The following is a 57671-nucleotide window of genomic DNA, read 5'->3' on the forward strand; positions in this document are numbered from 1 at the left end:
GAGTCAGGAATTGGCGGATGATTTAGCTAAAACGGATATCACCTTTATCACGAAAAAGCGCCGCAACATGAAAGCGCTTGCACTGGCTGAGTGGGATAATATTATGCTTAAAAAGCGTTTTATCATTGAAACGATTAATGGACAATTAAAAAACGACTCTCAATTAGAACATTCTCGTCACCGAAGTATAACCGGTTTTTTGTTAACGATTTTAACGGGATTGGTTGCTTACTGCCTTAAAGAGAAAAAGCCATCACTGAAAATTTTCTACTCAGAAGAAGATATTTCAGCAATAGCTTAAGCGGAATTGGGGTTATCAATATATTGCGTTTGTTTAAAAAATATTTAGTAAATAAATAGCAATAAATACTAGTCTTACTTTTATTATCTTATTATTAGGAGAAGAACGATGGCTCGCGGTAGTCCAGAATTAATAACTCTTTTTAATTTGCTAATAGAAGATGAATACATAAATGAATACACCGCATCTTTTGGTGGAAGGAGTGTTGAATCCTTAGAAGTTGACTTTAGCAAAAAATCAAGCGTAAGAACTACAATTTGCAGAGATACAATCTCTAATAGGACTCAATCAATTAAACCTGTGATGGCTAAAAACCCGCGCTCTTTGAGAGGAAAGCTTTTTAGAATGGGGTTTGTTCCTTATCCCAAAATACCTACTACCACTAAGCCTGCATATCTAAAATTTCATTTATCTTCTCATAAAAGAAATATATCAATAGAAACATATAGAGAGGTAATCCTACCTAACATCCCACCCATTAATCTAATATATAAGAACCTTTTTGCAATAATGGTAGATAGCCCTGTAGTTGAAGATTATTTAGACATCAGAGGCCTTTAATTCTTTAAAAAATCAAGATAATAACCAAGGTAATAATTGCATTAAATAACCATTCGTATAATGGGTTATCATAACCTCACCCACACTGCTCCCTAACATACTCCTGCAACCCCAGAATCATTTGTTCTGAGGTTGCAATGCGTTCTCTGAGTAACCAATAATTTCGGACAGCGGAGTCTGTAGGTCTGGCGGTGGCTGCATCATCCATGCCGGAGGTGGGAGTGGCTTTAGGCACTGGACAGGTGGCTTTGATGTACACCCGCTCAGGATGAGCAAGAGAAGCAGTGTGCAGCCTGTCAATTTCAGTCTTAGCATTGGCGAGTTCCTGAGTGTGAATCTTGTCCAGCTCTGCAAGATGTTCAATGCGTTCTTGCTGCTGATTTATCGCGATGACCTGTATGTCATACTGTCGCTTTAACCTACGGTATTCTTCCGCCTTGTCCTGATACTCGCTGTAGTAGAACCAGAACAAGCCAGAGACAATCACCAGAGCAATTAGGGTGAAGTACTGGCTGCCAATCTTCATGACTGCCTTCCGACAAATTGGTCATACTTTTCTTTTAAAAACAATAATCCAAAAACAATTGGTGCCAAAACAACCAATACTGGCCACAAAAATGACATCAACAAAATGAAAGAAATGACTCTGGATTGCTTTCTCGTCTTTCTATCAATGTAGAAATAATGAACGCCGCAATAAAACCGATAACATAAATCATTGGGCCCAGAATGATAATCATCGCTCAGCACCTCAAATGCCTGTGTGAATACGCCGTAAGTGAGAGTGAATCTCATGATAAAAACATCTGTTGCTCAGATGCCCTACGCTTAGTCAGACCGTTCATCACTTTACCCGCTGCCTTATTCCATCTCTGAAATTCATCAGCTGCTCCTTGGTAGTCACCCGCATTGAGCTTCTTCAGTAAGGTAGAACGAGCAAAGTTACCTGCACCACAATTGAAGATGAACGAGCACAGGGCATCAAACTGTTCCTGAGTCAGTGATACCTTCACGGCGGATTCAAGAGTGAGGTAAATAGGCTGAAGGTCATCATGCAGGAATGCTTCGGCCTGCTGCTCTGTTATCACTTGCCCCGGCTTGACGTCTTTTGTGTGACCGTAGCCTATCGTCCACGGAGTACCACCCGTCGCCGGATCGGGATAGGCTTTCAGTTTCAGGCCTTCATACTGTTTGATGAAGCTCAACCCGTTCTCGCTGATGTTCATCAGATATTCCCTCGCTGTTGTTCGTCTTCTGCCAGTAGCCTGATAAGCCGATAACGTTTGTAGAAATTAAGGTGATCACAAATCCTTTTATACTTACGCAGAACTTTCAGAAAACGCATATCAGCTCGCCACCAGTTCCGCAATTTACGCAGCACCCACCAACGGCGAACCTGATAAAACATTACAACCAGTGGAAATATCTTCACACCGTATATTTCCTTAATCATCTGTGAGCACCTGTCAGTCGGTTCCAGAAATACGTGAGGGCAATACTGCCCATTGCCCCACACATGCCTGCACTGGCAAACGTCATGTATAAGCTCAGTCCTGCCTCTAAACTGATAAAGCCGCCTATCAGTCCGGTAAATCTTGAAACAATGACCTGAGCAAATGCCCCAAGCCAACTCCAGCGGGCGTTGCTGGTTTTTATATCAATGATATAGCGGACTATTCCGCCCCATGCAGAAAGCAACAAAAGTATCAGCCATTGATGTAACTCAAAGCTGCTTGGGTCTTTATTTGGCATACGCATATTTCCACCCCATCAGAACAATGGGCGTCCGTGGGGTGAGTCTGTGGTCGCCCCTGTGAGTTATTGTGAATAGGTTGCCCTAAGAATTTAGGGCATAGATACGCAATGTGCGTAGCTTGTAGCAGGTCTAGCCTGCCTGTTTTCAGATATTAAATTGTGGTCCTGCCAATATGAGCGTTTGCGGTCGGCTGGAACATGTAAATCCGCAACGCACCCAACACTTTCTCGGTAGTTGGCGACCAAAACAAAAGGCCGCATTAAGCAGCCTTGAATTCAGTACGTGGATTTATTTCCAGCGGAAGCAGAATGACAGTGTGTTACCTACGTTCTTTTTCAGTAGGTCGCCTAGTTGTTTTGCGCCGTCAGAGGTATAGTAGAGATCAGTTGTAGAATTTGAGCCTGGACTAAGATTATAAGTTGAACCATTCGCCGTTACTTCAAGGGCTTTACTCCCTAAGTCAGGTTGATTTTGGGTGTCAACTTGCAATGCTATAGCAACAAAAGTACCAATAGGGTCTTCTTCATAATAAAATGTCAAAATGCTTCCAATACCTAGAGTATTTTGAAGATTAGTCAGAGTACCAAAAGTAGATTCATCTGAAGCTAAATGTCCACCCTTGGTCAAATATCCCCAATCTTGACTTTTCCTGTTATCATATTTACTGGTCCCTATTTCAAGATCAAAAGATAGCATGCAAACAGAATTTAATTTTAATCCCCAATCACAAGCCAGCATGTCTTGTTGCTCAGGATTCCAAGCGAAAACCCCCTCTTTATTTGCCTGATTAATAGCCTGATCACTCGTTCCAATTTTATTACCATAAATGTAGGTATTGGTATCCCAGACATTACGACGCACATTGCTCCCTAAATATACTTGAATCATTGCCCAAGGAAAGGAGCCAACAGGTGCTACGTTATCAACCTTAGTGTTAAATTGATCGGGGGTGAATGAACATTTATTAGAATCATCCAGCCTATTAACATCAGACATAAACACCTCACTTTATTATTTGTTAAAGGTCATTTCATCCTACTGCTAACTAGCCAGATAATATTACTGAGGTCAGGTTCTTATCTCAATTGAATAGCCTGTAACAGAATCAATACGCCTTAAAATAGGGTGGCGCATTATAAAGTTTATCTGTTAGTCGAGTGCGTGATTCAGTGAGGTGTATATTTGAAGTTTGGTGCTGCTATGACTTAATTTGTAGGGTTCGAAGTGCTGCTCACATCAACCAAAATAACATCTAACACATTGATTTAATATGGTATATGGTGCTGCTCGACCCCAATCACTTTGAGTCGAGCACTGATAACTTATTTCCCGCTTGGCTTTGCTCTTCCAGTCCAATAGCGCTCACGCTCTTCTGGCGTAGCGCCTTGCCCCTCAAAAGCATCACTAACTTTCAAGCCATCGGGTAAAAGTGCCCAAGCAACGTAAAAATATCGGGGTTCAAACTCTTCGCCTATCCATCGATAGATGCCATTGTATTCTTTTTCATTCCAAAAACGAATATAACCGATATGCCAGCCATCACAGGGATTTAAAACCAGTACCTCTTTGCCATCCATATCAAATGTAGGCTGCTCAGAGGCAGGACGAATAATTAAGGATTCTGTGACTGATGTAGACATTCGTTTCCCCAATAAACAAAAAACCCCGCACTGAGCGAGGTCTGAAATTAATAAGCTGTGTGGCATTGCTATCACTCTTATCACAATAGCAGCATTTTTACGATCGTAAAGCTATTTTTAAAAGTTACTGCATAATTGATGAGTATTAACATTCTGCGGCGCTAAAAGCCAGTCAATGACTGATAAATACCATGATGATAGAGGTAAAGATTGGATTATTTTGGCAGTGAAATGGCGGTCAATTTATAACCAGTTTTGCAGAAGAGTTTTGCAGGAGTTTTGCAGAAGAATTTCCATACCGTTAAAAACAACGGGAACCATTAAGCCCCCGTTATCTATTTTAATCAGTGATTATTACATATGAGAAATAATGGCATCACCAAATTCGCTGCATTTCAGCAGCTTAGCGTCTTCCATCAGGCGCTCAAAATCGTATGTGACAGTCTTGGCAGCAATCGAACCTTCCATACCTTTAACGATTAGATCAGCAGCTTCGAACCATCCCATGTGGCGCAGCATCATTTCAGCGGATAGGATGACTGAACCTGGGTTTACCTTATCCTGACCGGCATACTTAGGTGCTGTACCGTGTGTTGCTTCAAACAGGGCACACTCATCACCAATGTTCGCACCCGGGGCAATACCAATACCACCAACTTGTGCTGCCAGCGCATCAGAAATGTAATCACCATTCAGGTTCATACAGGCGATAACATCATATTCAGCCGGACGCAGCAGAATTTGTTGCAGGAATGCATCGGCAATTACATCTTTGATGATGATATCTTTGCCGGTTTTAGGGTTCTTAATCTTCACCCATGGACCACCATCCAACAGTTCACCGCCAAATTCTGTACGCGCTAATTCATAACCCCAGTCTTTAAAGGCACCTTCAGTAAACTTCATGATGTTGCCTTTATGAACCAGAGTCACTGATTCACGGTCGTTATCAATTGCATATTCAATCGCAGAACGTACCAGACGCTTAGTGCCTTCTTCCGAGCATGGTTTCACACCGATACCACACTGTTGAGGGAAACGGATTTTAGAAACGCCCATTTCATCCTGCAGGAATTTAATCACTTTATCTGCTTCCGCAGACCCGGCTTTCCACTCAATACCCGCATAAATGTCTTCCGCATTTTCACGGAAAATCACCATATCAGTTAATTCAGGGTGTTTTACAGGGCTTGGAGTTCCTTGATAATAGCGAACCGGACGCAGGCAGACATATAAATCCAGCTGTTGACGAAGTGCCACATTCAGAGAACGGATGCCGCCGCCAACAGGCGTTGTCAGAGGGCCTTTAATAGCAACCCGATATTCACGGATCAAATCAAGTGTTTCTTCCGGCAGCCAGACATCTTTACCATAAACCTGTGTAGATTTTTCACCCGTATAAATCTCCATCCAGGAAATTTTGCGCTCACCGCTATATGCTTTCTGAACCGCAGCATCAACAACTTTCAGCATGACCGGCGTTACATCCACACCAATGCCATCCCCTTCGATATAAGGGATTACCGGGTTATTCGGAACATTTAATTTACCTTTGGTATCAATAGTAATTTTTTTACCTTCCGCCGGAACAACTACTTTGCTTTCCATTAACCTCTCCTTTCAAGTAAGCGCAATGCCTTGTTAATTTTTTGTAAGGGACGTGTCAATATTACTTGAATATTCTGCAAACGCCAATGGCGCAGATTTCAGGTATAATATTGCCCTTCACTTTGTGCAATAACTTATCATGACAAATTTCCCTTTTAAAAAACGTAAACTTAATCGATTCAGTCAAAGAAAAAATGATAACACCACAAAAAGAATAGCGGGCCCACGTCGGGTGCTGATATTTAATAAGCCTTATGATGTTCTGCCCCAGTTCACTGACGAAATGGGAAGAACAACCTTAAAGAATTTTATTCCTTTCAGTGATGTTTATGCCGCAGGACGGCTGGATAGAGATAGTGAAGGGGTACTGGTTCTGACTAATGATGGAAAGTTGCAAGCCAAATTAACGCAGCCCAACAAAAAAACGGCCAAAATTTATTATGTTCAGGTAGAAGGAATACCGGATGAAGTTGCACTGAGTAAACTCCGCAACGGTATTACCCTGAAAGACGGCCCTACACTTCCCGCCGGAGCAGAATTAGTCGAAGAACCTGTATGGCTTTGGGAGCGAACTCCGCCAATTAGGGAACGAAAAAATATCCCTGTCAGCTGGCTGAAAATCACGCTTTTTGAAGGCCGTAACCGTCAGGTACGCAGAATGACAGCCCATGTTGGTTTTCCAACATTACGCCTTATCCGGTTTAGTATGGGTTCATTACAACTAGGGGATTTGTCCCCCGGAGAATGGAGAGAAATAGATTTTGTTTAGTCCACATATCACCGTTGCTTGCATAGTACATGCCAAAAATCAATTTTTGGTTGTTGAAGAACTTATTGATGGCAAGCCTCGCTGGAACCAGCCTGCAGGTCATCTTGAAGCTGATGAAACATTACTGGAAGCGGCTGAACGCGAATTATGGGAAGAGACAGGAATTCGAGCTAAGCCACAGGCATTATTGAAATTACATCAGTGGGTCGCCCCGGATGGAACTCCCTTCATCCGTTTTTTGTTTCTGGTTGAACTAGAGAAAACGGTGGATACCGATCCTCAGGATAGTGATATCCACTGCTGTCACTGGCTGAGCGCAGAAGAAATTATTAACAGCCCACAACTGCGTTCCCCATTAGTTGCTGAAAGTATCCGTAATTATTTGGAAAATCAGGCTCACCCCTTATCAATACTGGATAGCTATGGTTCTCCTTTCACAAAATAATTTCCCATTAAATGAAACGCAAATCACAAGAGCACGAAGACGTTTGATGCACCTTGCCTGTCAACATGCTAAAGTACCGCGTTTATTTTTTTCCGCAGTGAGATATGCCCATGTCAGATAACAGCCAGAAAAAAGTCATCGTCGGAATGTCCGGTGGTGTTGATTCATCCGTCTCCGCTTACCTGCTACAACAACAGGGCTATCAGGTAGCTGGCCTGTTTATGAAAAACTGGGAAGAAGATGACGATGAAGAATACTGCTCTGCCGCCGATGATCTTAAGGATGCTCAGGCGGTGTGTGACAAGCTGGGTATTGAACTGTATACCATCAATTTCGCAGCTGAATATTGGGATAATGTATTTGAACTCTTCCTTGCTGAATATAAAGCAGGCCGTACACCGAATCCGGATATTCTCTGTAACAAAGAAATTAAATTCAAAGCATTTTTAGAATTTGCTGCCGAAGACTTAGGTGCTGATTACATTGCAACCGGCCATTATGTCCGCCGTCGGGATGTGGATGGCGTTAGTCAGTTACTTCGGGGCCTTGATGGTAATAAAGATCAAAGCTACTTTTTATATACCCTGAGTCATGAGCAGGTTGCCAAAAGTTTATTCCCGGTCGGGGAGCTTGAAAAACCTGAAGTTCGCCGCATTGCCGAAGAAATTGGGTTAGTTACGGCGAAGAAAAAAGATTCTACAGGTATCTGCTTTATTGGTGAACGTAAGTTCCGCGATTTTCTGGGCCGCTATCTGCCAGCTCAGCCGGGCCCAATTGTTACCGTTGACGGGCAGACTATCGGGCAACATACCGGCCTGATGTACCACACACTTGGTCAGCGAAAAGGGTTAGGTATCGGAGGAACTAAATCCGGTAATGAAGAACCCTGGTATGTTGTTGATAAAGATGTTGCAAATAACATACTGGTTGTTGCACAAGGCCATGAACATCCCCGCCTGATGTCTGTCGGTTTAATTGCACAACAACTGCATTGGGTTGATCGCCAGTCACTGGAAACAGAAATCCGTTGCGTGGTAAAAACGCGCTACCGTCAGCAGGATATTCCCTGCACAGTCATTCCTTTGAGTGAAGATAAAATTGAGGTTCGTTTTGACAGCCCCGTTGCCGCTGTCACTCCCGGTCAATCAGCTGTGTTTTATCAGGGCGAAATTTGTCTCGGCGGTGGTGTGATCGAACAACGTATACAGGAGTAATCGTGGCTAAAAATTATTACGACATTACATTGGCGCTGGCAGGTATCTGCCAGTCAGCTCGTCTGGTACAGCAACTGGCCCATGAAGGGCAATGTGATGCCGGTGCTTTTGAAGTAACTCTTAACAGTGTTCTGAATATGAATCCGACATCTACTCTTGATGTCTTTGGCAATGAAGCGGGTAACCTGCGTACCGGCCTTGATGCTGTGATGGGAATGCTGAATGGTACAAATAGCGGGCTCTCAGCAGAGCTGACCCGCTATACTTTAAGTCTGATGGCACTGGAGCGACGTCTCAGTAAAAATCCATCAGCAGCAGATGAATTAGCTAAACGCATAAGCCAGCTGGAACGTCAGCAGGCTTATTTTGAACCTATGTCTGAGGGAATGCTCAATTCTCTTGCTGGTATTTATGTCGATGTAATTAGCCCATTGGGGCCTCGCATCCAAGTCACAGGCTCGCCGGATATTTTGCGCAACACATTGGTGCAGGCAAAAGTCCGGGCAGCATTACTGGCAGGTATTCGCAGCACCGTATTATGGCAGCAGGTTGGCGGTAGCCGTCTGCAATTTATGTTTTCCAGACAACGACTAGTCCGACAGGCAAAAGACATTCTTGCGCGTTATTAATTGAATTAATTGTTAAATAAATCGTTAAATAAAATCCGGGAGTTTCTACCAATGGAATTATCCTCACTGACCGCTGTTTCTCCGATTGATGGCCGTTACGGCGATAAAGTTAGCGCACTGCGCGCTATTTTTAGTGAGTTCGGCTTACTGAAATTCCGCGTGCAGGTTGAAGTACGTTGGCTACAAAAACTGGCCGCCACAGCAGAAATCACAGAAGTTCCTGCTTTTGATGAAAAGGCAAACGCTTACCTGGATGAAATTATTACAAATTTCAACGAACAGGATGCATTACGCATTAAAGAAATTGAGCGTACAACTAACCATGACGTTAAAGCCGTTGAGTACTTTCTGAAAGAAAAAGTCGCTCATATTCCTGCTTTACATCAGGTTGCTGAGTTTATACATTTTGCCTGCACCTCCGAAGACATCAATAACCTGTCACATGCATTGATGCTTAAAACTGCCCGTGAGGAAGTGCTGCAACCACAATGGCGTCAGGTAATCGACACCATTAAGCGTATGGCTCATGAATACCGTGATCTGCCTTTGCTGTCACGTACCCACGGGCAACCAGCAACGCCTTCAACTGTAGGTAAAGAGTTCGCAAATGTTGCCTACCGCATGGAGCGCCAGTTCCGCCAACTTGGTCAAATTGAAATTTTGGGCAAGATCAATGGTGCAGTTGGTAACTATAATGCCCATTTGTCAGCCTATCCTCATATTAACTGGCATCAGTTCAGCGAATCATTTGTTACTTCTCTGGGTGTTCAATGGAACCCATATACTACTCAGATTGAACCTCATGATTACATTGCAGAACTGTTTGATTGTATTGCACGTTTCAATACTATCCTGATTGATTTTGACCGTGATATCTGGGGTTATATCGCTCTTAATCATTTCAAACAGAAAACTGTTGCCGGTGAGATTGGCTCATCAACCATGCCACATAAAGTTAACCCGATTGATTTTGAAAATTCAGAGGGTAATCTGGGTCTGGCAAACGCAGTGTTTGGTCATCTTGCCAGTAAATTGCCTGTTTCCCGCTGGCAGCGTGACCTGACTGACTCAACAGTATTACGTAATCTGGGTGTTGGTCTGGGATATGCGTTAATTGCATATCAATCCACAATGAAAGGCCTGAATAAACTGGAAGTCAACGAGAAACATTTATTAGGCGAGTTGGATCAGAACTGGGAAGTATTGGCTGAGCCGATTCAGACGGTTATGCGCCGTTATGGTATTGAGAAGCCATATGAAAAATTAAAAGAGCTTACACGTGGTAAACGTGTTGATGCAGAAGGAATGAAAAACTTCATTGATGGTCTCGAACTACCGGAAGAAGAAAAAACTCGTCTTAAGTCGATGACTCCTGCCAATTATATCGGCTATGCTGAATTACTGGTTGATGAATTAAAATAAAACGATTTTATTTATAAAATGTGGATAGGAATTCCCGTCCACATTTTAAAAAAATGCGTAACCTTATATGAAGTATAAATAAGTCGCAAAGTTATATACTATTTTCGATTTACCTTATTGTTTTTAGCAATCCATTCATTAACATACCAACAATAGACTAAATAGTTACTATACTTGGTTTAATCATAACAACATATCTATAATTTATTTCAATCCATCCATATAGTTGACTATCTAGCTATTTAAGATTTATTTGATAAATTTTACTGGTTAGCATAAGGAACCATTATGCGAATATTAATAGTTGAAGATAATGCGTTGCTTCGTCATCATTTAAAAGTACAGCTTCGGGATATTGGTCATCAGGTTGATGCTGCTGAAGACTCAAAAGAGGCTGATTATTACCTGAAAGAAAATCATCCTGATGTTGCCATCATTGATTTGGGGTTACCGGGGGAAGATGGTTTAAGCTTAATAAAACGCTGGCGCAGCGATCATATTAATATACCCATTCTCATTCTCACTGCCCGTGAAAGCTGGCAGGAAAAAGTTACCGTATTAAATGCCGGTGCAGATGACTACGTGACTAAGCCTTTCCAATTGGAAGAAATTAATGCACGTATACAGGCATTAATGCGTCGTAATAGTGGGCTGGCATCGCAAGTTGCGGAATTACCACCTTTTCTGATTGATCTTTCACGTAAGGAATTTTCTGTTAATGGTAAGAAGATAAAATTAACTGCCTTCGAATATACGATTATTGAAACTTTGATGCGTAATAACGGTAAAGTTGTCAGTAAGGAATTATTAATGAGGCAGTTATACCCTGATGCTGAATTACGTGAAAGTCATACAATTGATGTGCTAATGGGACGTTTGAGAAAAAAGATATTGAATGAATGGCCTGACGAAGTGATTGTTACAGTCCGTGGTCAGGGTTATCGCTTTGATGTGAAATAATATCATGTTTAACTTCCTGAGAACTCATCTCTTCTCCCTGAGAGCACGATTTCTCATGGCGGCGACTGTCATTATTCTTGCTTTGACTCTACCCTATGGCGTAGTCGCAATTGTTGGCTATTTGATGCGCCTTGATAATGATACTTATGCAATACTTAGTACTCAGAGTAATTTATTTTACTCACTTGCTAGTTGGAAAGAAAATAAATTATCAGTTCATCTTCCCGATAATTTCCACATGGGAAATCGCTCATTAACTCTGATTTATAACGATAAAAACGATATCCTCTGGCGTCAGAATAATGTACCAGAACTTGAAGAAAAAATTCATCCTAATTGGCTGAAAAAAAACGGCTTATATGAATTAGAAACTTATTATCCCCATATACATTCTCAGCTATATTCTGAGTCACAGGGGCAATATCCGGCTAATAATAAAACTGACACTAATCTCAATGCTGATAAAGTACTACTGATTTACTCTGTAGCCGTCAAGATTTATCCGGCAAAGGATAAACTTCCTGCATTAACCATTGTAGTTATCAATACCATACCTCAAAATATTCAACCGTCAGAAAAAATTTGGGAATGGTTCGGGTATGTATTAATAGCCAATCTGATTTTAATTATTCCATTAATCTGGCTTGCTGCGGACTGGAGTTTGCGCCCGATTAAATCACTCATCACTCAGATACGCTCCCTGGAAAAAGGTGAACGGCAAGAATTAGATGAAAATCCACCAGCTGAATTAAAAGGCCTGATTAAGAACCTGAATGCCTTACTGGATAATGAGCGCCAACGCTATAAAAAATATCGAACAACATTATCAGACCTGACACATAGCCTGAAAACTCCTCTGGCCGTGCTTCAATCTACGCTGCGCTCTCTACGCTCAAATAAGCAAATGACCATTAAGCAGGCTGAACCCGTCATGCTTGAACAAATTGACAGAATTTCTCAACAAATCGGTTATTATTTACATCGGGCCAATATATACAACGATCATAACCTCATTCTGAAAAAAATATTTTCCGTCCCAATTCTGCTTGATAGCCTGACCAATGCACTGATAAAAGTTTATCAACACAAGGGGATCAATGTTACCTTAGATATTTCGCCTGAATTAACCTGGCTGGGTGAAAAGAATGATTTTCTGGAAGTAATGGGGAATATTCTGGAGAATGCCTGTAAATACTGTCTGGAGTTTGTTCATGTTACTGCCATGATGGGCGAGAATTTCCTCACCATCATTGTTGATGATGACGGCCCCGGTGTTCCCCCCAATAAACGCCATATCGTTTTCGAACGCGGGTTGAGGGCCGATACACTGCGTCCGGGGCAAGGATTGGGGTTGTCTATCGCCTCTGAAATTGTAGAACAATATGACGGTAATATCAGCATCGATAATAGCCATCTGGGAGGCGCAAAAGTCAGTGTGACTTTCCGCAACCAACAAATCACCTAAAATCTGTATCAACAGCTTACCCTCTCTTCTGAATACAAAATAGCTATCACTTAATCGGCAACAGGAATACTCGCAATAAATACAGAATGCGAGCAGCCTCGAAATATTTCACCCGAATCTGATAACTCTATTGACTATCCGTTATAATGACCTGAAATTTTCTTGTCACTCAGGATATCACCATGAATTATCAGCTGAATCTGGATTGGCAGGCGTTCTTGCAGAATCACTGGCAAAAACGTCCATTGCTAATCAAACAGGGTTTCCAGCAATTTACCGACCCACTTTCTCCCGATGAGCTGGCGGGACTGGCAATGGAAAATGAAATTGACAGTCGTTTAGTCAGCCATAAAAAAGAACGCTGGGAAGTTTCTCATGGGCCATTTGAAAGTTACGATCATTTAGGCGACCAAAACTGGTCATTACTCGTACAAGCTGTTAACCACTGGCATCACCCCTCTTCTGCCCTTATGAAGCCATTCCGTGTGCTTTCAGACTGGAGAATGGATGATTTGATGGTTTCTTTCTCCGTTCCGGGGGGGGGGGTCGGTCCGCATCTTGATCAATATGATGTCTTTATTATTCAAGGAGAAGGACGCAGACGCTGGCGTGTAGGGGACAAGATCCCAATGAAACAGCATTGTCCTCATCCTGACTTATTACAGGTTGAGCCTTTCGAAGCCATTATTGATGAAGAGATGCTACCCGGAGACATTCTCTATATTCCACCCGGTTTTCCACATGAAGGATATGCCATTGAACCATCACTGAATTATTCAGTCGGTTTCCGTGCGCCGAATGCCCGTGAGCTGTTCAGTGGTTTTGCCGATTATGTTCTGGCAAATGAATTGGGTAGCCATCGTTACAGTGATCCTGATTTGGCATTCCGTGATAATCCTGCACTGATCCAGACAAACGAGCTGGCGACTCTGCGTACCATGATGCAGGATTTACTGGAACAACCGGAAACGTTCCAAAGCTGGTTTGGGGAGTTTATCTCTCAGTCACGTCATGAGCTGGATATCGCGCCACCAGAACCGCCATATGAAAGTGATGAGATTTATGATCTGCTCAAACAGGGTGAAAGCCTGAATCGTTTGAATGGACTACGTGTATTGCGTGTGGGGGATAATTGCTTCGTCAATGGCGAATTAATGGATACATCTCATTTGCAGGCAGCTGATGCACTTTGCCAGTATGATACTGTCAATGCTGATATTTTGGGTGATGCTCTTGATGATGTGCGGTTTATCAGTCTGCTTACTGCTCTGGTGAACAGTGGTTATTGGTATTTTAATGATTAACCACCGCACAGCTGAATACGACAGGTTTTAAACCCTATTCCGGAAAACCTGAATGTTTGCCCCAGTTATATAACTGACAACGTAGCTGGGGCAAATCTCTCATTCAGACATCTGATGAAGCAGTGACTGAACATATTGATTAACTATTTGGCTAGCGTTGCCATAATGCTTTTCATCAAACATGCTCTCAACCTGGCTGGGTTCCAGATTAAGCTCAACAGTATGAGCACCCGATAATTTCGCTTCATGTACAAACCCCGCAGCAGGATACACATGACCGGAAGTGCCAATGGCAATAAAAATATCCGCCTCAGATAAAGCAGAATAAATTTGTTCCATCCCCAAAGGCATTTCGCCAAACCACACAACGTGAGGGCGCAGTAACGAAGGAAACTGACAACAGTGACAGCGATCATCTATTGTCAGGTGAGATGTCCATTCAATAACCTGACCGGACTGGCAGCAGCGCACCTTCAGTAGTTCGCCATGCATATGGAGAACACGCTTGCTCCCCGCACGCTCATGCAGATTATCAATATTCTGTGTGACCAGCAGAAAATTATCGCCAATTTGTTGTTCAAGTTCGGCTAAAGCATAGTGTGCGGCGTTGGGCTTTATTTCCGCCTGCTGTAGATGCTCTCTTCGCGCATTATAGAATGCCTGAACTAATTCAGGGTCACGTTTGAATCCTTCCGGTGTCGCAATATCTTCAACACGATGTTCTTCCCATAGCCCATCAGAAGAACGAAACGTTCTAATTCCCGATTCAGCGGAAATACCCGCTCCGGTCAGTACTACCACATGGGGTTTCTTTATTTTATTTGCCACACGGATATCCCTGTAAAAAATTTGCTGATGAAACCTCTGATTTCGTAGTCGCCTACTCTTACGGAATTTACTGAGCCGATGAATAACACGCATTTATACGTCTCCGCAAAATAATCCTTTCATACACTTCGTCTTTCAAGTTGCCTCTTTGTTGGCTGCGTTCTTTCCCCCGGCCACACTGTTGTCTATGTTCTCGGGGGATTACTCACTCGTCACCACGAGGTAACTTGAAATTCATAGGGTATAGAACTATTTCCTCAGTTTCTGTTCAATTACCACGACTTTATTCATGGTGTGTTCAGCTCATCGCTTCTGCTCAGTTCACTCCGTAAGATAGCGCGCTTAAGTGATATAGTGAATACTCTGGAATATCATTGACCACTCAAAATCCGCGCTGGATCAAGTTTACTGGCCCGACGAGCCGGATACCAACTGGCTAATAAGCTCAGGATCAGTGCCGTTAACAAAACATAGAAAATATCCATGGTATGTAATTCTGACGGCAGAAAATCAATGAAATAGATATCACCGGAAAGAAATTGATGCCCGGACAGCTTCTCTATCCATTTAATAATAGCTGTCAAATTAAGCGCCATGAAAATTCCGACAATAGCGCCAATAATACTGCCAACCATTCCGGTCAATAATCCATACCACAAGAAAATTGACCTGATATGACCATCTTTAGCCCCCAGTGTACGCAAAATAGCAATATCACTGCTCTTATCTTTGACCGCCATAATCAGTGTTGAAACGATATTAAAACAGGCAACCCCAATGACTAAAATCATGGCTAAGTACATGATACCCCGTATCATCTGGATATCATTGTACATATAACCGTAGTCTTTCAGCCATGTACTGATATAGACATACCTGCCTGTTGCATTACCGGCGGCTATAACCCGCTTCTCTGCTGCAAAAACATCGTCTGCTTTAATAGCAACGCCGGTAATAGCATCGCCATAATCCAGATACTGTTGTGCATCAGATAACGGAACCAAAGCCAGACGATGATCCAACATGCCACTTAACTGAAAAATACCGGTAACTTGTAAACGTATTCGTTTAGGCTGTAATAATTTCAGGCTTGGATCGCTGTTTGGGATCATCACTGTCAGCCAATCACCCTGTTTCACATTCAGTGAATTTGCAACTCCCTGCCCCAGAATGACCTGATTTTTGCCTGCCTGAAATGTCTGCCATGCACCGTCACGGACAAACTTATACAAGGTGCTAACTTCGGCTTCAGTCTCAGGATCAACACCACGAACCTGAACAGCATGAAGTTTATCTCCTCGCTCCATCAGACCTGTAAATTCAATATAAGGAGAAGCTCCTGCAATGCCCGGAGTTTGTCTGATTTGTTTAAGCGCTGATTTCCAATGCTGGAAAGGCTGTTCTACCGTATAAATCTGACCATGAGGAACAACAGAAAGTATCCGGTTTTTAAGTTCGCGCTCAAAGCCATTCATTGCACTCAAGCCGATGATCAGTACAGCAACACCCAGCATGATCCCCAGTGTTGAAATGACTGAAACTAAAGAAACCATTCCCGCGCGGCGGCGCCCTTGGCTGAAGCGTATTGCAGTGAGTAATGCAAGAGGCAGATTTGCCATTACACTCCCCCCGTCAGGGTTAATTCATCCTGTAAATACCCATCACGCATTTCCACCTGACGCGCCAGCCTGTCAGCCAGTTTAAGATCATGAGTCACAACCAAAAATGCCGTGCCTTGCTGTTGATTCAGGTTCTTCAACAGCTCAAAAATGCTGTCAGCGTTACGTTGGTCAAGATTACCTGTCGGCTCATCTGCCAATACCAGTGAAGGTTCGTTCACCAGTGCACGAGCAATAGCAACCCGTTGGCGTTCACCTCCTGATAATTCAGAAGGCCGATGGTGTGCCCGCTTTTCCAACCCGACTGCCGCCAACATATCCCGTGCTTTTTGTTCAGCCTGCTTCTTCCCCCCAAGCAACCTTTTACTGCCGATCAATAGTGGCATAGCAACATTTTCTAATGCATTAAAATCAGGCAGCAGATGGTGAAACTGGTAAATAAAACCAATTTCTCTGTTTCGTAATTCTGCCCGCCCGGAAGCAGACATATTATTAAGTGATTCCCCCTTGAAAATCACTTCACCGGAGGTCGGTGAATCCAACCCTCCTAATAAGTGCAACAGAGTACTTTTACCTGAACCGGAACTACCGACAATTGCCATCATTTCTCCTTGCTGCATGGAAAATGTGACATTTTTTAATACCTCAGTGGAAACCTGCCCTTCCTGATATTTTTTATACAAATGATGGCATAGCAATAAAGGTTGATTACTCATAACGTAAAGCCTCAGCAGGTTGAGTGGCAGCAGCGCGCCAGGAAGGATACAAAGTGGATAATAGAGAGATTAACATGGCACTGACGGCAATAATCGCCACCTGAGCAGGTTCAATGGCAACAGGTAATTGAATACCTTCTGTCAGCAGGCCGATAACAGGCATTAATTTATTCAGTTGACTAGAAAGCAGTATTCCTAACCCCGTTCCCAATAAAGCACCAATGATGCCTGCTCCGGCTCCCTGAATCATGAAAATGGTCATCACTTGCCGACGGGTTAACCCTTGTGTCTGCAAAATAGCAATCTCACCCTGTTTTTCCATCACTAATAAAGAAAGAGAAGTGATAATATTGAAAGCAGCAACTGCGATGATTAGGCTAAGCAATAACCCCATCATATTTTTTTCCATACGTACTGCCTGAAAAAACTCCCCCTTACGTTCACGCCAGTCTTTCCAGACCAAACCTTTTGGCAGCGGCTGCTGACTTAATTCATCTACTTTTAATGGTTCAGTGAGAAATAAACGCCAGCCAGTAATATTGTTAATGGGATAGCGTAGAAGTCGGGCAGCATCTTGCTGATTAACCAGCATTTCAGTGTCATCAACTTCACTGTTGGCAAAAAATGTCCCGGCTACTGTAAATAAACGCTGGCTGGGTATCCTGCCCATTGGGGTAAGCTGGCTGGCACTCGGAACGATAATGCGGATCTGATCGCCTCGCCTGACACCCAGTCTTGCTGCCAGTTTTTCACCTAAAATCACAAAATAGCGACCGGGCTGCAATTGGCTCTGATCAACATTGACGGTATATTCCGCCAACGGTGTATATTCATCCGGCTTAATACCCAACATAACTCCGACTCCCACATTATGGGCACTTTGCAGTACAACATCTCCCTGAACAGCCGGCTCAATACGGGTGACATCTTTTAAACCAGAAAGCTGACTTTTCGGATGCTCGGCAGGATTAATTGACCCCTTTTCTGAAGTAATAATGACATGAGGCATAAAGCCCAGAATACTGGCCTCCAGTGAACGTTCAAAACCGTTCATGACTGATAACACAGTAATTAATGCAGCCACCCCTAATATAATACCAATGGCTGAAAGCCAGGAAACAAAGCGGCCAAATTTATCAACCGCCCGCCCGCGCATATAGCGCAATCCGATAAATAATGAAACAGACTGAAACATAGAATCCGCCGTATCAAAGGGGGTTATTTGAATGCATTAAATTAATGAAAAAGATCATATTTTATCTCTGTTTTTGCATATGTATTTTATAAAAAATTCAATCTATATCGTTCACTTATTACATATTATCACTGTTTAATTAAGTTTTGATTAGCACCTTCGAAATTGAAGATAAAAAAGCCCTGTTGTTAACACGAGCTAATATACCACCTCAGGCCAGACAGCAAATCTGTTACTCAGCTGTTGCCAAAGCAATGTGTTCAGGGATAATAAAGAGCAGCTGTACTATATGATGGAGCCATTCACATTCCGGTTCTGTTTTTACTTCTCTCAACCTGCCAGCGTATTTATTGTAAAGGCTACTGGGTTAAATATGTGTTGGGAATGGACTGAATCTTAGAGAACACATCAAACGCTTATGTCCGCAAAATATCGTTATCAACTTCCTGAACGTCGCGGTGATATCCGCCAGTTAGGCCATCTGATCGGTGCTGCTTGTGCCATTGAATGTGCTGAAATCATTGAACGTCACTCCGGCCCTGTACTATTAGTCACAAAAGATATGCAGAACACCTTACGGCTGCGTGATGAAATTCCACAATTTACCCGTACTTCAATAAACATGTTGTCAGATTGGGAAACTCTACCTTACGATAGTTTTTCCCCTCATCAGGAAATCATTTCAAATCGTTTATCTACCCTGTATCAGCTACCTTTTATGACAGAAGGGGCACTTATTCTGCCTGTTAATACATTGATGCAGCGTGTTTGCCCTCACGAGTACCTTCAGGGGCATGCTCTAATCATGCATAAAGGGCAACGTATTTCGCGTGATAAATTACGGGCAAATCTGGAACAGGCCGGTTATCGTAGTGTTGAGCAAGTGCTTGAACATGGTGAATTTGCCACACGTGGTGCCTTATTCGATCTATTTCCTATGGGAAGCGAACACCCTTACCGCATCGATTTTTTTGATGATGAAATCGACAGCCTGCGTACTTTTGATGTGGATAGCCAACGAACGCTGGAGGAAGTGGAGAAAATCAGTTTACTGCCGGCCCATGAGTTCCCGACAGATAAAGAAGCCATTGAATTATTCCGCAGCCAATGGCGTGAAAAGTTTGATGTCCGGCGGGATGCTGAACACATTTATCAGCAGGTCAGTAAAAAAATGTTACCCGCAGGCATTGAGTACTGGCAGCCATTATTCTTTGAACAGCCTTTATCTACACTATTTGATTATTTGCCTGAAAATACGCTGATTATCGTACAAGATTTGATGAACACGGCAGAACGTTTCTGGCAAGATACCGAGCAGCGTTTTGAGAGCCGTAAAGTTGACCCGATGCGGCCATTACTTCCTCCCGACCAAATTTGGCTTCCCGTCGACAGTCTTTTCGCTGAGCTGAAAAAATGGCCCCGCGTCCAAATCAAAAATGAAGAGTTACCCAAGAAAGCCGGAAATATCAATCTTGCTTATCAGCCTTTACCGGATATCTCCGTTGCCGCCCATCATAAAGCGCCTTTAGATAAAGTACGCCGCTTTATCGAGCAGTTCAGAGGCAAGATCATTTTTTCAGTGGAAAGTGAAGGACGTCGGGAATCAGTCAATGAGTTATTGTCTCGGATAAAAATTCATCCGGTCACAATACATCAGCTGGAAGATGCTAAAGAGGCAGGATGCTTTTTAATGGTGGGCAGCGCAGAACAGGGTTTTATAGATGAAGAGAAAAAACTCGCCTTCATTTGTGAAAGTGACATGCTTGGTGAACGTGTCAGCCGCCGCCGTCAGGATAACCGACGCACAATTAATACCGATACCCTGATCCGTAACCTCGCAGAACTCCGCCCCGGTCAGCCCGTCGTACATCTTGAACATGGTGTTGGACGCTATCAGGGGCTAACAACACTGGAGGCAGGAGGCATTAAGGCTGAATATCTCATTCTGACTTATGCCGGAGAAGACAAGCTGTATGTACCGGTTTCATCTCTGCATTTAATCAGCCGCTACGCCGGAGGAGCAGAGGAAAGCGCACCACTGCACAAACTGGGTGGTGAAGCATGGAATAAAGCTCGTCAGAAAGCGGCAGAAAAAGTCCGTGATGTTGCCGCTGAATTACTGGATATCTATGCCCAGCGAGCCATTAAACCGGGTTTTGCGTTTAAGCACGATCGGGAACAATATCAATTGTTCTGCCAAAATTTCCCATTCGATACAACACCCGATCAGGAACAGGCCATTAATGCGGTACTGAGCGATATGTGCCAGCCAATTGCGATGGACAGACTGGTATGTGGTGATGTCGGCTTCGGTAAGACGGAAGTCGCAATGCGAGCTGCTTTTACTGCTATCAACAATAATAAGCAAGTCGCTGTTTTAGTCCCAACGACTCTGTTAGCCCAACAACACTATGATAATTTCCGCGATCGTTTTGCTAACTGGCCTGTACACATTGAGGTGATGTCACGGTTCCGCAGTGCCAAAGAGCAACAGCAAGTTATAGATATGGCAGCAGAAGGGAAAGTCGATATCATCATCGGTACGCATAAGCTGTTGCAAAGTGATCTGCGCTGGAAGGATTTGGGTTTATTAGTTGTGGATGAAGAACACCGTTTCGGTGTCCGCCATAAAGAGCGAATCAAAGCTATCCGTGCCGATGTTGATGTCCTGACCATGACAGCAACTCCTATTCCCAGAACGCTTAATATGGCAATGAGCGGAATGCGCGATCTGTCGATTATTGCGACTCCCCCTGCTCGTCGGCTGGCAGTAAAAACCTTTGTACGTGAATATGACAGCTTAGTCGTTCGTGAATCTATTCTGCGTGAAATCTTACGTGGTGGTCAGGTTTATTATCTCTATAACGATGTCGAAAATATTGAAAAAGCAAAAAGCCGGCTGGAAGAATTAGTGCCTGAAGCCAGAATGGTTATCGGTCACGGGCAAATGCGTGAACGTGACTTGGAGCGTGTCATGACGGATTTCCATCATCAGCGCTTTAATGTATTGATATGCACTACAATTATTGAAACCGGGATCGATATTCCGACAGCGAATACCATTATTATTGAACGGGCTGATCACTTCGGTCTGGCTCAGTTACATCAATTACGCGGGCGTGTCGGTCGATCTCATCATCAGGCATATGCGTATTTGTTAACTCCGCACCCGAAAGCTATGACCACGGATGCACAAAAGCGGCTGGAAGCGATTGCTTCACTTGAAGACCTGGGAGCAGGGTTTGCTCTGGCAACTCATGATTTGGAAATCCGAGGAGCTGGTGAACTTCTGGGTGAAGATCAAAGTGGTCAAATGGCCAGTATCGGTTTCACACTCTATATGGAGCTGCTGGAAAGTGCCGTTGATGCACTCAAAAACGGACGGGAACCCTCACTTGAGGATTTAACTAACAATCAAACCGAGATAGAACTGCGCATTCCAGTGCTTTTACCCGATGATTATATCCCGGATGTAAATACGCGTCTGTCTTTCTACAAACGTATTGCCAGCGCTCAGAATGACAATGAACTGACAGAATTAAAAGTTGAGCTCATTGACAGGTTCGGTATGTTACCCGATCCGGGCAGGCATTTACTACAATCAGCCTCTATCCGCCTTACGGCTCAGAATCTAGGGATAAAACGTATTGAAGCCCATGAAAAAGGCGGCTTTATTGAATTTAGTCAAAATAATAAAGTAGATCCCCACTATCTGATCAACTTATTGCAGACTCAGCCTAATATCTATCGGCTGGATGGACCTTCTAAACTGAAATTTATTAACGAGTTAACTGAAAGAACCGAACGCTTATCGTTTATTCAGTCATTATTGGAAGCATTTGAGCAACATCAGGTATAGCATCAATACTGTTGCTTTTAAATATCGTTAAAATATCAACAAATTTCATCTTATATACTTATCTCCGGGAATATAATAACTATGTGACCGGAGATATTTCATTTCTGGAGCACTTCTACAAATACGGTGCAAGGATCAGCTTCCCTTTTTCATTCAACGGGATCGATTGATCTGGTTTATGTATCACTCTTACCTTTCCCGGCTTATTATCAATAGCATAAATGACATCATACCCAATAATACGCGGCTCCCGGATTTTAAATGCAATGCAATGTTTTAACTCATAATAACTCAGCGCATAAGATTCTCTTGTTATATTTAATCTTTCTATGAAAGAAAATAGACTATTTTTACATGTAGATAAGCGGTTGCTTTCAGTATTGCCAAATATTTTAATAAATGGCACCAATGCCCCATTACAATAATATTTTTGTGCATAACCTATTGTTATGATAGGTTCTGAAGAAAGTACCTGAGCATATTTAGGCTGTGGTTTTTTAGAGAAAAATATTATAGCGATACCAACAGTAATAATAACAATCAGAGAGTAGAATCTGTACTGCCTTGCCTTTAGCTTACTTGCATAACACGTTATTATATTTATAATTTGCCATACTCCTTACTTAAACATATCCCTTAGTTATTTTCGGGAAATAAAAACGCACTCAACTCGTGATTAAAAAAATCTTAATTCACTGTATTTATGGAAATTTAAAATTAAGCAAATTTAGATCTTAAATTAATTTCACGCTTTCATTACATTAAATATCTTTATCATTACTAAACTAAATTTTCCCAATCCTAACAGATAAACATACATTTTTATGTCATGGTTACCTAGCTAAAATGAGTTTTATTACAACGATTAACCTGATTAAAAGATGGGAAGAAAACGAGTTATGATAAATAGAATGAAAAAATAGCGTAGTATTGAATAAAAATAATGAAAATTTAGCGGTTCATCTGAAATTTATTGAATATATCAATAATCAAATTCAGATGAACCACTCTGGTTGAATTAGTGCAATTTCAATCGTGGACGGATCACACGATTTATTCCACCAACCAACATCATTAGGCCTGTTTTAATATACCCATGCAATGCTACCTGATGCATACGGTATAAAGAGATATAAACGATACGGGCAATACGGCCTTCTACCATCATTGAGCCACGCATCAGGTTACCCATCAGGCTACCAACGGTGCTGAATTTAGATAAAGAAACCAAAGAACCATGATCTTTATATTCATAATCTTTCAGCGGTTTTTCATTCAGTAAAGCCAGAATGTTGTCATAGCAACGGCTCGCCATTTGGTGAGCAGACTGAGCACGTGGAGGAACAAAACCGCCCTCTTTTTTCGGACAGGATGCACAGTCACCGATAGCAAAAATAGTCTCATCCAGTGTTGTCTGCAAAGTAGGCTTCACCACCAGCTGATTGATACGGTTTGTTTCCAGACCACCAATCTCTTTCATAAAATCTGGCGCTTTAATTCCGGCAGCCCAGACCATCAAAGAAGCTTTGATCTGCTCGCCATCTTTGGTATTCAGGCCATTTTCATCTGCACTGGTTACCATTGTCTTAGTTAAGACTTTAACACCCAGTTTAGTCAGCTCTTGGTGTGCAGCACCAGAAATACGTGGTGGCAAAGCTGGCAAAATACGTTCGCCAGCCTCGACCAAAGTCACATTCAGGGCATCTGTATTCAGGCTTTCAAAACCGTAACTGTTTAGCTGTTTAACTGCATTGTATAGCTCAGCGGAAAGCTCAACACCTGTTGCACCACCACCAACAATCGCTATATTAACTTTCTCTTCCGGGCATTGATTCGCAGAATATTTCAGGAACAGGTTCAGCATTTCATTATGGAAACGATGTGCCTGCTGCGGATTATCAAGGAAAATGCAGTTTTCTCTTACACCAACTGTACCAAAATCATTCGATTGGCTGCCTAATGCCATAACAAGAATGTCGTAAGTCAACTCACGCTCTGGTACTAACAAATCACTACTTTCATCACGAATTGCTGCCAGTGTGATTTTCTTTTCTTCACGATTGATATTTGTGAGTGTACCTAATTGGAAGTTGAAGTAATGGTTACTTGCATGAGCAAGATAACTCAGTGCATCAACACCATCATCAAGAGAACCTGTTGCTACTTCATGTAATAACGGTTTCCATAAATGGCTGTTGTTGCGATCCACCAAAGTTATTTCGGCTTTTTGCTTACGCCCTAATTTATGTCCCAAACGTGTTGCCAGTTCTAAACCGCCAGCACCCCCACCAATGATGACAATTCTTGTCTTTGGCGTTGTCATGACTACCCCACTGAAAATACAACTAATGTTATGTAAAGCGCTAAACGATCTTTTGAATAACGTTCTTAAATGACATCACTAATGATAAATTTCATACTGAAAATATTGCCAGAATATCACGGCTGGTCAGTCGGTCATACCAAAAATGGCCCCTGCTAAATTCTTTTGATTAATTAGACACCAATCACAAAATTTACGTACTCAACTCTAATTAATCAGACTTAAATCTAGTTTATTAATACTTATAATTTACAATGTTAACATTATGTGATTAGCAGTATTATTTAATGAAATACATGAAGAATATTGTTCTGAAATGGACAGCAAAAAGTAATAAATAAAAAGGGAATACAAAAAGACAGGATCATAATGTAACAATCCTGCCTTTCGTTTGACGCGATAAATCAGAAGTGATTAGCCACAACTTAACCAGTGTTCACATAAATTATTTAATTGCAAATTCGCCCGCTGCCAGCGCTCTGATTTTTTCAGTTCTTCCAGACTAAACGACCTTCCCTGGTGATATAACCGTGCCACCTTATCTGAGTTAACTATCGGTAAATTATCTAATACGTTAGTCGCACCCTGACGGTTATTACACACCAGAATCATATCGCAGCCCGCATCCAGTGAGGCTTTTGCCCGGTCAGCATAGCCACCCATAACAGCAGCCCCTTCCATAGATAAGTCATCTGAAAAAATAACACCATTAAATCCCAACTGCTGGCGTAAGACGTTTTTCAGCCAGTAAGGGGAAGCGCTTGCAGGACGATCATCAATCTGAGGATAGATAACATGTGCAGGCATAATTGCATCAAGTAAGTTACGCTGGATAAAATCGCGGAAAATCAGCATATCGTGACAGCTAATTGCATCCATTGAGCGATTATCTATTGGCGTTTCTTTGTGGGAATCCGCTATGACTGCACCATGGCCGGGAAAATGTTTACCCGTCGATTTCATGCCAGCCGAATGCATTCCCCTGATAAATCGCTCTGCCATCACCATCGCAGGTTCAGGCTCTTCATGAAATGAGCGTTCACCAATCGCGGTACATTTATGGCCTAAATCCAGTACAGGAGCAAAACTGATATCAATGTCCATTGAAATCATCTCTGATGCCATCAGCCAACCCGATTCTTCGGCCAAATGCCCACCCATCAGTTCGTCATGCAAACAGGCAAAAGACTGAGCCGCTGGTAATCGTGTAAATCCTTCATGAAAACGCTGTACCCGACCTCCTTCCTGATCAACTGCAATGACTAAACGATGACGGGAAGCTTCGCGGATTTGGCGCACCAAATCACGCAACTGCTGAGTATCATGGAAATTGCGGGTGAACAGGATCAAACCGCCCACTAATGGATGTTGCAGAATTTCACGCTCTTCACTATCCAGCTCATGACCAACAACATCTAACATTACCGGCCCCATAATATTCCTCACTTCTTATTAGTTATCTATTTATTGGTTACCATCTTATCAATTGCCGACCTTCGTGTTAAAACGTCAGCTTAAAATCCAGACGCAAAGGATAAGCCAGAGCTAAAAATTGCGGATCTTTTGTCTGCTGCCAGCGAACTTCATACCACATCAGCATCATGTATCTGACCCATGGTTTCCATTGCCTAATTTTTTGCTGTAATAAGACGATATCACTATATCCTGATGCGTCAGTACAATAATAATTCAAAAAAAATTTCTGCTGCATCTCATTCCATTGATTCCCTTCAAACAACCCCGCTAATGAAAAACCAATATCAACATCCGCCGCATATTCCCAGTCAATCAGTTTCAAACCTTCCGATGTCACAATCAGATTATCAGGGTGAATATCCATATGAGCAGGTGCTATTTTCAAAGGCGCAGGCATTTTCGCTGATATAAAGAATTTATGCAGCCGCAACCATCTGGAAGAAAGCCGCGAATTATCAATATATTGCCATTGGGAAGCTAATTGTTCTTTGAGTTGGAAGGCATACCCCAATGGCGTTTGGTTATGGAGAATGGCGATGGTATTCGCCAATGACTGTTGAAATATGGGTAAACCGAATTCTTCTGCTGTGATCTTTGTGCCTTTCAGCCACTCCAGTAACAGCCAATCATCGTGCATTGCGATTACATCAGGCGCGATGCCGGCCAAAGATAATTTACGTAATATCCGCTGTTCCCGTTGGCGATTAACACCCAAAACACCACTGTGCCATGTGTGTTTACGCCCTACCATCTGGCGTACACCATCCGTGATATAGTGGCTTCCCTGAGTCAGCCCTGTTAATGGCCTGATCTCCCAGTTTTCTGCTGGAATGTCAGGCCACTTCTGACGCAACATTCCAGATAGAACTTCACTATTAGTTGATATCACTGCTACCAGACCAGAGTATTTCACCCGTTTTGACCAGCATAAGCTGCATGTTTATCTTACGCTGTTGGGTATCACCAGAAGCCACGGAATAGATGACATAATCGGCATTCAAATAACGAGCCAAACCGATAGATTTGCTGCGTGATGCCAGACTATCTTCTGATGACAGCCCCAGAGCCTGTCGGGCGTAATAAACCTGATTTTTCGGCACAACCTGAAAAACATGCTTCTTGCTGACCACATCAGTAATTGCGTCAGTTGCCTTAAGTGTTCTCAGTGAACCACTCGTATTATTTTTGACATTATCAACGAGCAGTATTTTTCCCGCTTCTACACCATGTGCTTTAGCCATCTGGTCAACTAATGGCTGAACAATATTATTCCAGTTAATTGACTGGATCTTAGGCGGCTGAGGTACTTTCTGTAACGGCGGCTCAGTGGGTTCCGTTTTTTGCTCTGGTTCAGCAGGTGTAACAGGAGCAGGCGGTTGTGTGGATGTTAATGTACAACTCGCCAGCAACAGTGCTGATAATACAACCAAGAAAATTCTTTTCATTAATCTACTCCGGTTACAGCTGTCAGGATATCTTTCGTCTTACAAGTGACCGCATTAAAAACGGCAGTGAGTAATCTTATTCTGCCAGTAACGGGCCTAGTGGATGCCCACCAACCAGATGCATATGGATATGAAAAACAACCTGCCCTGAATGACGGTTACAGTTCATGATGAGGCGATAGCCGTCTTCAGCAATCCCTTCCTGTTTTGCGATTTTTGCAGCAACCGTGAATAAGCGACCTAATGCAGCCTCATGCTCCGGCATAACATCATTAACCGTTGGGATCAGCACATTAGGAATAATCAGAATGTGAGTTGGTGCCTGAGGTGTAATATCTCTGAATGCGGTGACTAACTCATCTTGATATACGATATCAGATGGGATTTCACGACGGATGATTTTGCTAAAAATAGTTTCTTCTGCCATCTCATTTCTCCTTTATTATCATTTAATGTTCTTAAATGTCGATATGAAACAAATTACAAAAGTTCCTTGTTGTCACTTCGGCTAATTCTTCAAGACTGACGCCTTTCAATACTGCCATATACTCAGCAACATCACGTACATAAGCAGGCTGATTTTGCTTACCGCGATGAGGAACCGGCGCCAGATAAGGTGAATCAGTCTCTACAAGAATACGATCAAGGGGAACAAACCTCGCTGCCTCACGAATTTGTTCGGCATTGCGGAATGTCACAATACCCGAAAACGAAATATAAAAGCCAAGATCCAGTAAATCCCTGGCTGTCTCTTTATCTTCAGTAAAACAATGCAAAACTCCGCCACAATCCTGCACTTTCTCTTCCCGCAGTACCATCAGGGTGTCATCTTTTGCATCACGGGTATGAACAATCACCGGCTTATTTAATTCGCGACCAATGCGGATATGCTGGCGAAATGAAGTTCTCTGTAATTCTGCGTTATCTTTCTGATAATAATAATCCAGCCCTGTTTCACCCATTGCGATAACATCATTATCTGCGGCTAAACGGGCAAGCTCATCAAAATCATATCCTTCATCCAGATTTAACGGATGAATACCGCAGGAATACGCAACGTTGTCACGTTTACCAATCAGGTTTTTCATATGCAGGAAGCCGGGTAATGTGGTCGCAACTGCCAGCATATACTTCACATCCCTTTCTGCGGCTTTCGCCACTACATCATCTACACTTTTATGCAGTGTTTCATAATCTAAACAATCGAGATGACAATGTGAATCAACTAAAAACATAATATGCCCATATTTAAATGTATTACCGAGTGGAGCAAAGCTGCCCTTCCCAATTGAGTAATTGTTCAGTTAATAACAATTCCCGATTGATGCCCGCTACGGATATTAATTGATGACGGCAGCGTATCCAATCATCAACTGTATTTAACAATTTTTCCACACTTTGGCTGGAGGCCAGATGGTGAATCAACATCTGCTGATCCTGATTGATACAGTAATTTTGCGCCTTCTGACGCCATTTTACCGCATCAGACAACAGGCTGATTAGCCAGTACAAAGACTGTTGTACATCATCACGATTCAACAATGGCAAAAGTGACAAGGTATCATATTTATGTAGTGCCTGCGTGATAGCCTGACAAAATACATTTCTCTGTTGCCATTTTTCAGTCTGGAGTAACTGTTTTGCCGCCAAAGGTGCTCCCTGAGACAGTTTCAGTGCTGTCTGAATATCCTGTGATGGTATCGTCGGGAGCTTTTTTTGCAGCCAATGCAAACCGGCCTTAGTTTCAGGAACCGGAAGATGATAGTAAAAACAACGGCTTCGCAGTGTTGCCAGTAAACTGGCAGGACGCTGACATCTCAATAGAAAATAGGTATTACCGGGCGGCTCTTCCAGAGTTTTTAACAACGCATTTGAGGCTGCATCAGTCAGTGATTCTGTTGAAGGTACCCACGCAATCTTGGCACCCCCCTGTTGAGAATACTCATAAAGCTTTTCGCTGAGCTGACGGACTGCATCTACACCAATTGTGCTTTTCCCTTTTTCCGGGGCGAGTACATGCCAATCAGAATGTGTTTCTGCCAACATCAAATGACAGCCGTGGCATTTACCGCAACTTTTTATTCCCTGTTTATTCTGACACATTAGCCAACGGCTTAATCCATAAAGCAGTGCATCTGCACCCATTCCTTCATGAGCATGGAGCAAAAGAGCGTGGTGACCACGCCCCTGTTGGTGGGATTCAATCAGCTGACGATATGCATGGTTAAGCCACGGATACCAATTCATGCATGTATTTCCTGTTTTTCCAGCCAATATTGCAGAGCCTGACGAATGTCATCCTGTACTTTTTCCAATGGCTGCGTTGCATCTATTTTTATGATGGATTTATCCTGTGCGACCAATTCAAGGTATCTTTTGCGGGTACGATGGAAAAAATCTAATGATTCTTTTTCAATACGATCCAGTTCACCGCGTTCGCGGGCACGCTGTAAGCCAACCTCTGGCGGTAAATCAAGATAAATAGTCAGATCAGGTGAAAAATCACCGAGCGCTGCTTCACGTAGTGAAGCCAATAAATGTTGGTCAATGTTACGTCCGCCTCCCTGATATGCCTGAGATGACATATCATGGCGATCCCCAACAACCCAGCAACCTTTTGCCAGTGCAGGCTTGATGACATTCTCCACCAACTGAACCCGGGCAGCATAAAGCATCAGAACTTCTGCTTTATCCGTTAATATTTCACCTTCGATCCCTTGCTTGATCATCTGGCGTAATTTTTCCGCTAATGGTGTTCCACCCGGCTCACGGGTAAAAACAAGATCAGAAATCCCGGATTGTTTCAGTGTATCAGACACTGTCTGGATAGCCGTGGTTTTTCCTGCTCCTTCAAGCCCTTCAATAACAATAAATTTGCTGTTCATTTATCCTGCTTCAATCTCTGGCGATAAAGGCTTACCGCTCTATTATGCTCTATTAAATTTGTGGTAAAAGTATGGCCGCCATTACCATCTGCGACAAAATATAAATAGTTTGTTACCGCCGGATGAGCCGCTGCTTTAATTGATGCAAGACCCGGCATAGCAATCGGCGTCGGTGGTAGCCCTTCAATCATATAAGTGTTGTATGGCGTAAAGGTGCTCAGGCTGCTACGGAAAATAGTTCCGGTGTATTTATCCCCTAGCCCGTATATCACTGTCGGATCGGTCTGCAACCGCATCTTTAAACGCAGTCGATTGATAAATACAGAAGCCACTTTAGCGCGTTCAGCATCTACAGCAGTTTCCTTTTCGATGATGGAGGCCATAATTAGCATCTCATAAGAACTCTTATACGGTAGATTTTCAGCCCGGTTTTTCCATTCCTGATCGACAGCCATAACCATTTTTTGGTGGGCCCGCTTGAGTAAGTCTATATCGCTTGTACCTGCGGTATAGAGGTAAGTATCAGGATAGAACCATCCTTCCAATGGACTCTCTATTTTCATACCCAGCGATTCTGCCAGTTCTTGTGGCGTCTTATTTTCAGCCACATGTTTTAAGTATGGCGCATTCTGTAATATTTTTGACCAATCAGAAAGACGGCTGCCTTCAACAAAACGAATAGTAAACTGGACCTCTTTACCACTGGCAAACAATTGCAGAATTTCTCTTACTGACATATTTTTCTGTAATCGGTAAGTTCCTGCCTTAAATTTGATCAGCTCCGGTTCTAACCGGAAAAGCCACGGTAATAACCCGTTATCTTTGATTAAATTATGCTGAATCAACAACGTTTCTAAGCCGATACGCCCCGTCCCAGCCGGTAAGGTAAATATCAGATCCTGAGCCAGATTCACCTTCTGAGCAGAAAAGTTTTCTACTTTTTTGATAAAAAAGAAAAATGCTATTGCTGCAACAAAAATAATTAATCCAGGTAGAATAAGAATGCGCTTTTTAAGTTTCATTCGGTTACCACTTTTATCTGCCTTTCAAGGGCTGGCTGAATCACTACCGTTTAATAATCCGCAGAATTACAGGCTTAAACATTCAGGTAATAAATACTCATATAACTCTCTGGATTGGTATTTCCATGCAGGCTGATTTTTATGTGCCTGAATCTGATTAACCGCCATAACAGGCATCAGTGAATTACAAATAATTACCTCATCAGCATGCGCTAATGCTTCAGGATAACGCATGACACACGACAAATGGTAATCGCTACCTTCCAATAGCTGGATAATTTTCTGTCGCATAACCCCTTCCACACCACACTGGCTCAAATCCGGCGTATAGATATTTTTACCTCTCCGCCAGAATATGTTAGCGCTACAACATTCAACTAATAAACCATCACTATCAAGCACCAGAGCTTCATCAATCTTTTCCTGATCAATAAACCGCTTTATCAGAACTTGTTCCAAACGGTTCAGATGCTTAATTCCCGCCAAATGAGGGTTAATCCCCATAGCAACAGGACTAAGCCCCAATACAACACCTGTTTTCCGTTGCCTGTAATATTGCTCTGGATAGGGGCTTAGTAAAAGGATCTGGTTTGGCCCATTAATACCATCACTGCTGTAACCGCGCCCGCCCGAACCTCTGGATAAGAGTACTTTCAAAACACCAGACTCACATCCTGTGACAACTTGTTTAATGTGGTTTTCCAGTTTTGCCCAATCCGGTAATGGCATAAACAGCCTTTCAACGCCTTTTTGTAATCGTTTCACATGAAAAGGCAAAAAAGCTGCCTGACCCTGCTCTACTCTGATTGTGGTAAAGCAGCCATCACCATATTGTACCGAGCGATCATTAACCGAAATTTGATCTTGCGGTTTGCCGTTAATCCAATACTTCATCTTACTTTCTGATTCTTAAATAAAAAGGCGTGAAAACCTCAGGTTATAAGGGGCGCTATCATAGTATATGAGCGGTAGCAGTGCAAAAATGTACATTCGTAGTATAAAAAAAGCCCCAACGTAAGTTGAGGCTTTTTATAGAAATAGGGTGTTTTAGATCTTACGGAAAATCAGTGAACCGTTAGTTCCACCGAAGCCGAAAGAGTTACACAACGCATATTCCATTCCCTCAACTTTACGTGCTTCGCCAGGCACAAAATCCAGGCGGCAATTTTCGTCCTGATTAACCAGGTTAATAGTTGGAGGAACAATCTGATCCTGCAAAGAAAGAACTGTGAAAATGGATTCCACAGCACCAGCTGCACCCAGCAGGTGGCCTGTCATTGACTTGGTTGAACTCACTAATACTTTAGTGTCTTTACCAAAGACAGATTCCACAGCCAGAGCCTCAGCAAGATCTCCCGCCTGTGTTGAAGTCCCATGAGCATTAATGTAGCCCACTTGTTCTGAAGAAATGCCTGCATCTTTCAGAGCATTTTCCATAGCAAGTGCAGCCCCTGCTCCATCTTCAGGCGGAGATGTCATGTGATACGCATCACTACTCATACCAAAGCCAACGACTTCAGCATAAATTTTTGCGCCGCGTTTTTTGGCATGTTCATATTCTTCAAGAACAACAACACCAGCACCATCCCCCAGAACAAATCCATCACGATCTTTGTCCCAAGGACGGCTCGCGGTTTTAGGATCATCATTACGGGTCGACAGTGCACGGGCAGCACCAAACCCGGCAACACCAAATTCTGTACTGGCTTTTTCAGCACCACCTGCCAACATGATATCAGCATCATTATAAGCAATTATACGCGCTGCATGACCAATGTTGTGCACACCAGAAGTACAGGCTGTTGCAATAGAGATACTAGGACCACGAAGGCCGTATAGTATGCTCAGATGGCCAGCCACCATATTAATAATGGTTGAAGGTACAAAGAACGGACTGACTTTACGAGGACCAGCAGAAAGCAATGTTCTGTGATTCTCTTCAATCAGGCCCAAACCACCAATACCAGAACCAATAGCAGCACCAAAGCGGCCAGCATTGGCTTCTGTTACTTCGATTCCTGCATCTTCAAAAGCTTGAACACCTGCAGCAATACCATACTGAATGAACAAATCCATTTTTCGTGCATCTTTGCGCGAAATATTGAAATCTTCATGATTAAAATTCTTCACCAAACCAGCAAACTTAGTTGCATGGTTAGCGGTGTCGAAATGTTCGATAAGGCCGATACCACTCTGTCCGGTACAAACAGCGTTCCAAGAAGACTCTACTGTATTGCCGACAGGAGATACCATGCCTAGTCCGGTCACGACTACTCGACGCTTAGACACGGTTATCCTCCAGGGAGGGAAAAAATGTAAGACAAAAAACATAGGCGGTCGAACGACCGCCTAGGTATATGTGCTTATTTACTTGCGTTTTCAACGTAGTCAATAGCAGCCTGAACTGTAGTGATTTTTTCAGCTTCTTCGTCTGGGATCTCAATATCGAACTCTTCTTCCAGAGCCATTACCAGTTCAACTGTGTCAAGAGAATCAGCGCCCAAGTCATCAACAAATGAAGCTGTGGTTACAACTTCTTCCTCTTTAACACCCAGTTGTTCAACGATGATTTTCTTAACGCGTTCTTCGATAGTGCTCATACTATTAAATTTCCTATCAAAACTCGCTTTCGCGATGGTTTTCGTAGTTTATAAAATACAGGAAAAGATGCAACCAAATCCCGGCTGGTCGAACCACTAACTGCTTATTTTATATAAGAAATACATAAAAAAGCAGCAGGTTCGCTCATTTTTTAGATCATGTACATGCCACCATTGACATGTAATGTTTCACCCGTAATGTAAGCGGCCTCATCAGAAGCAAGAAACGCTACAGCACTGGCAATTTCCTTTGCATTACCGAGACGATTAGCAGGAACATCAGATAAAATGCCCGCTCGTTGTTCGTCTGTCAACGCTCTGGTCATATCGGTTTCGATAAAACCAGGAGCAATAACATTGACGGTAATGCCACGAGAAGCGACTTCACGAGCCAGTGATTTACTAAAACCAATAACTCCTGCTTTCGCTGCCGCGTAATTCGCCTGCCCTGCATTTCCCATTGTTCCAACAACAGACCCAATGGAGATAATACGCCCATAACGCTTTTTCATCATAGAGCGCATTACTGCTTTTGACAGACGAAAAATCGAAGAAAGATTAGTGTCAACAATACCTTGCCACTCATCATCTTTCATGCGCATCAACAAGTTGTCACGTGTGATGCCCGCATTATTAACCAGAATGTCTATTTCACCAAATTCAGCACGAATATTCGATAGTGCCTGTTCAATGGATTCTGAATCTGTGACATTCAGTACAAAACCTTTGCCTTTATCGCCCAGATAGGCGCTGATTGCCTCGGCTCCATTTTCGCTGGTCGCGGTACCAATGACACGCGCGCCACGTTCAGCCAATAATTCTGCAATCGCTCGACCTATGCCACGGCTGGCACCAGTAACTAGTGCAATTTTTCCATCAAAGCCCATGTTTTCCTCAGTCATTTATTCAGAGCAATTGTAAGTGATGATACATCATTCACTGCTACAGCACTCAGAGTACCAACAATTCGTTTTGTTAAGCCAGTCAGTACCTTGCCCGGCCCTATTTCCAGCAGGTTATCAATACCCTGAGCGGCAATATACTCAACAGATTCTGTCCAGCGTACCGGATTATACAACTGACGCACCAGCGCCGCTCGGATTGTATCAGCAGATTCTTCTGTTTTTACATCAACATTATTGATAACAGGGAATTGCGGCTGCTTAAACTCAACAGACTGTAATGCATTAGCTAACTGGTCTGCGGCGGATTTCATTAATGCACAGTGTGAAGGAACACTGACTGCTAACGGCAGAGCACGTTTAGCTCCCGCTGCTTTACATGCAGCACCCGCACGTTCTACAGCTTCTTTTTCGCCCGCAATAACAACCTGCCCCGGGGAATTGAAGTTCACAGGTGAAACAATTTGCCCTTGTGCTGATTCTTCACATGCTTTTGCAATGGATTCGTTATCCAGACCAATAATGGCATACATAGCACCCTGCCCTTCAGGCACGGCTTCCTGCATCAGCTTTCCACGTAATTCAACCAGTTTAATTGCCTGTTGGAATTCAATGACGCCAGCACAAACCAGTGCTGAATACTCGCCAAGACTATGGCCTGCCATCATAGAAGGGTTTTTCCCTCCCTGTTGCTGCCAAACCCGCCAAATAGCAACAGAAGCGGCCAGCAATGCAGGTTGTGTTTTCCACGTTTTATTTAGTTCTTCTGCTGGGCCCTGCTGGACTAACTCCCATAAATCGTATCCCAAAACCGCAGAAGCCTCTGCAAAAGTTTGCTCTACAAGCGGGAATTCCGAGGCTAAGTCAGCTAGCATGCCAAGAGATTGAGAACCTTGGCCGGGAAATACCATTGCAAAATCAGACATGTTTATCTTCCTGTTAAGTTAAAAACGTACTAGCGCTGAGCCCCAGGTAAAGCCACCGCCAAATGCTTCAAGTAAAACAAGTTGGCCACGCTGAATTCTTCCATCACGGATCGCTTCGTCAAATGCAGTCGGGACAGATGCAGCTGAGGTATTACCATGACGATCCAGTGTCACGACAACTTTATCCATCGTCATATTCAGTTTTTTAGCTGTCGCTGAAATAATACGTAAGTTCGCCTGATGGGGAACCAGCCAATCAAGCTGGGAATGAGCCAAACCATTAGCTTCCAATGTCTCATCAACAATATTCGCTAATTCTCGCACAGCAACCTTAAATACTTCATTGCCAACCATCGTAAGGTATGCTGGTGTATCCATTTTTTGGCGATCATGATGTGGCACTGATAATAATTCGCCATAATGACCGTCAGCATGTAGATGGGTTGATAGAACACCAGGCTCTTCCGAAGCTCCTACCACCATCGCTCCTGCTGCATCACCAAAAAGGATAACGGTACCACGATCTTCTGGATTCACCGTTTTGGAAAGCGTATCAGAACCAATAACCAGTGCGCATTTGGCTGCACCCGTTTTTATAAACTGATCAACTACGCTCAATGCATATGTAAACCCGGCACAAGCCGCCGCAACATCAAAAGCCGGAATACCGTTAATGCCTAGCAGTTTTTGGATCTGGCAGGCACTGCTGGGAAAAGCATGCGTTCCCGTTGTTGTTGCAACAACTATTAAATCAATTTGCGTTTTATCGATGCCTGCCATTTCTATGGCTTGTTCAGCAGCCCTGAATCCCATGGTTGCCACCGTTTCACCTTCATCGGCGATACGACGTTCACGGATACCAGTTCGAGTGACAATCCACTCATCAGTCGTATCCACCATTTTTTCTAAATCTGCGTTAGTACGCACCTGAGACGGCAAGTAACTGCCTGTGCCTAAGATCTTTGTATACATTTATGCTTATTCACTCTTGGGTAATACTGCATTCAGTCGGGCTGCAATCTTTTCAGGAACCTGCTTTTCTACTGCCTGAACAGCTTGCTCAATTGCAGCTTTGAAAGCATTTTCATTCGCGGCACCATGACTTTTTATGACAATACCACGCAATCCTAATAGTGTTGCGCCGTTATGCTGATCAGGGTTTAGATGACCGAAGCGTTTTGCTATTAGTTTAAGCAAAAACTTCCTAAATATTTTCATCAACCATGACGATTTTTTCTTTTGCCCTTCCGGTGACTTAAGCAGAGACAGAATCACTCTGATCGCGCCTTCCATTGTTTTCAGCGTAACATTACCTGCGAAGCCGTCACACACGAGGACATCTGTTTTCCCCGTTAACAGCTCATTTCCTTCCACATAGCCTATATAGTTGATTAACTCACTATTCCGCAAGGTTATGGCGGCTTCGCGGATATTATCCAGCCCTTTGGATTCCTCTTCCCCGATATTAAGTAATGCTACACGTGGATTTTTTACACCCGCAACATCTTCTGCCATTACAGCGCCCATAATGGCAAATTGCACTAACATACGACTATTACAATTAATATTAGCGCCCAAATCTAATACTACTGTTTTTTGTTGTTTCAGATTTGGTATGACCGTCACCAAGGCTGGCCGTTCAATTCCTTCTATCGATTTCAACATCAGTTTAGCCAGCCCCATCAATACTCCTGTATTTCCTGCACTGACACACGCCTGCGCTTCACCTGATTTCACCAGATTTAGTGCAATACGCATCGAAGTACCGTGACTGGAACGAATTGCCTGAGACGGTTTAACATCATTGGCAACAACATGTTCCGCAGGAATAATTTGCAAACGGCTGAGCAGCTCGGCATTTTTGTTTGCAAGCAAAGGAGAAATGGCTTCGGGGTCACCGACCAACAGTAGTTTTAATCGCGGATTAGATGCCAGTGCCTGCAATGCAGCAGGCACCGTGACGCGAGGACCAAAATCCCCGCCCATAGCATCTAACGCTAAGGTTAGATTAGCCAAGATATCAACTTGCTAATAACTAGCTGAATTACTTGTTGATTACCTTGCGGCCACGGTAGTAGCCATCAGCAGTCACATGGTGACGCAGGTGAGTTTCACCAGAAGTTTTGTCTACAGAGACTTTTGTTGCAGTCAGTGCGTCATGAGAGCGACGCATACCACGTTTAGAACGAGTTGGTTTATTCTGTTGTACGGCCATCGACCTTACTCCTTAAGTACTTTTCTTTAAACTGGCTAATACGGCAAATGGGTTTGGCTTTTCTGCTTCAGGAGGCAGTACACCAAACACCATATCCGCGTCGGACACTTCACAGTGTTCAGAATCATGTACCGGAACTACCGGCAGAGAAAGAATTATTTCATCTTCTATCATTGCCAGTAAATCTATTTCGCCAAATTCATTAACCTCAATTGGCTCATACTCTTCCGGTAATGCTTCGGCCCGCTCATCATTGACGACCGGGCTAAAACAATACGTTGTGTGAACATGATGACTGAATTTACCACCACAACGCTGACAGGCAAGCGTAACATCCACATCTGAATGCCCTTTTACAACTGCCAGACGCTGATTATCAATCTGAAATGATAATGAGTTATCTACATCACTATCCACACTGACCACTGATTCTATAAGACGAGACACCTGTTCAGCAGAATAACTGCCAGTGTAGTCTAATCTTTTCTGGGCTGCACGAAGTGCATCAATGGTCAGGGGTAATTTTACCTTCTGCATAAGGCGCGCATATTATCTTTGTAACGGGATATAGTCAAAGAAAAAGGCCACACATCTGCACCTTTCCACCAAATATTCGCTTAATAAGCGGTGCATAGTTTAAAATGCCTGCAAATATTTCTCTACGTATTTTATGGAAAAATGATGCTTCCGATTGTTTTATCATCAACTTCGATATATCGCCGCTTATTACTGGAAAAAATTGGCCTGCCTTTTACCTGTGCAGCACCAAATATTGATGAAAGCCCACAGGAGAATGAAAATCCTGAACAATTAGTGATGCGGCTTTCACAAGAAAAGGCTACAGCATTACAACAGGATTATTCCAGCCATCTTATTATAGGTTCAGATCAGGTTTGTATTTTAAATGGAGAATTAACAGGAAAGCCGCATAATTTTGAGAATGCTTTCGCACAGTTAAAAAAAGCCAGTGGTCAGTGTGTCACTTTTTATACCGGCATTACATTATTCAATAGCAAAACCGGAAGTACTGATACTCGCTGTGAACTATTTCATGTCCATTTTAGAGAGCTTACTGATACTGAAATCATCGGCTACTTGGAAAAAGAACAACCGTTTAATTGTGCTGGCAGTTTTAAAAGTGAAGGCTTAGGGATCACATTATTTGAAAAGCTAGATGGCAAAGACCCCAATACATTAGTTGGTCTGCCATTAATCACACTAACTGAAATGCTTACCCGTCAAGGGGTAAACCCCCTGACGGCACATTATTAAACAAATGATTATTGCATTACATTTGTCGCAATTTTTTTAAGCATTGTCGTAATGCCGCATCCATTGGTGCTTCGAAACGCATCGTTTCACCGGTTGATGGATGCGTAAACTTCAGTGAACTGGCATGCAGAAACAGACGGTTTATCCCTGTTTCTGCAAGCTGCCCGTCAAACGCTTTGTCACCATAACGATCATCAAATGCTATCGGGTGCCCCGCATACAGAGTATGAACACGGATTTGGTGGGTACGCCCGGTTACAGGACTGGCCCGGACTAATGTAGCAAACGCGTAACGTTCTTCCACCTTAAAACGCGTTTCAGAAGGTTTACCTTCGCTGCTGACCTTCACGACTCTTTCACCACTTTGCAGAAGATTCTTTAACAAAGGTGCCTGTACGACTTTGCAGTGAGATTGCCACTGCCCACGCACCAAAGCTAGATAATCTTTCTGCATTTGCTTCAAGCGTAATTGTTCATGCAATGAACGTAGAGCAGAACGTTTTTTCGCAACCAGCAAAACCCCGGAAGTATCACGGTCAAGACGGTGTACCAGCTCAAGAAAGCGAGCTTCGGGACGTAATGCCCGTAATCCTTCAATAACACCGAAACTTAACCCGCTCCCACCATGCACAGCTGTTCCTGAAGGCTTATTAATGACCAATATATAATCATCTTCATAAAGAATACATTCTGCCAACGCGGCAACTTTACCCAACTTGGCAGAAACAGGAACCTCCTGTTTTTCCGCCACTCTGACAGGCGGAATTCTGACAACATCGTTTGCTGTCAATTTATATTCAGGCTTGATTCTTCCTTTATTGACTCTAACTTCACCTTTACGCAAGATCCGGTAGATCATGCTTTTAGGTACACCTTTTAATCGAGCCAGCAAAAAATTATCAATTCTCTGGCCGGCCTCATCGTCATCAATAGTGACAAACTGTACAACTTGATTATTTGTTTTCATGGGCGCAATTTTAATTATCCCGCAAACAGAGTGCCACTCATTTTTAAATCATGTATAAATAATATCCATATTTTTATTCTTTATTATTAAATTGCCTTAGAATAAAGGCTAAAGATTAACAACTTATCACTATTTCATGATAAAAAACTCTTAAAGAGATAAAGTCACCTTGCTATCACCCCAATAGCAATGGAATAATGCTTTCCGGCCACGATTTACTAAACTATGAATGGCAGATTGAAATTGTTTGTTATCTGTTTGTTTGAACAAAAACGCAGCAATGGCGTAAGACGTAATGTTTAATCAAACAATTTATGGGCTGTGAGTTGCTACTTACTGGATTGGGTAAAACCTGTACTAATTTATTACAGTATCTCCCAACAAAGAGCGCTGCGTTTCTTCCAATGAAAGAAATGAAATTCAGGCTCGCCGACATTTAGGCGCCTCTATACAACCGATAGCCGTGAGGCTGACGGTTTTGTAAAAGACACGAGGCCATCGGTTTCCAGTAAATGCTCCTCTTTTTACTCATAGCTCTATACTAATGTAAAAATAATGAGTAAGTTAGAATGAAAAGAATGTTAATCAACGCAACCCAGCAGGAAGAGTTGCGTGTTGCCCTTGTTGACGGGCAACGTCTTTATGATCTGGATATTGAGAGTCCTGGACACGAGCAAAAAAAGGCCAATATCTATAAAGGTAAAATTACACGGATTGAACCCAGCCTTGAAGCCGCATTTGTTGATTATGGTGCAGAGCGACATGGCTTCCTGCCTATAAAAGAAATTGCACGTGAATATTTCCCAAATAATTACCATGCCCATGGCCGTCCTAACATTAAGGATATCCTTAAAGAAGGTCAGGAAGTCATCGTTCAGGTAGATAAAGAAGAACGGGGCAATAAAGGTGCTGCTTTGACGACCTTTATCAGTCTGGCAGGTAGTTATCTGGTTCTGATGCCGAATAATCCGCGAGCTGGCGGTATTTCACGCCGCATCGAAGGTGATGATCGTATCGAATTAAAAGAAGCTCTCTCATCCCTTGATGTACCCGAAGGTATGGGGCTTATCGTTCGTACCGCTGGTGTCGGCAAATCCGCAGAAGCCCTCCAGGGGGATCTGAATTTTCGTCTGAAACACTGGGAAGCCATCAAAAAAGCGGCCAACAGCCATCCGGCTCCTTTTTTAATTCATCAGGAAAGTAACGTTATTGTACGCGCTTTTCGTGATTACCTGCGTCCCGATATTGGTGAGATTCTCATCGATAACCCGAAGATTCTTGATTTAGCACGCCAGCACATCACTGCCCTCGGTCGTCCTGATTTTGCCAGCAAAATTAAACTGTATAGCGGTGAAGTCCCGCTGTTCAGCCACTACCAGATAGAATCGCAGATTGAATCTGCTTTCCAGCGCGAAGTAAGATTACCTTCCGGTGGCTCAGTTGTCATTGATACTACTGAAGCCCTGACTGCAATTGATATCAACTCATCCCGTGCAACCCGTGGCGGCGATATTGAAGAAACTGCCTTTAATACGAATCTGGAAGCCGCAGATGAAATTGCCCGTCAATTACGCCTGCGTGACCTTGGTGGTCTGATTGTTATCGACTTTATCGATATGACACCAGTACGTCATCAGCGCGAGGTTGAAAACCGCCTGCGTGATGCAGTACGTCAGGATCGCGCCCGTATTCAGATTGGCCGCATTTCCCGTTTTGGCTTACTGGAAATGTCACGCCAGCGTTTAAGCCCATCTCTGGGTGAATCCAGCCACCATGTTTGCCCTCGTTGTAGCGGCACAGGAACCATTCGTGATAATGAGTCACTTTCTCTGTCGATTCTTCGCCTGATAGAAGAAGAAGCCCTGAAAGAAAATACTCATCAGGTTCATGCTATTGTTCCTGTACAGATTGCTTCCTATCTGTTGAATGAAAAACGTAAAGCTGTCAGTGCGATTGAACATCGTCAGGGTGGCGTTGGTATTGTTATCGTGCCAAACGATCAAATGCAGACACCGCATTTCTCCGTTTTACGAGTTCGTAAAGGCGAAGAAATCTCGGCCCTAAGCTATCAGTTGCCACAGGTTCATGAAACAGAAATGGCAAATATTCAGGAAGATGTGCAGCATGAACGCAAACGTCCTGAACAACCCGCTATTTCCACTTTTGATTTGCCTGCTGAAGCCCCAGCTCCTGCCGCAGCAAAAGCAAAAGAGAAAAAAGTCGCAGCCAAAGCAAATAGTCATCAAAAAGCAGAAAAACCTGGCCTATTCAGTCGCTTCTTAAATGCCCTGAAAAAAGTATTCAGTGGTGAAGAAGAGAAGCAGCCTCAGGAAAAAGCCAAGAGACCTTCTGGCAATGATGGTCGTCGTTCATCAGATCGCCGTAATCCACGCCGCCAAAACCAACGTCGTGAGCGTAACGAGAATGAAAATCGTAACAATCGCGAGCGTGATGAACAGCGTAAAGGTCGTAATACTCAGGCGAAAAATAACGTTCAGGATAATACTGCGGTAGATAATGAAGCGCGTGAGGCTCAGCAGCAACAGCGTCGCGAGCAACGTGCAGAGCGCCAACGTCGCCGTCAGGAAGAGAAACGCCAGCAACAGTTGGAAAGTAAGGCTCAACAGGCAATTAAACCTGAAGTTCCGGAAGAAGAAATTGAGGAACGTCAACCTGTTATGCCACGGCGCCAGCGTCGCCAGCTTGAGCAAAAGATTCGTATTACAGATAGCGTGAAAGAAGAAACAACTATTACGGCACTGCCGGTAGTTACATCTGATTCTGCACCTGTAATCGCGGAAAAAGAGAAAAAAGCTTCTGTTCCAGCTGTTATCAATACAGAAACTGAAGCAACAACTCAACCTATCGCGGCAAATGAATCTATTGCTCAGGATACTGCTGAACAAAACGCTGCTGTGCCTGGCTCACAACAAAACGGTTCTCAGCAAAATAGCGAACAGCAAGATAATATCATGCCACGTCGTTCCCGCCGTTCGCCACGTCATTTGCGTGTCAGTGGGCAACGCCGTCGTCGTTATCGCGATGAGCGCAATCTGACTCAGTCACCGGTACCTCTGGCAGTTGCGGTAGCCTCACCTGAGTTAGCATCCGGTAAAGTCTGGGTTCGTTACCCGGTCACACCAGTGGCCACGACTTCTGAGCCAGAATTTTCTGTAATTGAAGAAGCTGCATCGGAACAAGCTGTTGAAATTATGCCAGTACCTGTTGCTGCAAAATCTGCTGAACCAGCACCTATTTTTGCAGAAGCTAAAGCTACAGAACAAACCGCAGTTGCTTATGAAGATGCGACACCTGAATCAGTGACCCAATCTACAGAATCAGTTGTTGAGTCAGTTTCTGGGCAGACTGATGAGCCTGTTCAAGAAGCTACCAAGTCTGTTGTCAGCCATGAGGTTTCAAATCAGGCTGAAACTGCACCTAACACAATGCAATATGATTCTGAGGAAAAAGTTGCTCACGTAGTAGAACCTATCATTGTGGACTCTATCGCTGAACAGGAAAATCATGAAGAACAGCCGACTGTCGCAACGGAAGTATGCTCTCAGACAGCAGAAGTTAAAGCGAAAGAGACAAAAGCTACTGAGTCTCAGGTTATCGTGGCAAAAAATCATCACTCTTACTCCCCAATGACTAAGGCTCCGGCACCGGATATGGCTGCACAGCCAGTCATTATTAGTGAATGGGAGCGCCCTGCTCATCCATTTAAAGGGAAAGGTGGTGCGGGTGGTCACTCTGCAACAAGTGTCGCAACATCCGGGATGTCAAAACCACAAATATTTGAGTAATTACATATTGTAATTTCTTATAAAAATCAAATGGCTCCTGCACTCAGGAGCCATTTTTCTCTCTCACTCCACAAACATTTCACAAAAGCCAGTCTGTCTCATTTCCTTTGCTCCTTAATTCCAATAAACTCAGATAATTATCATTTAAAACGGTGAATTATTATGAGTGAAGTCACATCTGTGAGGCCCTGGTTAATTTTTGGTGCCGGTAAAGGTATCGGACGCCATTTGGTTAATATCGCACTAGAACAAAATCGTCCTGTTACCGCACTAATCCGTAATGAAGAGCAGGCAGCAATACTGAGTTCAATAGGCGTAAACGTAATACAGGGTGATGCCTGTGACAGCAGAAGCATAGAAAAAGTGATTGAGCATGCCGGAGAAAACCCGATTGTTTTTTCAACTATTGGGGGCGGTAATTCAGACCACCTTGGTAATATGGCCATTATAGATGCACTGGAAAAGGCTCAGATTTCACGAATGCTTTTGGTTACATCCATCGGATGTGGAGATAGCTGGCATACTTTATCACCACGAGCCAAATCATTATTCGGCCAGTCTGTCAGACTTAAATCGCTGGCAGAAAGCTATCTGCAAACCAGTAGATTAGATTTCACTATTATTCGTCCGGGAGGGCTGACTGATCAGGCTGGCACAGGTCATTGTCAGCGTTATCAAGGAGAAGTTCACGGTATGGTAAGCCGTAAAGATGTTGCTCAGCAATTAAATCAAATGACTGAAGATAAAGAGACTTACTCTCAGATTTATGCTCTGGTTGACCCTGAATTAAAGCCTAACTGGAACTGATAAAGTAACCACGCCTGATGGCGTGGTTAGCAAATATCTTATTTTACTCCGCCATCCATTGCTTTGAGCTTTTTAGATAATTCCCGGCGTTCTTTGGATAATTCAGCATTTTTGATGATATATTCATCAACCCGTTCTTCATAGTCACTGCGCATATGGGCAATTATTCCCTGAATATCTTCAACTGACATTCCCGGTTTAATGTAATCACTGAGATTATCCAGCAACAATACACGTTTTTGGTTGTCACGGACCTTTTTCTCGTTGTCTACAATCTCACGCTGTAATTTATTTTTTCGACGGAAGATACGTACAAACTCTAAGACATTATGGAATGTTGGTTTATTCGCGTTGTCCATTTTTCACACCTTTACTTAATCAGAATGATAATTTTTTATGCTGATTACACAATACAATCTCAGGCAATATATAAACAAGCTAGTTTCGATGATATTTAAATATTTTTTAATTTATTTCACCTACTTTAACCGACGATACATTCCTTGTGCTTGCGGCGATGTCAGTTTATACCCCATTTTTTCATAAAATTCGGGTTTATCGGCAATCAAAGAAACATAAGAGCCCGGCAAAGCCTGAGTTTCCAGCCAGGCATCAATCCGATTCATTACTGTCTTCCCTAACCCTTTGCTCTGATAGTCAGGGTCAATCATAATATCTACTATTTCAAAGAAGCAGGCCCCATCACCAATAACTCTTCCCATACCGATCAATTTATCTTCATCACGTAAACAAATAGAAAACAATGAATTGGGTAATCCTTTTTCTGCTGCTTCAATGGATTTAGCCGATAACCCTGCCCGTTCACGCAGCATGATATATTCCTGCGCCATTGGAAGCTCTTCGGTAACTTCTATCATTACTTTCATTCTCCATATGATTCGAGTATTCAGATTGTTTCAGATATGGTTTACCATATCTTCCAACCAATAGACAACAGATGCAAAATTGCCTTGAGTAACGATAAAAACCCCACTTTTTACTTTCATGATTATGAAACCTTTGGCATACATCCTGCCTTAGATCGCCCTGCACAGTTTGCAGGCGTTCGAACTGATAGTGATTTTAATATCATTGAAGAACCTCTAGTGGTGTACTGCGCTCCGGCTGATGATTATCTGCCTGAGCCTGAAGCTGTCATGATCACAGGAATTACTCCCCAGCTGGCTCTGAAAAAAGGGGTGAATGAGGCAGAGTTTACACGCCTGATCCATACTGAATTCAGCAAACCCAATACCTGCATCCTCGGATATAATAATATCCGTTTTGATGATGAAGTCAGCCGCAATATTTTTTATCGCAATTTTTATGACCCTTACGCCTACAGCTGGCAAAAAGGTAATTCTCGCTGGGATCTACTTGATGTGTTGCGCGCCTGCTATGCCCTGCGTCCGGAAGGCATTATCTGGCCGGAAAATGATGACGGACTACCCAGTTTTAAGCTGGAACAACTGACAAAAGCAAATGGAATCGAGCATACTCATGCGCACGATGCTATGTCAGACGTTTACGCGACTATTGCTATGGCGAAACTGATTAAAGCAGCACAACCTAAATTGTTTGATTATTTTTTCCAGCTAAGAAATAAGCAGAAAATCAGCAATCAGATTGATATTCCACAAATGAAGCCTCTGGTGCATGTATCAGGCATGTTCGGATCTTTACGCAGTAATATCAGCCTGATAGCACCTTTAGCATGGCACCCGACAAACAGAAATGCTGTTATTATGTGCGATTTGGCTGGAGATATTTCGCCTTTATTGGAGCTGGATGCCAATGAATTACGTGAGCGCCTGTATACCCGCCGGGATAAATTGCAGCCGGATCAGTCTCCTGTTCCCATCAAACTAGTGCACATCAATAAATGTCCGATCATTGCACCTGAAAATACTCTACGCCCACAGGATGCGGAGCGAGTTGGGCTGGATCGTAATCAGTGCGCACAAAATCTGGCTATCTTACGTAACAATCCACAAATCCGGGAAAAAGTAGTCGAGTTATTTTCCCAACCAGAAGAATTTCCTGAATCCGATAATGTTGATGCCAAACTATATAGTGGCTTCTTCAGCGATGCCGATAAAACCGCAATGGAAATTATTCGTGAAACCACACCTCAAAATCTGCCTGCGCTGGATTTAACATTTCAGGACTCTCGTGTTAAAGATCTCCTGTTCCGTTATCGTGCCAGAAATTATCCGGCAACATTGGATTATGGTGAACAGCAGCGTTGGTTACAGCATCGCCGGGAAATATTCACTCAGGAAAATATCACTCAATATTTTGCAACTATTGAGCGGCTCTTTATTGAACATCAATCTGATGAAGAAAAGTGCCGTCAGTTAAAAGCATTAATAGACTATGCAGTTCAACTGGCTGAGTAAATTTAAATCAGTACAGAAAAAGACAAAATTTTGTCTTTTTCTGTCTTTATCCGCCCGTTATCCATTATTCTGACCATGTTGGTGAACAGAACATTTATCAGGACATTCTTCTCCCCGCATCTCCCCCCAATTTTTTAATTTAGATGTTTTACCAATACCCGGGTTCAAACTGTTAGTAGGATCATTCATTTGATAAAACTGCTTAAGTTGGGGTTTAGCTTTATACAGATGACCAACATTATGTTCAGCAGGATATTCGGCTCCTCTCTGATTTAGGATTTCCAGCATTTTCTCTTTTAGTGCCTTAATATCCTTACCTTTTTTGACAATATAGTCCTGATGAAATACATGACACATAAAGTGCCCATAATATAAACGATGAACCAGTGCTTCATTAATTTCTGGTGGCAGACGCTCAAACCACTCCTGATCATTACGCCGCAGAGCAATATCTAACGCCAGGATATCCTCCACTTCGTCACTGTGTACTGCCTGATATCGGATTGCTGCTCCTGCTGCCGCAAAGCGATGTAAAAACGCTTTAGCTCCTTCTTCCGGCGTACAAGAAAAATAATCTCCGTCAGCCTGTTTGAAATAATTTCCCAGCCATTCACTGGCTTCTTTTATTCCTTCACCAGACATTTTCAGCATCAAGTGGTGTTCATAACGATCACGATAAGTTTTAAGTCGCGTTGGTAAATGTGAAGGCAGTAAACCACTTAACCACTGCATTACGCGATCTATTAAATGGGGAGGCAAAAAAGGAATTTTTCCGAATATGGCATCCAGCCGTCCTTTTATACTGAAAAACATCGGCATTTTATCTGTACCGAGTTTATCAATCATCACAAAAGTGTCTTTACCATAAACTTCAGCAATATCAAAAATATCCCGATGCATATACTCACCAGCAACCGGCAAGTATTTAAAATTCGATAAAATATGTCTGCGTAACTCGGTCAAAACTTCTGGCTGATTAGTACCGATATAGAATACCTGATTAAGAGTCTCTGCCGGAAAGGTATCTAATCGCACGGCAAAAACAACGAGTTTCCCAGCACAACCGGAAGTCTCAAATAATCTGCGCTCATCAGCATTAAAGCGCGATGGAGTATCCGCCTCAATATCACGCACACGATGAGCATATTCATGATCAGAAGCCACTCTGCCATTTTGTTGAATATCTTCCGCACGATAGCGCCGCTCTTCCAGACAGGTCAGAATATCTTCCGGTGAGTCACCCAGAGCTATGCCTAAGTGATTAATAAGTTCAGCTTCGCCTTTCTCATTCACTCGCCCATATAAAGCCATTTCTGTATAAGCAGGGCCACGCTGCACCAGAGAGCCACCAGAATTATTACAAATTCCCCCTATAACCGATGCGCCAATGCAGGAGGAACCAATGACTGAATGCGGTTCACGCGCCAGAGGTTTTAGCACTTTTTCTAAATGCCATAATGTACTGCCCGGAAAAGCAACGACTTGATTGGCAGATTCAAGAAACTGTATCTTATCCATTCTCAGTGTGCTGATAATGATAATATCGCGATCATAATCATCACCATTGGGAGTAGAACCTTCGGTTAGCCCTGTATTCGCCGCCTGCATTAAAACAATTTTGTCTGCATCTACACATGCCTTGAAAATTTTCCATTGCTCCAGTAATGAGCCGGGAGAGACAACAGCAAGAGCACTTCCCTGCCCAGAGCGAAAGCCTGTGCGATAACGCTCTGTTTTCTGTGGCTCGGTGAGAATATGAGCACTACCCACAATGTGAGTAAGAGTTGCTATGAGTTGCTGATTTTGTGGGGTATTAGCATCATTCATAATGGTTTTCTTACCTTATACAGAGCCAGATGGATATATTGGTGACGAAATTAGCAAAGGATGAAGCTCAATCTATTATTGTGACTTTTTAATTTATTATCCATAAAAAAACAGCACCTGACGGGTGCTGTTTCGGAAGAGTTATATAGCAGTGTATCTTATACAGGCTCACTGAATTGTGGCATAGGTTGACGGAAACTACGGGTCAGGAAGAACATATAAAGCAGACCGACTCCCCCCCAAATCAAACCTAATTCCATAGAGCTGGCTTCCAGATTCATCCACAGTACACCCACTGTTCCTGCACCAAACAGAGGCAGAAGCAGGAAATTGATAGTATCTTTCAACGTCGAGTTACGGCGTTCACGAACATAGAATTGAGCAATTACCGACAAATTCACGAAAGTAAATGCCACCAATGCCCCGAAATTGATCAGCGCTGTTGCCGTGACTAAGTCTAAAAATCCGCTTGATAGTGCAACAATTCCGACCAGAATAACGTTGATTGAAGGTGTACGCCATTTGGGATGGACATAAGCAAAAACTTTCTCTGGCAGTACACCATCACGTCCCATCACATAGAGCAACCGAGCCACACCTGCATGCGCAGCCATACCGGAAGCCATTACCGTGACGCAGGAGAAGACCAGAATAATAGCCTGGAATAACGCCCCAGCGACAAACAGCATAATTTCTGGCTGAGATTCATCCGGGTTTTGAAACCGGGATACATCAGGGAAATAGAGCTGTAGGAAATAAGATACCGCAATAAAGATAACACCACCGATTAATGCAGTCAGGAAAATCGCTTTTGGGATCACCTTGCCCGCGTTAGGCGTTTCTTCAGACAAAGACGTAATGCCATCAAAACCAAGGAATGAGAAGCAGAGTATCGTTGCTCCTGTAATCATTGGAATTAATTGTGCTTCTTCTGATGTAAATGGTCGGGCACTCCATAATGTGCCTGCACCTTCACCGTTATGTATGCCGTGCATTAACAAACCGACGAACACCACCATAACAGCAATCTGTACTACAACGATAAGACCGTTAAGATTGGCAACAACATTAATACCACTCAGGTTGAAAACGGTCATTAACACCGCCAGACCCACTACGAAAACCCACGGATCAATGCCGGGGAAAATAGCCTGAAGGTAAATTTTTGCCAGCAGGATGTTGATCATCGGCATAAGCAGATAATCCAACAAAGATGACCAACCTACCATAAACCCAAGATGGGGATTCATTGATTTTTGTACGTAAGTGTAGGCAGAACCTGCTGACGGGAATCTTTTTACCAGTTTCCCATAGCTCAAAGCTGTAAATAAAATAGCAATCAACGCAATAGCATAAGATGTTGCAACATGCCCATCCGTCAATTTGGAAACAATACCGAAGGTGTCAAAAATAGTCATCGGCTGCATATAAGCAAGGCCCATCATGACTACCTGAAATAAGGTCAGTGTTCTTCTCAGTTGAACACGATTGCTGGCACTTGCCTGAACAGTACCGAGAGTAGCAGTAGGATTATGCGACATGAGCGAAACCTCCCATAACTTCGATCTGGGCATTACTACAACTACTTAATCGATAGTTACTGGGTAGACTTCGCATCTGTCTATAAACAGAAAAGAAAGAAAAGGTGGGAGATAACGAATTAACTGAGGACCATGCCCCATAGTCATCGTTGCAGCAGCTAGCGCCGATTGGCACAAGTGCAAAAGCGAATAATTGCTCCATAATTGCGTTCCTCAGTACAGCAGCCTTTTTAATAGTCGCTGCTTATGGTCAGTATCGATCCGGAAAATATCCGGCCTCTCGGTGTTGTAAAAAATAACTCAATGCAAAAAAAATAACTGATGCATAATTACACATCAGTTATTTTTAGTGGGCGGCATTTTGCACTTCAAGTTCAGAAATAGCAAGACCCATCACACTAAAAATTCATTATTTTTTACAATACTAAAGAGCCTACATAAACTGCTTCTTACCGGAAGAATTCATGAAGGTAATGCTAGCCTACCCACTGATAGAGATTTGATAAACTTGTAGCATAAAAGTAAATTATTGGCTATTTAATTATGAATGGTATGAAATGAAAAATCTGCTCTTAATCATAATTCTGATAAAGAGCAGATTTAATATTGATTTAAGCGTTAATTATAATGACTTTAATTAATAATAAATTAAATGTTAATTAGAAGTCATAATTAATGCCGACTTGGTAACGGCGGCCATCAAGGGTTGCACCGTGTACTTTATCAGTCACTTGTTTATCAAATACGTTGTAAACGCCACCCAATACACGTAAGTTCTTCATTATGCTATAAGTCACACCCATATCAACAAAGGCATAAGAAGGTGTACCGTTTCGCATTGAGGCTCGAGCCAGATAATTCTTCGTTTTTCCACGGAAATTGAGGCGTGTCCACGTTTCCATTTCTGGTAAGGTCTGCCAGCTTAACGTTGCATTAGCCATATGTGTAGGTATCTTGTTCAGTGGCTGGCCCTTAAAATTCCCTGTCTTCTGCTTAGAGTGAGAGTAGGTGTAGTTTGCTGCCAATGATAAATTCTCTACGATATCCCAGTTCAAAGTGGTTTCTACACCACGAATGTTGGCTTTATCGACGTTTATGTTCTGGCTGACAAAATCATAGTCCTTACCAATTGAATTACATGTGGCTGTATCGTTACAAAGGCGGAACTCTGTGATTTTATCTTTGAAGTCTGTATTAAAGACGGTAACGCCGATATTGAGACCATCTTGGTTATTCCAGATAACACCAATTTCTTCATTAATGCTTTTCTCTGGTTTCAGGGATGGATTGCTTTCAATCACTCCATTCGAATATCCTCCTCCTGTTCCATGCAGCCAATTAGGTGCAACCTGGCGCAATTCAGGTGAACGATAACCCGTTGTAACACCACCTTTAATAGTCCATTGTTCATCAGCATGCCAGACACCGTACAAACGAGGAGTGACATGAGCACCAAAAAGCTGATCTTTATCCAGACGCGCTCCTGCTGTCAGGGAAAAATCGTTGGTGATTTGCCATTCATCTTCAGCAAATAATGCCCAACTCCAGCGAGTGATATTATCTATCCCTTTTGCAGCCATCGTATCATTTTCACGATCGTGCAGATTTTCGTAACGATATTGCCCACCGACACTTAATGTATTATCACCTAAATTAAATGTAGTCTGATTGCTAAACATTGTATCCGCGAATTTCATCATACGTTCAGGGTTTTTCGACTCATCCCGCTGAATATAAGACGTCATTGTACCAAAGTCATAAACACCATTATGTGTTATCGAATAATTATTGCGTTTATAACGGCTGATATCATCTTCACAACCATTTTTTCTACAAGTACGAGTCTTACCAATCGTAGAATCACGATCCTGCTCATAACGACCGGCTTCAAACTCAAAGCTATTTTGTTCATCCGGTGTTAAAGACAGTGCTACCGTGCCATTACGCATCTCTTGCTTTTTATAACCGCTGATAAACTTATCTTCATTACGATGAGAGAATAAGCCCGTCGCCTTAACGCCCAGTAAGCCATCAATCAACGGCCCTGCTACATACGCACTGGTTTGATAGCTATTACCTGATTTTTTGCGCTCGGTCAGAGTGGTATCTGCACGTAAGCTACCGTTCCATTCTTTATGCACTTTACGGGTAATGATATTGATAACACCACCCATGGCATCAGAACCATAAAGGGAAGACATTGGCCCACGGACAACTTCAACGCGCTCAATGGATGCTAATGGCGGCAACCAACCCTGCTCAATACCTGCACCATCACTGTTTGGCCGAGTACGGCGAGTATCAACACGCTTACCATCCACCAGAATCATAGTATATTTTGATGACATACCACGAATGCTGATATCACTGCCACTTCCACCACCAGTAACCATAACTCCCGGCACATCTTTCAGTGCATCCGTTACATCACGGTAGGCTTTAGTTTCCAATTGTTCACGGCTGACCACTGAAATAGAGGCTGGCGCATCTTCAATTTTTTGTTGGAAGCCTGAAGCAGTAGTAACAATAATTTTATCTTCACCATTATTCGCTGCATTAGCAGCTAAAACAGCACTAGATGAAATAGCAGCAATAATACCTAAGACGACTTTTTTCTTTGCAAAAACGACCATTCCCGATTCTCCAAAAGGTAGAATAGAACAATTTAATTAATCTGGATAATCGACATAAACTCAAAGTGCAGGGATAAGTACTCTTATCCCCACCAGTGTTATTTTTATTTACTCTACAGTTTTAATAAAACAGTTTATGCTTTTTATTATTTTAGCTGGCCAAATCCGTTACAAGGCCATCAATTAATACTTGAGGCACTCCCTGAGAACAATGCTCTATCCGCCCCTTGACACCATATACCTGAGCCAGACTATCAGGTGTAATGACCTGTTCTGGTAAACCCTCAGAAATTAATTCACCCTTTTTTAACATTAATATATGGTCACCATGACGCAGCGCAATATTAATATCGTGTACAACAACCACGGTAATAATATTCCGGCGACGTGTTTCACGTGCGACCAAATCCATAACGTGATACTGGTAATTTAAATCCAGTGCACTTAATGGTTCATCTAATAATAATAATGTCGGCTTTCTGATTAATGATTGTGCCAAACCGACCAATTGTTTTTGTCCACCTGATAATTGATCTAAATAGCTTAAAGCTAAATGTTCAATACCAAGCTGACGTAACAGCGCCATAACTTCCTGTTCGCATTGGTCACCACTTGTCCCACCTGATGCGCGCTGGGCAACAATAACAGATTCCAGTACATGTAGATGGACACCCGCAGGTAACGACTGAGGCAAATAAACGACATTCTGCGCACGTTGGGCAAAATTCATTTGCATCAAATCCTGCCCATCCAGCAACAAAGCACCATTAGCTTTGTTTAAACCAGCCAGTGAACGCAGTAATGTTGACTTTCCACTACCATTCGGCCCGAGTAATACGGTAATTTTACCCCGAGGCAATGGGTTAGCATCCAGATTTTCAATAACTGGGTGTTTGGGATAACCAGCCGTAAACCGGCTTATTTTTAACCCTTGGCTCATACACTCCCCCTATGGCGCAAAACAATGCTCAGGAAGAAAGGTACACCCACCAAAGATGTCACAATGCCAACAGGTATAATGACTCCGGGAATTAAATTTTTAGATGCAATCGATGCTATCGATAATACCAGCGCACCAATTAACGCACTTGCAGGTAGGTAGAAACGGTGATCTTCACCAAACATTAATCTGGCAATATGAGGAGCAATCAGACCAATAAAAGCAATCGGCCCGACAAATGCCACCGCCAATGCAGTCAAGATACTGATACGCAAAAGCGTTCCCAGACGAAGACGACGGATATTGATACCAAAGCTGGTCGCCCTATCTTCTCCTAAACGTAATGCAGTCAGTTTCCAGGAGTTCATCATAGAAACAGGCATAAGGATCAAGAGCACCAGCAACATAACACCCAGTTTTAACCACGTTGCTTTTGAAAGGCTGCCCATCGTCCAGAAAACCAGACCCTGCAACGTATCTTCCGTTGCAATAAACTGCATCATGGAAACCAGCGCATTGAAGGTAAAGACCATAGCAATACCAAAGAGCACCACGCCAGATGTTGCAACTTTTGTCCAGCGCGTAATGCCATCAAGCATCAAAGCAGCTAACAACGCAAAAATAAAAGCATTTGCAGAAATAAGCCATTGATCAGGTATGCCCGGAATACCAATACCCAGTACAATTGCTAATGCCGCACCAAAAGAGGCGGCATTGGAAACACCCAGAGTAAACGGGCTGGCCAGCGGGTTATTCAAAATAGTTTGCATTTCTGCACCCGCCAGGCCCAATGATAAACCAACCACTACCGCCATCAAGGCATAAGGTAATCGGATATCCCAGACAATTACCCGGGTTCCTGCATCCACGCTCTCCGGTGAAACCAGAGTCTGCCAGAGAGCTGATAAAGATAACCCTGATGGCCCCATTGTAAAATCTAATACTAAAGAGACGCCGATAACCAAAATTAGCAACAACATCCATGCAATACGTCGATGCAGGATATGACGATAGTGTGCTTTGATATCACACTCGTTCTGTTGTTTCATCATTGGCATAGGCTCGGTAGTGACACTCATTTCTATTACCTGTTACTGCTTATTTTTCACTGACCCAATATGTGCCTGCTGGTTCTATTGCCAGGAACTTAGTGTGAAGGTCTTTTAATGTCTGCTGTGGATCTAAATCAGCAAATTGTTCAGGATAAAACCACTTAGCAAAAACTTGTGTGACTACAACGTTATAAGGTGAATTGTAGTAATGATGCCAAATAGCATGAGTACGGCCTTCTTTCACCGCTGTCAGGGTATTGATACCTCTGCGCTCTGTCATCGCTTTCAAACCAGCGAGGGCAGTTTCTGGAGAAGTCTGAGCCCCCATCTGGATACCTTCACCTTTCTCACCGGGATCCTGAGCACCGCTGGCAATGTAGATATAAGGATCAGCCGTAATCACTTTTTCCAGATTCATAGTACCCAGTGGAACTGGCAGAACCTCTTTAGCAATGTTTTTACCGCCTGCAAGGTCAATGAAATTACCCATGTTGCCATTGCCCGCAGTACCACAACAGTCTTCGATAGAACCTGCTCTCAGCTCAATAAAGACTGACGGTTTCTGCTCTGCCGGAATACGACTGGTAATATCAGTGACCAGTTTCTGATTCTTTTCATAAAAATCAGCATAAGCGTTTGCCTGCTCCTCACGGTGCAGTACTTTACCCAGCATGCGAATGCTCGGCAGAGTGTTTTTCAGTGGGTCATTACGGAAATCGACAAAAACAACAGGAACGCCTGCTTTTTCTAATTGTTTAACCAGTTCGCTGTGTTTGCCCGGGCCATGACCGGATAAACCAAAAATAGCCACATCGGGATTAAGAGTCAGTACTTTTTCAGAACTGACAGTATCAGCAGTGGTATTGCCTATCAGGGGAATGTTGTCAATTTCAGGGAATTTTGCTTTATAGATAGAGTAGGTTTGTGGATCAAGCTTGCGGAAATCACCCTGCCAGCCAACAATACGCGCCAGAGGTTTATCTCCTTCTAACACTGCGACTGAATGGAATAAACGGCCTTCACCCAATAGGATACGGTTCACCTTTGCAGGCACTTCTACAGTACGCCCAGCAACATCAGTGACTGTTTCGGCCCATGCAAAACTGGTCATCATCGCAGAGCTTGCCAATAGGCTGATACTCGCGCCTTTCACGACTGTCTGAAATCCAAACTTCACTTTAGTTAGCCTCTTCAAGCAATAATTTTGCCGTTAACAATAAAGCAAATAAGAATACTTATCAATGCGATTGATTCGGTATATCCGAAATTTAATGACGATAATTTTGCTTTAAATCCATGAAAAATAAAAACTGCCGATTCCATCACAGAACAGGCAGTTGTTTGCAAAATAAAAATAATAATGTCTTAATCAATAAGTATCATTTTATCAAATTATTATTAACATTTTATTCATGGTATGTATGCTTTATCGCCGGAAAGTCCATCTCATTGTATTTGACGAAACGTGTTTTATTTTTCAGTTTATAGCCAAACCAAATGAGCAAGAATAACGGAATACCAATATAAGTCGCCGTAACACCGTACCAGTCTATCGTATCCTGCAAAAATGCCTGATAGTTCTGGCCTAAGGTGATCAACAGACACAAAGCAAAGGCAAAAATTGGCCCGACAGGGAAAAAGCCGGAGACATAGGGCAGTTCGTTGATATTACGCCCCTGAGCAACATACCCTTTACGGAAACGATAATGGCTTATTGCAATACCAAGCCATGCAATAAATCCGGTCATACCCGAGGTATTCAACAGCCACAGATACACTGTCTGGTTACCGAACATGGAGCTTAGAAAGCATAATCCTGCAACTACAGTTGTGGCATAAAGTGCATTACGAGGAACACCGCCTTTTGACAAATGTCCAAAAATCTTAGGTGCCTTACCTTCCCGTGCCAATGTAAATAACATGCGGGTAGAAGCATACATTCCTGAGTTTCCGGCAGAAAGCACTGCGGTTAAAATCACGGCGTTCATTACCGCTGCGGCTGACAACAGACCTGCGTTTTCAAAAACCAGCGTGAAAGGGCTGACACTGATGTCTTTTACGTCATTTCTTAACAAACTTGGGTCAGTATAAGGAATAATCAGGCTAATGATTAAAATGGCGAATACATAGAATAATAAGATACGCCAGAATACCTTACGCACAGCACGGGGAATGTTTTTGGCAGGATCTTTTGATTCTCCGGCGGTAATCCCAATCAGTTCAGTCCCCTGAAATGAGAAACCGACAATCATGGCAACCCCAATCATGGCCGCAAATCCACCAGCAAATGGTGCCTCACCTATAGTCCAGTTATGCCACCCAGCCCCTTCTGCACCTTTCAT

At 42.9% G+C, this 57671-nt stretch carries 55 protein-coding genes (1 of these 55 running past the window's edge); 15 read left to right on the forward strand and 40 right to left on the reverse strand.

All coding sequences use genetic code 11. From position 1 onward, the window contains the following. Window positions 1-301, forward strand: a 301-nt coding sequence (locus tag AACS92_RS09210) for a transposase (protein ID WP_304440819.1), incomplete at its 5' end; no start/stop codon positions are given. A gap of 108 nt (window positions 302-409) precedes the next feature. Continuing rightward, entirely contained in the window at window positions 410-862 is a 453-nt protein-coding gene (locus AACS92_RS09215) for a hypothetical protein (protein WP_099110922.1), read from the forward strand. Window positions 863-938: 76 nt separating this feature from the next. On the opposite strand, the gene AACS92_RS09220 is transcribed toward AACS92_RS09215, so the two are convergent. The 7 genes from AACS92_RS09220 to icd form a co-directional block, all read right to left on the reverse strand. Continuing rightward, a complete protein-coding gene (locus AACS92_RS09220; RefSeq protein ID WP_099110923.1) occupies window positions 939-1388 on the reverse strand; it encodes a lysis protein in 450 nt (149 codons plus the stop codon). Between the two features lie 265 nt (window positions 1389-1653). Further along, a complete protein-coding gene (locus AACS92_RS09225; RefSeq protein ID WP_099110925.1) occupies window positions 1654-2088 on the reverse strand; it encodes a lysozyme in 435 nt (144 codons plus the stop codon). Continuing rightward, window positions 2088-2315, reverse strand: a complete 228-nt coding sequence (locus AACS92_RS09230) for a hypothetical protein (RefSeq protein ID WP_099110926.1) — start codon at window positions 2313-2315, stop codon at window positions 2088-2090. The genes AACS92_RS09225 and AACS92_RS09230 overlap by 1 nt, the downstream gene beginning before the upstream one ends. Next, window positions 2312-2620 (reverse strand): phage holin family protein, encoded by a 309-nt coding sequence (locus AACS92_RS09235; RefSeq protein WP_099110927.1) that lies wholly within the window; start codon window positions 2618-2620, stop codon window positions 2312-2314. Before AACS92_RS09235 ends, AACS92_RS09230 begins: the two co-directional genes overlap by 4 nt. 286 nt (window positions 2621-2906) lie before the next feature. Next, entirely contained in the window at window positions 2907-3614 is a 708-nt protein-coding gene (locus AACS92_RS09240; protein ID WP_099110928.1) for a Thoeris anti-defense Tad2 family protein, read from the reverse strand. A 326-nt stretch (window positions 3615-3940) separates the two neighbouring features. Then, window positions 3941-4258, reverse strand: a complete 318-nt coding sequence (locus AACS92_RS09245; RefSeq protein WP_099110929.1) for a hypothetical protein — start codon at window positions 4256-4258, stop codon at window positions 3941-3943. A gap of 354 nt (window positions 4259-4612) precedes the next feature. Continuing rightward, window positions 4613-5866 carry an NADP-dependent isocitrate dehydrogenase gene (icd, locus tag AACS92_RS09250; protein WP_099110930.1) on the reverse strand — a complete coding sequence of 418 codons (1254 nt, stop codon included), beginning with the start codon at window positions 5864-5866 and terminating at the stop codon, window positions 4613-4615. Between the two features lie 139 nt (window positions 5867-6005). On the opposite strand from icd, the gene rluE reads away from it, so the two are divergent. The 8 genes from rluE to AACS92_RS09290 all read left to right on the forward strand — a co-directional run bounded on the left by rluE (window position 6006) and on the right by AACS92_RS09290 (window position 14074). After that, complete coding sequence (gene rluE / locus AACS92_RS09255; RefSeq protein ID WP_099110931.1) at window positions 6006-6635, forward strand: 23S rRNA pseudouridine(2457) synthase RluE; 630 nt, start codon at window positions 6006-6008, stop codon at window positions 6633-6635. After that, entirely contained in the window at window positions 6628-7080 is a 453-nt protein-coding gene (locus AACS92_RS09260; RefSeq protein WP_099110932.1) for an NUDIX hydrolase, read from the forward strand. Before rluE ends, AACS92_RS09260 begins: the two co-directional genes overlap by 8 nt. 110 nt (window positions 7081-7190) lie before the next feature. Continuing rightward, window positions 7191-8294 (forward strand): tRNA 2-thiouridine(34) synthase MnmA, encoded by a 1104-nt coding sequence (mnmA, locus tag AACS92_RS09265; RefSeq protein WP_099110933.1) that lies wholly within the window; start codon window positions 7191-7193, stop codon window positions 8292-8294. 2 nt (window positions 8295-8296) lie between these two features. After that, window positions 8297-8923 (forward strand): high frequency lysogenization protein HflD, encoded by a 627-nt coding sequence (gene hflD / locus AACS92_RS09270; RefSeq protein WP_099110934.1) that lies wholly within the window; start codon window positions 8297-8299, stop codon window positions 8921-8923. 51 nt (window positions 8924-8974) lie between these two features. Further along, window positions 8975-10345 (forward strand): adenylosuccinate lyase, encoded by a 1371-nt coding sequence (purB, locus tag AACS92_RS09275; protein ID WP_099110935.1) that lies wholly within the window; start codon window positions 8975-8977, stop codon window positions 10343-10345. A gap of 288 nt (window positions 10346-10633) precedes the next feature. Next, entirely contained in the window at window positions 10634-11305 is a 672-nt protein-coding gene (gene phoP, locus AACS92_RS09280; protein ID WP_099110936.1) for a two-component system response regulator PhoP, read from the forward strand. A gap of 55 nt (window positions 11306-11360) precedes the next feature. Then, entirely contained in the window at window positions 11361-12770 is a 1410-nt protein-coding gene (gene phoQ, locus AACS92_RS09285) for a two-component system sensor histidine kinase PhoQ (RefSeq protein ID WP_369800398.1), read from the forward strand. Window positions 12771-12952: 182 nt separating this feature from the next. After that, window positions 12953-14074 carry a ribosomal protein uL16 3-hydroxylase gene (locus tag AACS92_RS09290; RefSeq protein ID WP_099110938.1) on the forward strand — a complete coding sequence of 374 codons (1122 nt, stop codon included), beginning with the start codon at window positions 12953-12955 and terminating at the stop codon, window positions 14072-14074. Between the two features lie 99 nt (window positions 14075-14173). Here AACS92_RS09290 and cobB read toward each other — a convergent pair whose 3' ends face one another. The 4 genes from cobB to lolC form a co-directional block, all read right to left on the reverse strand. Continuing rightward, window positions 14174-14995, reverse strand: coding sequence for a Sir2 family NAD+-dependent deacetylase (gene cobB, locus AACS92_RS09295; RefSeq protein ID WP_099110939.1), 822 nt, complete (start codon window positions 14993-14995; stop codon window positions 14174-14176). A gap of 278 nt (window positions 14996-15273) precedes the next feature. Continuing rightward, window positions 15274-16521, reverse strand: coding sequence for a lipoprotein-releasing ABC transporter permease subunit LolE (gene lolE, locus AACS92_RS09300; RefSeq protein ID WP_099110940.1), 1248 nt, complete (start codon window positions 16519-16521; stop codon window positions 15274-15276). Then, window positions 16521-17237 carry a lipoprotein-releasing ABC transporter ATP-binding protein LolD gene (gene lolD / locus AACS92_RS09305; protein ID WP_099110941.1) on the reverse strand — a complete coding sequence of 239 codons (717 nt, stop codon included), beginning with the start codon at window positions 17235-17237 and terminating at the stop codon, window positions 16521-16523. The genes lolE and lolD overlap by 1 nt, the downstream gene beginning before the upstream one ends. Further along, window positions 17230-18432, reverse strand: a complete 1203-nt coding sequence (gene lolC / locus AACS92_RS09310; RefSeq protein WP_099110942.1) for a lipoprotein-releasing ABC transporter permease subunit LolC — start codon at window positions 18430-18432, stop codon at window positions 17230-17232. The genes lolD and lolC overlap by 8 nt, the downstream gene beginning before the upstream one ends. Window positions 18433-18850: 418 nt before the next feature. On the opposite strand from lolC, the gene mfd reads away from it, so the two are divergent. Beyond that, window positions 18851-22291, forward strand: coding sequence for a transcription-repair coupling factor (mfd, locus tag AACS92_RS09315; protein WP_099110943.1), 3441 nt, complete (start codon window positions 18851-18853; stop codon window positions 22289-22291). A gap of 115 nt (window positions 22292-22406) precedes the next feature. Here mfd and umoD read toward each other — a convergent pair whose 3' ends face one another. From umoD to yceD, 19 genes are all read right to left on the reverse strand, one after another. Then, the gene (gene umoD / locus AACS92_RS21855) at window positions 22407-22898 is read right to left on the reverse strand and encodes a UmoD family flagellar biogenesis regulator (protein ID WP_369800399.1); all 492 of its coding nucleotides are present in this window, start codon (window positions 22896-22898) and stop codon (window positions 22407-22409) included. Window positions 22899-23309: 411 nt separating this feature from the next. Further along, complete coding sequence (locus AACS92_RS09320) at window positions 23310-24614, reverse strand: NAD(P)/FAD-dependent oxidoreductase (RefSeq protein WP_099110945.1); 1305 nt, start codon at window positions 24612-24614, stop codon at window positions 23310-23312. A 414-nt stretch (window positions 24615-25028) separates the two neighbouring features. Beyond that, a complete protein-coding gene (nagZ, locus tag AACS92_RS09325) occupies window positions 25029-26048 on the reverse strand; it encodes a beta-N-acetylhexosaminidase (RefSeq protein ID WP_099110946.1) in 1020 nt (339 codons plus the stop codon). A 67-nt stretch (window positions 26049-26115) separates the two neighbouring features. Beyond that, window positions 26116-27003, reverse strand: coding sequence for a phosphotransferase (locus AACS92_RS09330; protein WP_339373549.1), 888 nt, complete (start codon window positions 27001-27003; stop codon window positions 26116-26118). Beyond that, a complete protein-coding gene (gene lpoB / locus AACS92_RS09335; RefSeq protein WP_099110948.1) occupies window positions 26966-27535 on the reverse strand; it encodes a penicillin-binding protein activator LpoB in 570 nt (189 codons plus the stop codon). Before lpoB ends, AACS92_RS09330 begins: the two co-directional genes overlap by 38 nt. A 76-nt stretch (window positions 27536-27611) precedes the next feature. Then, complete coding sequence (gene hinT, locus AACS92_RS09340) at window positions 27612-27962, reverse strand: purine nucleoside phosphoramidase (protein WP_099110949.1); 351 nt, start codon at window positions 27960-27962, stop codon at window positions 27612-27614. Between the two features lie 31 nt (window positions 27963-27993). Next, complete coding sequence (locus AACS92_RS09345; protein ID WP_099110950.1) at window positions 27994-28770, reverse strand: metal-dependent hydrolase; 777 nt, start codon at window positions 28768-28770, stop codon at window positions 27994-27996. A gap of 22 nt (window positions 28771-28792) precedes the next feature. Beyond that, window positions 28793-29782, reverse strand: coding sequence for a DNA polymerase III subunit delta' (gene holB, locus AACS92_RS09350; protein WP_099110951.1), 990 nt, complete (start codon window positions 29780-29782; stop codon window positions 28793-28795). Then, a complete protein-coding gene (gene tmk, locus AACS92_RS09355; protein WP_099110952.1) occupies window positions 29779-30420 on the reverse strand; it encodes a dTMP kinase in 642 nt (213 codons plus the stop codon). Before tmk ends, holB begins: the two co-directional genes overlap by 4 nt. Then, window positions 30417-31442, reverse strand: coding sequence for an endolytic transglycosylase MltG (mltG, locus tag AACS92_RS09360; protein ID WP_099110953.1), 1026 nt, complete (start codon window positions 31440-31442; stop codon window positions 30417-30419). The genes tmk and mltG overlap by 4 nt, the downstream gene beginning before the upstream one ends. A gap of 66 nt (window positions 31443-31508) precedes the next feature. Further along, window positions 31509-32336 (reverse strand): aminodeoxychorismate lyase, encoded by an 828-nt coding sequence (gene pabC, locus AACS92_RS09365; RefSeq protein WP_099110954.1) that lies wholly within the window; start codon window positions 32334-32336, stop codon window positions 31509-31511. A 153-nt stretch (window positions 32337-32489) separates the two neighbouring features. Further along, window positions 32490-33731, reverse strand: a complete 1242-nt coding sequence (gene fabF, locus AACS92_RS09370; RefSeq protein ID WP_099110955.1) for a beta-ketoacyl-ACP synthase II — start codon at window positions 33729-33731, stop codon at window positions 32490-32492. A gap of 74 nt (window positions 33732-33805) precedes the next feature. Beyond that, window positions 33806-34042, reverse strand: coding sequence for an acyl carrier protein (gene acpP / locus AACS92_RS09375; RefSeq protein WP_099110956.1), 237 nt, complete (start codon window positions 34040-34042; stop codon window positions 33806-33808). Between the two features lie 152 nt (window positions 34043-34194). Further along, the gene (gene fabG, locus AACS92_RS09380) at window positions 34195-34929 is read right to left on the reverse strand and encodes a 3-oxoacyl-ACP reductase FabG (RefSeq protein ID WP_099110957.1); all 735 of its coding nucleotides are present in this window, start codon (window positions 34927-34929) and stop codon (window positions 34195-34197) included. Window positions 34930-34940: 11 nt separating this feature from the next. Beyond that, the gene (gene fabD, locus AACS92_RS09385; RefSeq protein WP_099110958.1) at window positions 34941-35870 is read right to left on the reverse strand and encodes an ACP S-malonyltransferase; all 930 of its coding nucleotides are present in this window, start codon (window positions 35868-35870) and stop codon (window positions 34941-34943) included. An 18-nt stretch (window positions 35871-35888) separates the two neighbouring features. After that, the gene (locus AACS92_RS09390) at window positions 35889-36842 is read right to left on the reverse strand and encodes a beta-ketoacyl-ACP synthase III (protein WP_099110959.1); all 954 of its coding nucleotides are present in this window, start codon (window positions 36840-36842) and stop codon (window positions 35889-35891) included. Between the two features lie 6 nt (window positions 36843-36848). Beyond that, a complete protein-coding gene (gene plsX, locus AACS92_RS09395; RefSeq protein WP_099110960.1) occupies window positions 36849-37886 on the reverse strand; it encodes a phosphate acyltransferase PlsX in 1038 nt (345 codons plus the stop codon). Window positions 37887-37914: 28 nt separating this feature from the next. Next, a complete protein-coding gene (gene rpmF, locus AACS92_RS09400) occupies window positions 37915-38085 on the reverse strand; it encodes a 50S ribosomal protein L32 (RefSeq protein WP_099110961.1) in 171 nt (56 codons plus the stop codon). A gap of 12 nt (window positions 38086-38097) precedes the next feature. Then, window positions 38098-38622: a 23S rRNA accumulation protein YceD gene (gene yceD / locus AACS92_RS09405; protein ID WP_099110962.1), complete on the reverse strand. Its 525-nt coding sequence runs from the start codon at window positions 38620-38622 to the stop codon at window positions 38098-38100. A gap of 144 nt (window positions 38623-38766) precedes the next feature. Here yceD and AACS92_RS09410 point away from each other — a divergent pair, with 144 nt between their 5' ends. After that, window positions 38767-39357 (forward strand): Maf family protein, encoded by a 591-nt coding sequence (locus AACS92_RS09410; RefSeq protein ID WP_099110963.1) that lies wholly within the window; start codon window positions 38767-38769, stop codon window positions 39355-39357. 16 nt (window positions 39358-39373) lie between these two features. Here AACS92_RS09410 and rluC read toward each other — a convergent pair whose 3' ends face one another. Continuing rightward, complete coding sequence (gene rluC / locus AACS92_RS09415; RefSeq protein WP_099110964.1) at window positions 39374-40324, reverse strand: 23S rRNA pseudouridine(955/2504/2580) synthase RluC; 951 nt, start codon at window positions 40322-40324, stop codon at window positions 39374-39376. A gap of 569 nt (window positions 40325-40893) precedes the next feature. Between rluC and rne the strand changes: the two genes are divergently transcribed. After that, the gene (gene rne / locus AACS92_RS09420) at window positions 40894-44130 is read left to right on the forward strand and encodes a ribonuclease E (protein ID WP_099110965.1); all 3237 of its coding nucleotides are present in this window, start codon (window positions 40894-40896) and stop codon (window positions 44128-44130) included. A 180-nt stretch (window positions 44131-44310) separates the two neighbouring features. Continuing rightward, window positions 44311-44937, forward strand: coding sequence for an NAD(P)-binding oxidoreductase (locus AACS92_RS09425; RefSeq protein WP_099110994.1), 627 nt, complete (start codon window positions 44311-44313; stop codon window positions 44935-44937). 38 nt (window positions 44938-44975) lie between these two features. Here the strand turns inward: AACS92_RS09425 and tmaR are convergent, their stop codons facing one another. Both tmaR and AACS92_RS09435 read right to left on the reverse strand, forming a co-directional pair. Beyond that, window positions 44976-45296, reverse strand: a complete 321-nt coding sequence (gene tmaR, locus AACS92_RS09430; RefSeq protein WP_012989266.1) for a PTS system regulator TmaR — start codon at window positions 45294-45296, stop codon at window positions 44976-44978. A 120-nt stretch (window positions 45297-45416) separates the two neighbouring features. Beyond that, the gene (locus AACS92_RS09435; protein WP_206602253.1) at window positions 45417-45815 is read right to left on the reverse strand and encodes a GNAT family N-acetyltransferase; all 399 of its coding nucleotides are present in this window, start codon (window positions 45813-45815) and stop codon (window positions 45417-45419) included. A 93-nt stretch (window positions 45816-45908) separates the two neighbouring features. Between AACS92_RS09435 and sbcB the strand changes: the two genes are divergently transcribed. Next, window positions 45909-47336 carry an exodeoxyribonuclease I gene (gene sbcB, locus AACS92_RS09440; protein WP_241537987.1) on the forward strand — a complete coding sequence of 476 codons (1428 nt, stop codon included), beginning with the start codon at window positions 45909-45911 and terminating at the stop codon, window positions 47334-47336. Between the two features lie 57 nt (window positions 47337-47393). Here the strand turns inward: sbcB and dld are convergent, their stop codons facing one another. From dld to AACS92_RS09480, 7 genes are all read right to left on the reverse strand, one after another. Beyond that, window positions 47394-49163 (reverse strand): D-lactate dehydrogenase, encoded by a 1770-nt coding sequence (gene dld / locus AACS92_RS09445; protein WP_099110968.1) that lies wholly within the window; start codon window positions 49161-49163, stop codon window positions 47394-47396. Window positions 49164-49321: 158 nt separating this feature from the next. Continuing rightward, window positions 49322-50704, reverse strand: coding sequence for an APC family permease (locus AACS92_RS09450; RefSeq protein ID WP_099110969.1), 1383 nt, complete (start codon window positions 50702-50704; stop codon window positions 49322-49324). 659 nt (window positions 50705-51363) lie between these two features. Further along, window positions 51364-53337 carry a ligand-gated channel protein gene (locus AACS92_RS09460; protein WP_099110971.1) on the reverse strand — a complete coding sequence of 658 codons (1974 nt, stop codon included), beginning with the start codon at window positions 53335-53337 and terminating at the stop codon, window positions 51364-51366. Between the two features lie 151 nt (window positions 53338-53488). Then, on the reverse strand, window positions 53489-54277 hold the full coding sequence (locus tag AACS92_RS09465; protein ID WP_099110972.1) for an ABC transporter ATP-binding protein: 789 nt from the start codon (window positions 54275-54277) through the stop codon (window positions 53489-53491). Next, window positions 54274-55356, reverse strand: a complete 1083-nt coding sequence (locus AACS92_RS09470) for a FecCD family ABC transporter permease (protein ID WP_099110973.1) — start codon at window positions 55354-55356, stop codon at window positions 54274-54276. Before AACS92_RS09470 ends, AACS92_RS09465 begins: the two co-directional genes overlap by 4 nt. 19 nt (window positions 55357-55375) lie before the next feature. Beyond that, a complete protein-coding gene (locus AACS92_RS09475; RefSeq protein WP_099110974.1) occupies window positions 55376-56506 on the reverse strand; it encodes an ABC transporter substrate-binding protein in 1131 nt (376 codons plus the stop codon). Window positions 56507-56735: 229 nt separating this feature from the next. After that, a protein-coding gene (locus AACS92_RS09480; RefSeq protein WP_099110975.1) for an amino acid permease crosses the window boundary here: on the reverse strand, window positions 56736-57671 show its 3' portion. The gene runs 552 nt beyond the window's last position; the window shows 936 of its 1488 coding nt (coding positions 553-1488); its start codon lies beyond the right edge, outside the window; the stop codon is at window positions 56736-56738.

It is taken from the genome of Xenorhabdus sp. KJ12.1, assembly GCF_963876495.1.
GTDB lineage: Bacteria > Pseudomonadota > Gammaproteobacteria > Enterobacterales > Enterobacteriaceae > Xenorhabdus > Xenorhabdus stockiae.

Coding starts and splice junctions, on each gene's coding strand:
- AACS92_RS09215 (WP_099110922.1), top strand. CDS start 410: ATGGCTCGCGGTAGTCCAGAATTAATAACTCTTTTTAATTTGCTAATA.
- AACS92_RS09220 (WP_099110923.1), bottom strand. CDS start 1,388: ATGAAGATTGGCAGCCAGTACTTCACCCTAATTGCTCTGGTGATTGTC.
- AACS92_RS09225 (WP_099110925.1), bottom strand. CDS start 2,088: ATGAACATCAGCGAGAACGGGTTGAGCTTCATCAAACAGTATGAAGGC.
- AACS92_RS09230 (WP_099110926.1), bottom strand. CDS start 2,315: ATGATTAAGGAAATATACGGTGTGAAGATATTTCCACTGGTTGTAATG.
- AACS92_RS09235 (WP_099110927.1), bottom strand. CDS start 2,620: ATGCGTATGCCAAATAAAGACCCAAGCAGCTTTGAGTTACATCAATGG.
- AACS92_RS09240 (WP_099110928.1), bottom strand. CDS start 3,614: ATGTCTGATGTTAATAGGCTGGATGATTCTAATAAATGTTCATTCACC.
- AACS92_RS09245 (WP_099110929.1), bottom strand. CDS start 4,258: ATGTCTACATCAGTCACAGAATCCTTAATTATTCGTCCTGCCTCTGAG.
- icd (WP_099110930.1), bottom strand. CDS start 5,866: ATGGAAAGCAAAGTAGTTGTTCCGGCGGAAGGTAAAAAAATTACTATT.
- rluE (WP_099110931.1), top strand. CDS start 6,006: ATGACAAATTTCCCTTTTAAAAAACGTAAACTTAATCGATTCAGTCAA.
- mnmA (WP_099110933.1), top strand. CDS start 7,191: ATGTCAGATAACAGCCAGAAAAAAGTCATCGTCGGAATGTCCGGTGGT.
- purB (WP_099110935.1), top strand. CDS start 8,975: ATGGAATTATCCTCACTGACCGCTGTTTCTCCGATTGATGGCCGTTAC.
- phoP (WP_099110936.1), top strand. CDS start 10,634: ATGCGAATATTAATAGTTGAAGATAATGCGTTGCTTCGTCATCATTTA.
- phoQ (WP_369800398.1), top strand. CDS start 11,361: ATGGCGGCGACTGTCATTATTCTTGCTTTGACTCTACCCTATGGCGTA.
- AACS92_RS09290 (WP_099110938.1), top strand. CDS start 12,953: ATGAATTATCAGCTGAATCTGGATTGGCAGGCGTTCTTGCAGAATCAC.
- cobB (WP_099110939.1), bottom strand. CDS start 14,995: ATGCGTGTTATTCATCGGCTCAGTAAATTCCGTAAGAGTAGGCGACTA.
- lolE (WP_099110940.1), bottom strand. CDS start 16,521: ATGGCAAATCTGCCTCTTGCATTACTCACTGCAATACGCTTCAGCCAA.
- lolD (WP_099110941.1), bottom strand. CDS start 17,237: ATGAGTAATCAACCTTTATTGCTATGCCATCATTTGTATAAAAAATAT.
- lolC (WP_099110942.1), bottom strand. CDS start 18,432: ATGTTTCAGTCTGTTTCATTATTTATCGGATTGCGCTATATGCGCGGG.
- mfd (WP_099110943.1), top strand. CDS start 18,851: ATGTCCGCAAAATATCGTTATCAACTTCCTGAACGTCGCGGTGATATC.
- AACS92_RS09320 (WP_099110945.1), bottom strand. CDS start 24,614: ATGACAACGCCAAAGACAAGAATTGTCATCATTGGTGGGGGTGCTGGC.
- nagZ (WP_099110946.1), bottom strand. CDS start 26,048: ATGGGGCCGGTAATGTTAGATGTTGTTGGTCATGAGCTGGATAGTGAA.
- lpoB (WP_099110948.1), bottom strand. CDS start 27,535: ATGAAAAGAATTTTCTTGGTTGTATTATCAGCACTGTTGCTGGCGAGT.
- hinT (WP_099110949.1), bottom strand. CDS start 27,962: ATGGCAGAAGAAACTATTTTTAGCAAAATCATCCGTCGTGAAATCCCA.
- AACS92_RS09345 (WP_099110950.1), bottom strand. CDS start 28,770: ATGTTTTTAGTTGATTCACATTGTCATCTCGATTGTTTAGATTATGAA.
- holB (WP_099110951.1), bottom strand. CDS start 29,782: ATGAATTGGTATCCGTGGCTTAACCATGCATATCGTCAGCTGATTGAA.
- tmk (WP_099110952.1), bottom strand. CDS start 30,420: ATGAACAGCAAATTTATTGTTATTGAAGGGCTTGAAGGAGCAGGAAAA.
- mltG (WP_099110953.1), bottom strand. CDS start 31,442: ATGAAACTTAAAAAGCGCATTCTTATTCTACCTGGATTAATTATTTTT.
- pabC (WP_099110954.1), bottom strand. CDS start 32,336: ATGAAGTATTGGATTAACGGCAAACCGCAAGATCAAATTTCGGTTAAT.
- acpP (WP_099110956.1), bottom strand. CDS start 34,042: ATGAGCACTATCGAAGAACGCGTTAAGAAAATCATCGTTGAACAACTG.
- fabG (WP_099110957.1), bottom strand. CDS start 34,929: ATGGGCTTTGATGGAAAAATTGCACTAGTTACTGGTGCCAGCCGTGGC.
- fabD (WP_099110958.1), bottom strand. CDS start 35,870: ATGTCTGATTTTGCAATGGTATTTCCCGGCCAAGGTTCTCAATCTCTT.
- AACS92_RS09390 (WP_099110959.1), bottom strand. CDS start 36,842: ATGTATACAAAGATCTTAGGCACAGGCAGTTACTTGCCGTCTCAGGTG.
- rpmF (WP_099110961.1), bottom strand. CDS start 38,085: ATGGCCGTACAACAGAATAAACCAACTCGTTCTAAACGTGGTATGCGT.
- yceD (WP_099110962.1), bottom strand. CDS start 38,622: ATGCAGAAGGTAAAATTACCCCTGACCATTGATGCACTTCGTGCAGCC.
- AACS92_RS09410 (WP_099110963.1), top strand. CDS start 38,767: ATGCTTCCGATTGTTTTATCATCAACTTCGATATATCGCCGCTTATTA.
- rluC (WP_099110964.1), bottom strand. CDS start 40,324: ATGAAAACAAATAATCAAGTTGTACAGTTTGTCACTATTGATGACGAT.
- rne (WP_099110965.1), top strand. CDS start 40,894: ATGAAAAGAATGTTAATCAACGCAACCCAGCAGGAAGAGTTGCGTGTT.
- tmaR (WP_012989266.1), bottom strand. CDS start 45,296: ATGGACAACGCGAATAAACCAACATTCCATAATGTCTTAGAGTTTGTA.
- AACS92_RS09435 (WP_206602253.1), bottom strand. CDS start 45,815: ATGATAGAAGTTACCGAAGAGCTTCCAATGGCGCAGGAATATATCATG.
- dld (WP_099110968.1), bottom strand. CDS start 49,163: ATGAATGATGCTAATACCCCACAAAATCAGCAACTCATAGCAACTCTT.
- AACS92_RS09450 (WP_099110969.1), bottom strand. CDS start 50,704: ATGTCGCATAATCCTACTGCTACTCTCGGTACTGTTCAGGCAAGTGCC.
- AACS92_RS09460 (WP_099110971.1), bottom strand. CDS start 53,337: ATGGTCGTTTTTGCAAAGAAAAAAGTCGTCTTAGGTATTATTGCTGCT.
- AACS92_RS09465 (WP_099110972.1), bottom strand. CDS start 54,277: ATGAGCCAAGGGTTAAAAATAAGCCGGTTTACGGCTGGTTATCCCAAA.
- AACS92_RS09470 (WP_099110973.1), bottom strand. CDS start 55,356: ATGAGTGTCACTACCGAGCCTATGCCAATGATGAAACAACAGAACGAG.